Origin of the sequence: Glycomyces sp. NPDC046736 (assembly GCF_040645615.1) — a bacterium.
Taxonomy (GTDB): domain Bacteria; phylum Actinomycetota; class Actinomycetes; order Mycobacteriales; family Micromonosporaceae; genus Glycomyces.
Genome location: NZ_JBEYYO010000008.1, coordinates 113,182 through 169,230, shown reverse-complemented (window position 1 = coordinate 169,230; position 56,049 = coordinate 113,182). Strand labels below are relative to the sequence as shown.

57 protein-coding genes (2 of these 57 cut by a window edge) are annotated in these 56,049 nt (G+C 70.9%); 42 read left to right on the top strand and 15 right to left on the bottom strand.

Annotated elements, in window-relative coordinates:
• Positions 1–712 carry the 3' portion of a siderophore-interacting protein gene (locus AB0B28_RS10705; RefSeq protein ID WP_360119463.1) on the top strand. It extends 80 nt beyond the left edge of the window, so the window shows 712 of its 792 coding nt (coding positions 81–792); the start codon falls outside the window, past its left edge; the stop codon is at positions 710–712.
• Positions 713–722: 10 nt separating this feature from the next.
• Here the strand turns inward: AB0B28_RS10705 and AB0B28_RS10700 are convergent, their stop codons facing one another.
• Complete coding sequence (locus AB0B28_RS10700) at positions 723–887, bottom strand: hypothetical protein (protein ID WP_360119461.1); 165 nt, start codon at positions 885–887, stop codon at positions 723–725.
• A 140-nt stretch (positions 888–1,027) separates the two neighbouring features.
• Here AB0B28_RS10700 and AB0B28_RS10695 point away from each other — a divergent pair, with 140 nt between their 5' ends.
• From AB0B28_RS10695 to AB0B28_RS10620, 16 genes are all read left to right on the top strand, one after another.
• Entirely contained in the window at positions 1,028–1,921 is an 894-nt protein-coding gene (locus AB0B28_RS10695) for an ATP-binding cassette domain-containing protein (RefSeq protein WP_360119459.1), read from the top strand.
• Positions 1,918–2,769, top strand: coding sequence for an ABC transporter permease (locus tag AB0B28_RS10690; protein WP_360119457.1), 852 nt, complete (start codon positions 1,918–1,920; stop codon positions 2,767–2,769). The genes AB0B28_RS10695 and AB0B28_RS10690 overlap by 4 nt, the downstream gene beginning before the upstream one ends.
• A gap of 581 nt (positions 2,770–3,350) precedes the next feature.
• On the top strand, positions 3,351–6,188 hold the full coding sequence (locus AB0B28_RS10685) for a Na+/H+ antiporter subunit A (RefSeq protein WP_360119455.1): 2,838 nt from the start codon (positions 3,351–3,353) through the stop codon (positions 6,186–6,188).
• A complete protein-coding gene (locus tag AB0B28_RS10680) occupies positions 6,185–6,637 on the top strand; it encodes a Na(+)/H(+) antiporter subunit C (RefSeq protein WP_360119453.1) in 453 nt (150 codons plus the stop codon). The genes AB0B28_RS10685 and AB0B28_RS10680 overlap by 4 nt, the downstream gene beginning before the upstream one ends.
• Complete coding sequence (locus tag AB0B28_RS10675; protein WP_360119451.1) at positions 6,634–8,160, top strand: Na+/H+ antiporter subunit D; 1,527 nt, start codon at positions 6,634–6,636, stop codon at positions 8,158–8,160. Before AB0B28_RS10680 ends, AB0B28_RS10675 begins: the two co-directional genes overlap by 4 nt.
• The gene (locus AB0B28_RS10670) at positions 8,157–8,720 is read left to right on the top strand and encodes a Na+/H+ antiporter subunit E (RefSeq protein WP_360119449.1); all 564 of its coding nucleotides are present in this window, start codon (positions 8,157–8,159) and stop codon (positions 8,718–8,720) included. Before AB0B28_RS10675 ends, AB0B28_RS10670 begins: the two co-directional genes overlap by 4 nt.
• A complete protein-coding gene (locus tag AB0B28_RS10665; RefSeq protein ID WP_360119447.1) occupies positions 8,717–8,977 on the top strand; it encodes a monovalent cation/H+ antiporter complex subunit F in 261 nt (86 codons plus the stop codon). Before AB0B28_RS10670 ends, AB0B28_RS10665 begins: the two co-directional genes overlap by 4 nt.
• A complete protein-coding gene (gene mnhG / locus AB0B28_RS10660) occupies positions 8,974–9,378 on the top strand; it encodes a monovalent cation/H(+) antiporter subunit G (protein ID WP_360119444.1) in 405 nt (134 codons plus the stop codon). Before AB0B28_RS10665 ends, mnhG begins: the two co-directional genes overlap by 4 nt.
• Before the next feature lie 136 nt (positions 9,379–9,514).
• A complete protein-coding gene (locus tag AB0B28_RS10655; protein ID WP_360119442.1) occupies positions 9,515–10,438 on the top strand; it encodes a MurR/RpiR family transcriptional regulator in 924 nt (307 codons plus the stop codon).
• Positions 10,435–11,202, top strand: a complete 768-nt coding sequence (locus AB0B28_RS10650) for an SIS domain-containing protein (RefSeq protein ID WP_360119440.1) — start codon at positions 10,435–10,437, stop codon at positions 11,200–11,202. The genes AB0B28_RS10655 and AB0B28_RS10650 overlap by 4 nt, the downstream gene beginning before the upstream one ends.
• A 39-nt stretch (positions 11,203–11,241) precedes the next feature.
• The gene (gene ngcE, locus AB0B28_RS10645; protein ID WP_360119438.1) at positions 11,242–12,636 is read left to right on the top strand and encodes an N-acetylglucosamine/diacetylchitobiose ABC transporter substrate-binding protein; all 1,395 of its coding nucleotides are present in this window, start codon (positions 11,242–11,244) and stop codon (positions 12,634–12,636) included.
• A 22-nt stretch (positions 12,637–12,658) separates the two neighbouring features.
• On the top strand, positions 12,659–13,573 hold the full coding sequence (locus AB0B28_RS10640) for a sugar ABC transporter permease (protein ID WP_360119436.1): 915 nt from the start codon (positions 12,659–12,661) through the stop codon (positions 13,571–13,573).
• A complete protein-coding gene (locus tag AB0B28_RS10635; protein WP_360119434.1) occupies positions 13,570–14,397 on the top strand; it encodes a carbohydrate ABC transporter permease in 828 nt (275 codons plus the stop codon). The genes AB0B28_RS10640 and AB0B28_RS10635 overlap by 4 nt, the downstream gene beginning before the upstream one ends.
• 53 nt (positions 14,398–14,450) lie before the next feature.
• A complete protein-coding gene (locus tag AB0B28_RS10630; RefSeq protein WP_360119432.1) occupies positions 14,451–15,671 on the top strand; it encodes a family 16 glycosylhydrolase in 1,221 nt (406 codons plus the stop codon).
• Positions 15,672–15,675: 4 nt separating this feature from the next.
• Positions 15,676–16,680 carry a BadF/BadG/BcrA/BcrD ATPase family protein gene (locus AB0B28_RS10625; RefSeq protein ID WP_360119430.1) on the top strand — a complete coding sequence of 335 codons (1,005 nt, stop codon included), beginning with the start codon at positions 15,676–15,678 and terminating at the stop codon, positions 16,678–16,680.
• Positions 16,681–17,036: 356 nt separating this feature from the next.
• On the top strand, positions 17,037–17,804 hold the full coding sequence (locus AB0B28_RS10620; protein ID WP_360119428.1) for a sulfite exporter TauE/SafE family protein: 768 nt from the start codon (positions 17,037–17,039) through the stop codon (positions 17,802–17,804).
• Between the two features lie 8 nt (positions 17,805–17,812).
• Here the strand turns inward: AB0B28_RS10620 and AB0B28_RS10615 are convergent, their stop codons facing one another.
• The gene (locus AB0B28_RS10615; protein ID WP_360119426.1) at positions 17,813–19,000 is read right to left on the bottom strand and encodes a hypothetical protein; all 1,188 of its coding nucleotides are present in this window, start codon (positions 18,998–19,000) and stop codon (positions 17,813–17,815) included.
• A gap of 129 nt (positions 19,001–19,129) precedes the next feature.
• Positions 19,130–19,822 carry a DUF2470 domain-containing protein gene (locus AB0B28_RS10610; RefSeq protein ID WP_360119424.1) on the bottom strand — a complete coding sequence of 231 codons (693 nt, stop codon included), beginning with the start codon at positions 19,820–19,822 and terminating at the stop codon, positions 19,130–19,132.
• Positions 19,823–20,170: 348 nt separating this feature from the next.
• Here AB0B28_RS10610 and AB0B28_RS10605 point away from each other — a divergent pair, with 348 nt between their 5' ends.
• The 3 genes from AB0B28_RS10605 (at position 20,171) to AB0B28_RS10595 (ending at position 23,165) form a co-directional block, all read left to right on the top strand.
• Complete coding sequence (locus tag AB0B28_RS10605; protein WP_360119422.1) at positions 20,171–20,941, top strand: helix-turn-helix transcriptional regulator; 771 nt, start codon at positions 20,171–20,173, stop codon at positions 20,939–20,941.
• 37 nt (positions 20,942–20,978) lie between these two features.
• Entirely contained in the window at positions 20,979–21,620 is a 642-nt protein-coding gene (locus AB0B28_RS10600; protein ID WP_360119420.1) for a dihydrofolate reductase family protein, read from the top strand.
• Positions 21,621–22,703: 1,083 nt separating this feature from the next.
• A complete protein-coding gene (locus AB0B28_RS10595; RefSeq protein ID WP_360119418.1) occupies positions 22,704–23,165 on the top strand; it encodes a hypothetical protein in 462 nt (153 codons plus the stop codon).
• Between the two features lie 36 nt (positions 23,166–23,201).
• On the opposite strand, the gene AB0B28_RS10590 is transcribed toward AB0B28_RS10595, so the two are convergent.
• From AB0B28_RS10590 to AB0B28_RS10560, 7 genes are all read right to left on the bottom strand, one after another.
• Positions 23,202–24,863 (bottom strand): copper resistance protein CopC, encoded by a 1,662-nt coding sequence (locus AB0B28_RS10590; RefSeq protein ID WP_360119416.1) that lies wholly within the window; start codon positions 24,861–24,863, stop codon positions 23,202–23,204.
• The gene (locus AB0B28_RS10585) at positions 24,860–25,546 is read right to left on the bottom strand and encodes a YcnI family protein (protein WP_360119414.1); all 687 of its coding nucleotides are present in this window, start codon (positions 25,544–25,546) and stop codon (positions 24,860–24,862) included. The genes AB0B28_RS10590 and AB0B28_RS10585 overlap by 4 nt, the downstream gene beginning before the upstream one ends.
• A gap of 138 nt (positions 25,547–25,684) precedes the next feature.
• Positions 25,685–26,317, bottom strand: a complete 633-nt coding sequence (locus AB0B28_RS10580; RefSeq protein WP_360119412.1) for a hypothetical protein — start codon at positions 26,315–26,317, stop codon at positions 25,685–25,687.
• The gene (locus tag AB0B28_RS10575) at positions 26,314–27,213 is read right to left on the bottom strand and encodes a carbohydrate ABC transporter permease (protein WP_360119410.1); all 900 of its coding nucleotides are present in this window, start codon (positions 27,211–27,213) and stop codon (positions 26,314–26,316) included. The genes AB0B28_RS10580 and AB0B28_RS10575 overlap by 4 nt, the downstream gene beginning before the upstream one ends.
• The gene (locus tag AB0B28_RS10570; RefSeq protein WP_360119408.1) at positions 27,210–28,145 is read right to left on the bottom strand and encodes a sugar ABC transporter permease; all 936 of its coding nucleotides are present in this window, start codon (positions 28,143–28,145) and stop codon (positions 27,210–27,212) included. The genes AB0B28_RS10575 and AB0B28_RS10570 overlap by 4 nt, the downstream gene beginning before the upstream one ends.
• Positions 28,142–29,434, bottom strand: a complete 1,293-nt coding sequence (locus AB0B28_RS10565; RefSeq protein ID WP_360119406.1) for an extracellular solute-binding protein — start codon at positions 29,432–29,434, stop codon at positions 28,142–28,144. Before AB0B28_RS10565 ends, AB0B28_RS10570 begins: the two co-directional genes overlap by 4 nt.
• Positions 29,435–29,560: 126 nt before the next feature.
• Entirely contained in the window at positions 29,561–31,408 is a 1,848-nt protein-coding gene (locus AB0B28_RS10560; RefSeq protein WP_360119404.1) for a glycoside hydrolase family 2 TIM barrel-domain containing protein, read from the bottom strand.
• Positions 31,409–31,503: 95 nt separating this feature from the next.
• Here AB0B28_RS10560 and AB0B28_RS10555 point away from each other — a divergent pair, with 95 nt between their 5' ends.
• Positions 31,504–32,502: a LacI family DNA-binding transcriptional regulator gene (locus AB0B28_RS10555; RefSeq protein ID WP_360119402.1), complete on the top strand. Its 999-nt coding sequence runs from the start codon at positions 31,504–31,506 to the stop codon at positions 32,500–32,502.
• Here AB0B28_RS10555 and AB0B28_RS10550 read toward each other — a convergent pair.
• The 5 genes from AB0B28_RS10550 to AB0B28_RS10530 form a co-directional block, all read right to left on the bottom strand.
• Complete coding sequence (locus AB0B28_RS10550; RefSeq protein WP_360119400.1) at positions 32,492–32,968, bottom strand: HAD domain-containing protein; 477 nt, start codon at positions 32,966–32,968, stop codon at positions 32,492–32,494. The genes AB0B28_RS10555 and AB0B28_RS10550 overlap by 11 nt on opposite strands.
• Positions 32,965–33,621 (bottom strand): response regulator transcription factor, encoded by a 657-nt coding sequence (locus AB0B28_RS10545; protein ID WP_360119398.1) that lies wholly within the window; start codon positions 33,619–33,621, stop codon positions 32,965–32,967. The genes AB0B28_RS10550 and AB0B28_RS10545 overlap by 4 nt, the downstream gene beginning before the upstream one ends.
• Complete coding sequence (locus AB0B28_RS10540) at positions 33,618–34,667, bottom strand: histidine kinase (RefSeq protein ID WP_360119396.1); 1,050 nt, start codon at positions 34,665–34,667, stop codon at positions 33,618–33,620. The genes AB0B28_RS10545 and AB0B28_RS10540 overlap by 4 nt, the downstream gene beginning before the upstream one ends.
• An 86-nt stretch (positions 34,668–34,753) precedes the next feature.
• On the bottom strand, positions 34,754–35,425 hold the full coding sequence (locus AB0B28_RS10535) for a DUF2306 domain-containing protein (RefSeq protein ID WP_360119394.1): 672 nt from the start codon (positions 35,423–35,425) through the stop codon (positions 34,754–34,756).
• A 139-nt stretch (positions 35,426–35,564) separates the two neighbouring features.
• The gene (locus AB0B28_RS10530; RefSeq protein WP_360119392.1) at positions 35,565–37,070 is read right to left on the bottom strand and encodes a molybdopterin-dependent oxidoreductase; all 1,506 of its coding nucleotides are present in this window, start codon (positions 37,068–37,070) and stop codon (positions 35,565–35,567) included.
• Positions 37,071–37,319: 249 nt separating this feature from the next.
• Here AB0B28_RS10530 and AB0B28_RS10525 point away from each other — a divergent pair, with 249 nt between their 5' ends.
• The 21 genes from AB0B28_RS10525 to AB0B28_RS10425 form a co-directional block, all read left to right on the top strand.
• Complete coding sequence (locus AB0B28_RS10525) at positions 37,320–37,604, top strand: acyl carrier protein (RefSeq protein ID WP_360119390.1); 285 nt, start codon at positions 37,320–37,322, stop codon at positions 37,602–37,604.
• A 6-nt stretch (positions 37,605–37,610) separates the two neighbouring features.
• Complete coding sequence (locus AB0B28_RS10520; protein WP_360119388.1) at positions 37,611–38,300, top strand: hypothetical protein; 690 nt, start codon at positions 37,611–37,613, stop codon at positions 38,298–38,300.
• Positions 38,287–38,838: an acyl-CoA dehydrogenase family protein gene (locus tag AB0B28_RS10515; protein ID WP_360119386.1), complete on the top strand. Its 552-nt coding sequence runs from the start codon at positions 38,287–38,289 to the stop codon at positions 38,836–38,838. The genes AB0B28_RS10520 and AB0B28_RS10515 overlap by 14 nt, the downstream gene beginning before the upstream one ends.
• Entirely contained in the window at positions 38,828–39,970 is a 1,143-nt protein-coding gene (locus AB0B28_RS10510) for an acyl-CoA dehydrogenase family protein (protein ID WP_360119384.1), read from the top strand. Before AB0B28_RS10515 ends, AB0B28_RS10510 begins: the two co-directional genes overlap by 11 nt.
• Positions 39,967–40,698 (top strand): 4'-phosphopantetheinyl transferase superfamily protein, encoded by a 732-nt coding sequence (locus tag AB0B28_RS10505; RefSeq protein WP_360119382.1) that lies wholly within the window; start codon positions 39,967–39,969, stop codon positions 40,696–40,698. The genes AB0B28_RS10510 and AB0B28_RS10505 overlap by 4 nt, the downstream gene beginning before the upstream one ends.
• A gap of 107 nt (positions 40,699–40,805) precedes the next feature.
• A complete protein-coding gene (locus AB0B28_RS10500; protein ID WP_360119509.1) occupies positions 40,806–41,741 on the top strand; it encodes a cytochrome P450 in 936 nt (311 codons plus the stop codon).
• A 5-nt stretch (positions 41,742–41,746) separates the two neighbouring features.
• On the top strand, positions 41,747–42,886 hold the full coding sequence (locus AB0B28_RS10495) for a hypothetical protein (RefSeq protein WP_360119380.1): 1,140 nt from the start codon (positions 41,747–41,749) through the stop codon (positions 42,884–42,886).
• A gap of 3 nt (positions 42,887–42,889) precedes the next feature.
• Positions 42,890–44,008, top strand: a complete 1,119-nt coding sequence (locus tag AB0B28_RS10490) for a glycosyltransferase (RefSeq protein WP_360119378.1) — start codon at positions 42,890–42,892, stop codon at positions 44,006–44,008.
• Positions 44,005–44,982 (top strand): 3-oxoacyl-[acyl-carrier-protein] synthase III C-terminal domain-containing protein, encoded by a 978-nt coding sequence (locus tag AB0B28_RS10485; protein WP_360119376.1) that lies wholly within the window; start codon positions 44,005–44,007, stop codon positions 44,980–44,982. The genes AB0B28_RS10490 and AB0B28_RS10485 overlap by 4 nt, the downstream gene beginning before the upstream one ends.
• 9 nt (positions 44,983–44,991) lie before the next feature.
• The gene (locus tag AB0B28_RS10480; protein WP_360119374.1) at positions 44,992–46,320 is read left to right on the top strand and encodes a hypothetical protein; all 1,329 of its coding nucleotides are present in this window, start codon (positions 44,992–44,994) and stop codon (positions 46,318–46,320) included.
• Entirely contained in the window at positions 46,310–47,590 is a 1,281-nt protein-coding gene (locus AB0B28_RS10475) for an alanine racemase (protein ID WP_360119372.1), read from the top strand. The genes AB0B28_RS10480 and AB0B28_RS10475 overlap by 11 nt, the downstream gene beginning before the upstream one ends.
• Complete coding sequence (locus AB0B28_RS10470) at positions 47,587–48,486, top strand: ABC transporter ATP-binding protein (protein WP_360119370.1); 900 nt, start codon at positions 47,587–47,589, stop codon at positions 48,484–48,486. The genes AB0B28_RS10475 and AB0B28_RS10470 overlap by 4 nt, the downstream gene beginning before the upstream one ends.
• On the top strand, positions 48,483–49,310 hold the full coding sequence (locus AB0B28_RS10465) for an ABC transporter permease (protein WP_360119368.1): 828 nt from the start codon (positions 48,483–48,485) through the stop codon (positions 49,308–49,310). The genes AB0B28_RS10470 and AB0B28_RS10465 overlap by 4 nt, the downstream gene beginning before the upstream one ends.
• A 24-nt stretch (positions 49,311–49,334) precedes the next feature.
• Entirely contained in the window at positions 49,335–50,663 is a 1,329-nt protein-coding gene (locus AB0B28_RS10460) for a hypothetical protein (protein ID WP_360119366.1), read from the top strand.
• A 78-nt stretch (positions 50,664–50,741) separates the two neighbouring features.
• Positions 50,742–51,113, top strand: a complete 372-nt coding sequence (locus AB0B28_RS10455; protein WP_360119364.1) for a hypothetical protein — start codon at positions 50,742–50,744, stop codon at positions 51,111–51,113.
• Positions 51,114–51,200: 87 nt separating this feature from the next.
• Entirely contained in the window at positions 51,201–52,481 is a 1,281-nt protein-coding gene (locus AB0B28_RS10450) for an alpha/beta fold hydrolase (protein ID WP_360119362.1), read from the top strand.
• Entirely contained in the window at positions 52,478–53,158 is a 681-nt protein-coding gene (locus AB0B28_RS10445) for a GntR family transcriptional regulator (RefSeq protein ID WP_360119360.1), read from the top strand. Before AB0B28_RS10450 ends, AB0B28_RS10445 begins: the two co-directional genes overlap by 4 nt.
• 10 nt (positions 53,159–53,168) lie before the next feature.
• The gene (locus tag AB0B28_RS10440) at positions 53,169–54,371 is read left to right on the top strand and encodes an FAD-dependent oxidoreductase (RefSeq protein WP_360119358.1); all 1,203 of its coding nucleotides are present in this window, start codon (positions 53,169–53,171) and stop codon (positions 54,369–54,371) included.
• A gap of 148 nt (positions 54,372–54,519) precedes the next feature.
• Entirely contained in the window at positions 54,520–54,834 is a 315-nt protein-coding gene (locus AB0B28_RS10435; RefSeq protein WP_360119356.1) for a (2Fe-2S)-binding protein, read from the top strand.
• Complete coding sequence (locus AB0B28_RS10430) at positions 54,831–55,262, top strand: hypothetical protein (RefSeq protein ID WP_360119354.1); 432 nt, start codon at positions 54,831–54,833, stop codon at positions 55,260–55,262. Before AB0B28_RS10435 ends, AB0B28_RS10430 begins: the two co-directional genes overlap by 4 nt.
• Positions 55,259–56,049 carry the 5' portion of an FAD-dependent oxidoreductase gene (locus AB0B28_RS10425; RefSeq protein WP_360119352.1) on the top strand. Its footprint extends 604 nt past the window's final position, so 791 of the gene's 1,395 nt are visible here — the first part of the coding sequence; the start codon lies at positions 55,259–55,261; the stop codon falls past the right edge of the window. Before AB0B28_RS10430 ends, AB0B28_RS10425 begins: the two co-directional genes overlap by 4 nt.

Genomic DNA, 56,049 nt, shown 5'->3' with positions numbered 1-56,049 from the left:
CATGCGCCGGGTCACGCTCACCAGCCCGGAGCTGGCGCAGTTCGAGAGCAACGGCACCGACCAGCACATCGCCGCGTACTTCTACGACGAGGGCGTGGAGCTCCCGCGACCGTTCACCGCCGAGGCCGCGCGCAGCCTCTACGCCCGCTACAAACCAGCCCTGCGCCGCTACACCATCCGCGAAGCCCGCCCCGAAGCGTGCGAAGTGGACATCGACTTCGTGCTCCACACCGAGGCCGGGCCCGCCTCGGACTGGGCCGCGAACGCCGACGAAGGCGACGAGTTCATCTGGTTCGGACCAACCCCGGCCTACACGGTCGACGCCGAGGCCCCCGAGCACCTCCTGCTCGGCGACGAGACCGCCGTCCCCGCGATCGCGGCGATCCTCGAACACGCACCAGAGAACGCCCCGGTCCGCGTCATCGTCGAAGTGGCCGGCCCCGAGGACGAGCAGTCGCTCCCCACCACCGCGGGCACCTCGCTGACCTGGCTCCACCGAGGCGGCGACCGTCCCGGAGCAGCCCTCGCCCGAGTGGCCGCGACCCTACCCGCGCCCAGCCCCGGCACGAAGCTCTGGGGCGCGGCCGAACGCGACGCGATCACCCTCCTCCGCCGCCTCGCCCTCGACACCTGGAACCTCCCCCGCCCCGACGTCCACCTGACCGCCTACTGGACCCTCGGCGTCGAACAGGACGCCGACCGCGACGACTGACCGGTGAGGGTCAGAAGCCCGCTTCGATCGTCGGGGCCGCGAAGGCGGTGAGGGCGAAGGCCGCTGCCAGGAGGGCGAGGCCGATGCCTCGGGTGCGGCGGGTGGCCCGGGGGAGGGCCGCTAGGACGAGCAGGACGATCGCGATGAGGTAGAAGACGGCTTGGAACGTGGCCATGGGGTGCCTCCTCTGTGCAGGATGGACGGTGGTTACCCCGGGGTCGAGATCGCAAACCCCGGGCCGTACGTCACCGGGCTGAGGTGCGGTTACGTTCTCGCGCTGATGCCGGGCCGGTCTCGCGGCGCGACGATGAGGGCATGAACGACCACATCGTGTCGACCGAAGGGTTGACCAAACGCTACGGCGACCGGGCCGCCGTGGACGCGATCAGTCTGACCGTGCGCCGCGGGGAGGTCTACGGGTTCCTCGGGCCCAACGGCGCGGGGAAGACCACCACGCTGCGGATGCTGCTGGGGCTCGTCAAGCCCAGCGGCGGCACCGCGCAGGTCCACGGGCTCGCCCCCGGCAGCCCCGATGCGCTGCGCCGCACCGGTTCCCTCATCGAAGGCCCCGGCTTCTACCCCTATCTCTCCGGCGTCGACAACCTCCTGGTCGCGGCCCGCTACCGCGGGCTCGGCCGCGCCGCCGTGGACGAGGCTCTCGAACGCGTCGAGCTCACCGAGCGTGGCACCGATCGCTTCCGCACCTACTCCTTGGGCATGAAGCAGCGCCTCGGCGTGGCCGCCGCGCTGCTCGGCGAGCCCGACCTGTTGATCCTCGACGAGCCGACCAACGGCCTCGACCCCGCCGGGATGGCCTCGATGCGGCGCCTGATCCAGGCCCTCAGCGAAGACGGCCAGACCGTGCTCCTCTCCAGCCACCTCCTCGCCGAGGTCCAGCAGTGCTGCCACCGCGTCGGCGTGGTCGTGGACGGGCGCATGACCTACGAAGGCACCGTCGCCGACCTGCGCGGCGCCCGGAAGCTCACCGTGCGCGCCGAACCGGTCGAGCGCGCGCATCGGGCCCTGGCCGCGTTCGACCTCGCCGAGAACGACCGCGGCGAGACCGTCCTGACCGGCGACGCCCACGACGTCGACGTGCCCGCCGTGGTGCGCGAGCTCGTGGCCGACGGCGTGGACGTGCACTCGGTCGCGGTCGAAGAACGCTCGCTCGAAGACGTGTTCCTGACGATGACGGAGGCCCGGAAATGACCGCATGGACCGACAGCACCCGCGCCGAACTGCGCAGGCTCGCGCTCTGGCCCGCGACCTGGGTGCTCGGCGGGGTGTGGCTCACGCTCCAGGCGCTGTTCTCGTTCGCGTTCCCCTACATCGCCTACCGCACCGGCGACCCCGACGCGTTCCAAGGCGGCCCGATGGACGAGATCCTCGCGTCGATGCTGCCGCAGGCCGCGCCCGCGACGGTCATCCAGGGCACGCCCATGTTCGGCGGCGCGATCGCGATGATCTTCGCGGCGCTGGCCGTCGGCAGCGCCTACGGCTGGGGCACTTGGAAGACCGTGCTCACGCAAGGACCCGGCCGGGCTGCGGCCGCGGCGGGCACCATGACCGCGATCGGGGTGTGCGTGGCCGCGCTCGTGGTGGTCAGCACGGCCGTGACGCTCGGGTTCTCGGCGGTCGTGGCCGCGATCGAGTCGCAGGACCTCGTCGCTCCGGCCTGGGGCGACCTCGGCGCGTCGATGGCCGGGGCCAGGCTCGTGCTCGGCATGTGGGCCTCGGCGGGCCTGTTCCTCGGCGCCCTCACGCGCGGCCCCGCGCTCAGCGTCGGGCTCGGTCTGCTGTGGACGCTCGCGGTGGAGAACCTGCTGCGGGGCGCGGCGCGCCTCATCGACGGATTCGAGGTCGTGACGGACCGACTCCCGGGCTCGGGCGCGGGCTCCCTCGCCGGAGCGCTCGGTGCCTCGTCGAGCGGCTCGACCGCCACCCCGGGAGTCTTCGACGTCCTCGCAGGCCCGGCAGCGGCCGGACTGCTCGGCCTCTACCTGGCTGCGTTCGTAGGCCTCACATTCGCGCTGATCGGCCGCCGCGACGTAGCGTGACGAAGCCGGGCCGCCAAGAGCGGCTCGGCCTCACGCTTGCCGCGACGTAGCGGCGGTCAGACTCGACCGCCGCCCCGCCGCCCCGCCGCATGCTCTTCGCCGGTCTCGCGCTCGTCGACCGCTGCCACGCACCGAGGCGGGTCCGGCAAGCGGCGCGGCCGTCGTTGCGCACCGCGGCCGGCTCGACCGGCGCCGCGCGGGCCGGTCCCGTCCGCGCCGCACTCGTCGGTCCCGCGTTCGTCGGCTTCGCGGACCCTGCCGACATTTCGCACTTCGACGGCATAGACCGCTACCTCGCGCCGGTCTCGTCCGCGCCGCACTCGTCGGTCTCGCGTTCGTCGCCGACCCGGCAACGTGAACCGGCCACTCGACTCCTGAAACTCCAGGCGCCCCCTCCGCTCATCCGGAGGGGGCGCTTGTGATGTTCGTGCATGTTTCTGCGTGCCTTGAGGACAGCGCCGCAGGTTTTCGCGTCGCAGTCCGGAGACAATCCGGGTTCTTGAGCGTCGAGTTTGGCGGCGCGTCCGTCCGAGCGGATAAGGTCGTGCCAAGTCGGCGTGATCTTTTTCCCGGGGGGTCGTTTGCTAGTCCTGCTTGCCTGCTTCGCCGTGGCGTCCATCGCCGCGCCCGCGTTCGTCCGTTGGCTGGGCCCCAAAGCCCTGTACGTCGTCGCCGCCGTCCCCGCGGCGACGTTCGTGTGGGCCCTGACCCACACGGGCGCAATGCGATCGGGCGAAGCGCTCACCGAGATCTACCCGTGGGTGCCCCAGCTCGGCCTGGAGATCTCCTTCCAGATGACCACGTTCCCGTGGGTCATGGTGCTCATCGTCAGCGGCATCGGCGCCCTGGTGCTCGCCTACAGCGCCCACTACTTCTCCCGCCACGACGCCGGCCTCGGCCGCTTCGCGTCCGTGTTCGTGGCCTTCGCCGGGGCCATGTTCGGCCTCGTGGTGGCCGACGACCTCCTGCTCCTCTACGTCTTCTGGGAGCTGACCTCGGTCTTCTCCTACCTCCTCATCGGACAGGACCCCACCAAGGCCGCGAGCCGCTGGGCCGCCATGCAGGCCCTCCTGGTCACCACCCTCGGCGGCCTGGCGATGCTCATGGGCTTCATCATGCTCGGCGAGCACGCGGGCACCTACCGCCTCTCCGAGGTCGCCGATCACCTCCCCAGCGGCGCGTACCTCGTGATCGCCCTGGTCCTGGTCCTGCTCGGCGCGCTCTCGAAGTCGGCGATCTTCCCCTTCAGCTTCTGGCTGCCCAGCGCCATGGCCGCGCCCACGCCCGTCAGCGCCTACCTCCACGCCGCCGCCATGGTCAAGGCCGGCGTGTTCCTCATCGGCATGCTCACCCCCGCGTTCGCCGCCGACCTGCCCTGGCAGCAGGTCATCTGGGTCTGCGGCGGGCTCACGTTCCTGTTCGGCGGCTGGACCGCGCTGCGCCAGACCGACATCAAGCTCATGCTCGCCTACGGCACGGTCAGCCAGCTCGGCATGATCAGCATCGTCCTCGGCGCGGGCGACCGCACCGCGGCGCTGGCCGGGGCCGCTCTCCTGGCCGGGCACGCCATGTTCAAGGCCGCCCTGTTCCTCATCGTCGGCATCGTCGACAAGACCACCGGCACCCGCGAGATCTATTCGCTCTCGGGCCTCGGCGCCCGCAGGCCCCTGCTCGCGGGCGTCGCGGCCGTGGCCGTGGCCTCGATGATCGGCTTCCCGCCCACGCTCGGGTTCGTGGCCAAAGAGGCCATGCTCGAGGCGTTCTGGGACGGCGGCACGTGGGGCCGGGCCATGCTCGTCGTCCTCCTCGCCGGGTCCGCGCTCACCGTCGCCTATGGACTCAGGTTCCTGTGGGGCGCGTTCGCCCGCAAACCCGACACCGAGGAGACCGACGCCGCGTCCGCCGGCCCCGGCTTCATCGCTGCCCCGCTGCTCCTGGCCACCGCCGGGCTCGTCGCGGGCTTCCTCGCCGCCGGAGCCGACGGCCTGCTCTCGCCCTACGCCGACCTCTACCCCAAGACCGAGCACGTCTACCACCTGGCCCTGTGGCACGGCCTCACGCCCGCGCTCGGCTTCTCGGCCCTCGCGCTCGCCGTCGGCTTCGGGCTCTTCCTGGTCCTGGACCGCACCAGCGCCTGGCGCTCGCTGAAACTGCCGTTCAAATCGGGTCAGGTCTACAAGCAGTCCCTCGGCGGCGTCGACCGCGCCGCGGTCGAACTGACCGGCCGCACCCAGCGCGGTTCGCTGCCGTTCTACCTCGGCGTCATCCTCGTGACGCTGGTGCTGTTCGCCGGAGGCCTGCTCGCCTTCGACGGCCCCTGGCCGCTGGCGATCCGGCTCTTCGACTCCCCGCTCCAGATCGCCTCGGGCGGGGTCATCGTGGCCGCGGCCATCGCGGCCGCGCTCGCCAAGCGCCGCCTGACCGCGATGGTCCTCACCGGCGTCTCCGGCTACGGCGTGGCCTCGCTGTTCATCTTCCACGGCGCCCCCGACCTGGCGCTCACCCAGTTCCTGGTCGAGACGGTCACCATCGTCATGTTCGTGCTGGTGCTGCGCCGCCTGCCCGCGCGGTTCTCCGAGCGCCCGCTCAAGAAGGTCCGCCGGTTCCGCGTCGCGATCGGCATCGCCGTCGGCATCGTCGCCGCCGGGATGTCCTACGTGGCCGTCAGCGGCCGCCAGGCCGCCCCGATCTCCGAACTCTTCCCCGAACTGGCCGTCTCCTACGGCGGCGGCCACAACATCGTCAACGTCATCCTCGTCGACATCCGCGCCTGGGACACCATGGGCGAGATCGCGGTCCTGCTCGTGGCCGCGACCGGCGTCGCGAGCCTCATCTTCGGACGCGACCGCCTCATGCACCGCCGCGGCGGCTCACGCCCGGCCCCGCCGGTCACCGGCGAGCACGTCAAATGGCTCTCGCGGCCCGAGACTGACGGCAGCCACCAGGCGATCATCCTCCAGGTCGTGACCCGCCTGCTCTTCCACACCATCGTCCTGTTCTCCATCTACCTGCTCTTCACCGGCCACAACGACCCCGGCGGCGGCTTCGCCGGCGGCCTGGTCGCCGGGCTCGCGCTCGCCATCCGCTACCTCGCGGGCGGCCGGTCCGAGCTCAACGCCGCCGCCCCGATCGACGCGGGCAAGCTCCTGGGCACCGGCCTGCTCGTCTCGGTCGGCACCGGCGTCGCCTCGATGCTGCTGGGCGGCCAGGTCCTCCAGAGCGCCATCCTCGACTTCGAGCTCCCCCTGATCGGCCACCTCCACTTCGTCACCTCCACGTTCTTCGACATCGGCGTCTACCTGATCGTCGTCGGCCTGGTCCTGGACATCCTCCGCAGCCTCGGCGCGGAGATCGACCGGCACCGCGAGACCAACGACGAACCCGACGCCCTGTCCCTGCCCGAGAAGGAGACCGCATGACCCCGAACCTGGTCTACGTGATCGTTATCGGGGTGTTGTTCGGCGCGGGCGTCTCGCTCCTGCTCGAACGCACGCTCACCCGCATCCTCATCGGGGTGATCCTCCTGGGCAACGGCGTCAACGTGCTCATCCTCATGGGCGGCTCGTTCGGCACCCCGCCGATCGTCGGCGACGACCCCGTCGAGGGCATGAGCGACCCGCTCCCGCAGGCGATGATCCTCACCGCCATCGTGATCACGCTCGGCATCACCGCGTTCCTGCTGGCCCTGGCCTACCGCAGCTGGCAGCTGCTGGGCCATGACGAGGTCCAGGACGACGCCGAGGACACCCGCATCATCGAGCTCGCCGAACGCGACGAAGGCCCCCACGCCAAGGAAGAGGAGAGCGACGACGACGATCTCCCCAACCCCGTCTACGACTGCCCGCCCGGGAAGCAGGTTCGCCGATGAACGCACTCGTCCCGCTCCCGGTCGTCATCCCGCTGCTCGGCGCCGCGCTGACCTTGATGATGGCCCGCAAGCCCGGCCTCCAGCGCACCGTCAGCCTCACCGCGCTCACCGCCACGCTCACCGTCTCGGCGGCGCTGCTGTACATGACCGTGACCGACGGCCCCCAGATCGTGGCCGTCGGCGGCTGGCCCCCGCCCCTGGGCATCGTCCTGGTCGCCGACAAACTGGCCGCGATCATGCTCGTGGTCTCGACCGCCGTCACCCTCTGCGTCCTGGTCTACTCGATCGGCCAGGGCGCGGCCGACGGCGACGAAGAGACCCCGCTGTCGATCTACCACCCGACCTACCTCGCCCTGACCGCAGGCGTGACCAACGCGTTCCTGTCGGGCGACCTGTTCAACCTCTACGTCGGCTTCGAAGTCCTCCTGGTCGCCAGCTACGTGCTGCTCACCTTGGGCAGCACCGAGAACCGCATCCGCGCGGGCACCACCTACGTCGTGGTCAGCCTCCTGTCCTCGGTGATCTTCCTCAGCGCCCTCGGCCTGGTCTACGCCGCGACCGGGACGCTGAACATGGCGCAGCTCGCCGGGCGCTTCGACGAGCTACCGGACAACCTGCGGCTCCTGCTCCAAGGCATGCTCCTGCTCGCCTTCGGCATCAAGGCCGCGGTGTTCCCGCTCGGCGCGTGGCTGCCCGACTCCTACCCGACCGCGCCCGCGCCCGTCACCGCCGTCTTCGCGGGCCTGCTCACCAAGGTCGGCATCTACGCGGTGATCCGCACCGAGACGCTCCTGTTCCCCGACGGGCGAATAGCCGACGTCCTCCTCGTGATATCCCTGCTGACGATGGTCATAGGCATCCTCGGCGCGGTCGCCCAGTCCGACATCAAACGCCTCCTGTCGTTCACGCTCATCAGCCACATCGGCTACATGCTCTTCGGGGTGGCGCTGGCGACCGAGGCCGGACTGTCGGGCGCGATCTTCTACATCGCCCACCACATCACGATCCAGACCACGCTGTTCCTAGCCGCAGGGCTGGTCGAACGCCGCGGCGGCACGACCGCGCTCGACCGGCTCGGCGGCCTGGCCAAGCTCGCGCCGGTCCTGTCGATCCTGTTCTTCATACCGGCGCTCAACCTCGCGGGCATCCCGCCGTTCTCCGGTTTCCTCGGCAAGCTCGGCCTGCTCCAGGCCGGTGTGGACGAGTCCGGCGGCCTGGTCTGGGCGGTCGTCGTCGGCGGCGTGGTCACGAGCCTGTTGACCCTGTACGCGATCGGCCGGGTCTGGAATCTCGCGTTCTGGCGCAAGCCCCACCCGGACATGCCGACGGTCGAGGACGAGGCCGACGGCTCCACGATCCTGCTGCCCAAGCTCATGGTCGGCTCGACCGTGGCGCTGGTGGCCTTCAGCGTCGCGCTGACCGTGGTCGCGGGCCCCCTGTTCGACATCACCTCGGAAGCGGCGGCCGACCTGCTGTCGCGCACTCCCTACATCGAAGCGGTCTTCCCGGACGGTGCGCCATGAGTCCTCAGCCGTTGACCAAACGCGAGCGGATCCGCAGCCGGATCACCGCCATCGTCGGGCTCGTCCTGGTGTGGAACCTCCTGTGGGGCGAGTTCACCTGGCTGAACACGATCTCCGGCGCGATCATCGCGGTCGCGATCCTCATCGTGTTCCCGCTGCCGCCGGTCAAGTTCGGCGGCAAGGTCCGCCCGCTGGGCGTCATCCGCTTCTTCGCGAAGTTCTTCTACGACCTCGTGGTCGCCAGCTTCGGGGTCGCGCTCCTGGCGTTCCGCCCCGGCGAACCCAAGAGCGCCATCGTGGCCGTGCAGCTGCGGGTCAAGTCCGACCTGAACATGACGCTGGTCGCCGAGGCCGTCTCGCTCGTGCCCGGCAGCCTCATCGCCGAGGCCGACCAGCAGACCGGGACGCTGTACATCCACATGCTCGGGGTCGAGGACGCCGAGCACCTCGAACGCCTCCGCGCCGAGGTCCTGCACGTTGAGGCGCGGCTGATCCGAGCCATCGGCTCCGACGAGGAGCTGCGCCGAGTCAACACACCCGCAGAGGAGCCAGCGCCATGACCTACGTCGCCGTGGCCGTCGCCGTCCTGCTCATCGCCGCCTGCGCGATGGCCCTGGTCAGGATCGTGCGCGGACCCACCACCCTGGACCGCATCGTCGCCACGGACGTGCTGTTGGCGATCACCGCCACCGCGATCCTGGCCGAGGCGGCGTTCACCCGCGACCCGACCGCGCTGCCCGTGCTCGTGGTGGTCTCGCTCCTGGGCATCACCGGCTCGGTCGGCGTGGCCCGCTTCGTCACCAAGGAGAAGCCGTGACGCTCGAAGGGGTCCTCGACACGATCGCCGCGGTCTGCATGATCACCGGGGCGCTGCTCAGCCTGGCCGCGGGCGTGGCGCTGCTGCGCTTCCCCGACCTGCTCAGCCGCATGCACGCCGCGGCGAAGCCGCAGGTGCTCGGCCTGCTGCTGGTCCTCATCGGCTGCGCGATCCGCATCGCCACGGTCGTCGACATCACCACGATGGTGCTCATCGCGTTCTTCCAGCTCGCGACCGCCCCCGTCGCGGCCCACATGGTCGGCCGCGCGGCCTACCGCGACGGCCAGACCCGCACCGACCTGCTCATCACCGACGAGCTCGCGCCGCACCTGGACAAGTTCGGCGACCGCTCCGCCGAGAGAAACGGCCGCTTCACCGCCAACCCGCCCGCCGCCGAATAGCCCGCCGCGGCAGCCCGCGCCCGGGCGCTGCCTGCGGCGATTCGTTTCGATGAAATTAATTATCTTCAAAGGTTGACTTGGCGCGCTGTTCATCGTAATTTTCTTCATAAGGAAAGCTCGATGAAAGGAAGTTTCGGTGACGGCGACGGTGCGGAACCAGAGCGTGGTCGGGCGGCTGCGGACTGAGTTGGAGACGCTTCCCGATGCGCTGCAACGGGTCGCGTTGCAGATCCTGGAAGACCCGGACGGGGCCGCGCGGGCGTCGATCGCCGATCTCGCCGAGCGCGCGAGCACTTCGACCGCCACGGTCACCCGGTTCTGCCGGGTGCTCGGGTTCTCCGGGTACGCCGAACTGCGCGTGGCGCTGGCCGCCGAGGGCGGGCGCGCCGAGCAGGCCCGCTGGGAGACCGACATCGACCGCGAGATCGAGCCGGGCGACCCGCTCGACCGCGTCCTCGACATCGTGGCCAGCGCCGACTCCCGCGCGATCCAGGAGACCGCCTCGCGTGTGGACCTCGAACGGATCGACCGCGTAGCGGCGGCCGTGGCCGAGGCCGGGCGCGTCGAGCTCCTCGGCCTCGGCAGCTCCGGCACCGCCGCGCGCGAGCTGGCCTTCCGCCTCGAACGCATCCGCGTTCCCTGCTGGTTCCGGCCCGACTCGCACACCGCGCTGACCAACGCGGCCCTGCTGCGCCCCGGCGACGTGGCGATCGGGCTCTCCCACTCGGGCCGCACCCGCGAAGTGGTCGAGGTCCTCGCCGAGGCCCGCGAGCAGGGCGCGCTCACCGTGGCCGTGACCTCGTTCGACCGCTCCCCGATGGCTCAGGCCGCCGACGTGGTGCTCACGACCGCCGTCCACGAGACCACGTTCCGTCTCGCCGCGCTCTCGGCCCTGCACTCCCAGCTCCTGGTCCTCGACCTCATCTACGTGGCCGTCGCGCAGCGCACCTATGAGCGCACCACCGAGGCGTTCGAGGTCACCGCCAGGGCCGTGCAGGCCCACCGGTTCGCCGACGAACCGAATCGCAACCGCCGCAACCGATCTCAGGAGGACCAGTGACCGATCCGACCGCCCGCATCACCGGCCGGGCCTATCTCGATCTCGTCAGCGAGACCATCCGCAGCGTGGGGGAGGGGCAGGTCGACGCGGTCAGCGAGGCCGCGCGCCTCATCGCCGACTCGATCGCCGCGGGCGGCGTCCTCCAGGCGTTCGGGTCCGGGCACTCCGAGGCCCTCGCGATGGAGCTCGCCGGGCGCGCCGGAGGTCTGGTGCCCTCCAACAAGATCGCTTTGCGCGACCTGGTGCTCGTCGGCGGCCGTCCTCTTTCGACGCTCGAAGACCCGTTCCTCGAACGCAATCCCGACATCGCCCACCAGCTGTACGCGACCGTCCCGGCCGAGTCCGACGACGTGTTCGCGATCGCCTCGAACTCGGGGATCAACGGCGTGGTCGTCGAACTCGCGCTCCTGGTGAAGGACAAGGGCCACCCCCTGATCGCCTTCACTTCCGCAGAGCACAGCGCCAAGACCCCGTCCCGCCACCCGTCGGGCCGCCGACTCGCCGAGATCGCCGACGTGGTGCTCGACAACGGCGCCCCCTACGGCGACGCGGCGATGCCACTGCCCGGCGGCGGCGCGGTCGGGGCCGTCTCCTCGGTCACCTCGGCCGTGCTGGCCCAGATGGTCGTCGGCGAGGCCGTGCAGCGCCTCGTGGACGCCGGGCACACCCCTCCGGTCTACCTGTCCGCCAACATCCCCGGCGGCGACGACCACAACCTCGCCCTCGAAGCCCGCTACGCCGGGCGCATCCGCCGCTCCGCCTAGCGGCTTTCCCAACCTCTCCGACCTGTAGAAAGGCCCCTCATGAACCTCCCATCCTCCCGTCGTACCCTCTTGCGACTCTCCACAGTGGCCGGTGCAGCGACCGTGCTCTCCGGCTGCGTCACCGCCGGAGGCGACAAGCCCGAGCAGACCAAGGGCACCGTCACCGAGGACAACCCGCTCGGCGTCCCCGAAGGCGCCGACCTCGAAGTCGTCATGTTCAACGGCGGCTACGGCGAGGAGTACACCCAGCACGCCGTGACCCTCTACGAGGAGCGCCACCCAGGCGCCACCGTCACTCACGAAGGCCTCCAGAAGGTCGGCGAGGTCCTCCAGCCCCGCTTCGTGGCCGGCGACCCGCCGGACGTGGTGGACAACTCCGGCGCCGGACGCCTCGACATCGCCGCGCTCGCGGCCGCCGACCAGCTCACCGACCTCGCCGAACTCCTCGACGCCCCCAGCGTCGACGACCCGGGTGTCAAGGTCCGCGACCTGCTCCTGCCCGGCGTGGTCGAGGACGGCACGCTCGACGGCACCGTGCGCTTCCTCAACTACTCCTATGTGGTCTGGGGCCTGTGGTACTCCCAGAGCCTGTTCGACCAGCACGGCTGGACCGCCCCCGAGACCTGGGACGACATGCTCGCCCTCTGCGAAGAGATCAAAGGCGCCGGGATCGCCCCCTGGACCTGGCAGGGCAAGTACCCCGAGTACATGATGGACCCGCTCCAGTCCCTCGCCGCCAAGGCCGGCGGCCTCGACCTGGTCTACGCGGTCGACAACCTCGAACCCGGCGCGTGGCAGCAGGACGGCATGCTCGCCGCCGCCGACGCGATCCACGGCCTCGTCACCGGCGGCCACATCCTCCAAGGCTCCGAAGGGCTCTCGCACACCGAGGCCCAGAACGCCTGGTGCAACGGCCAGGCCGCGTTCATCCCCTGCGGCTCGTGGATCGAAGGCGAGCAGCAGGGCGTCACCCCCGACGGCTTCGACATGACCCTGGCCGCCGTCCCGGCCCTGACCTCGGCCGACGCGCTGCCCTACGGCGCGGTCCAAGGCGCCAGCAGCGAGTCGTTCCTGGTCCCGGCCCAGGCCGCCAACCCGCGCGGCGGCCTCGACTACCTGCGGTGCCTGTTCTCCGGCGAGGTCGCCCGCGGCTTCGCCGAGTCGGCCAAGGCCATGCCGGTCGTGCGCGGGGCCACCGAGGGCCTCGACCTCTCCTCCGGTCTCGCCTCCGTCGCCTCGACGTTGGAGTCGGCCGGTGAGCACGTCTTCGGTTACAAGTACCGCACCTGGTACCCCGAGCTCGCGGTCGAGGTGGACACCGCCACCGGCGAACTCCTCGGCGGCCGCGCCGACGCTCAGCAATGGGCCGACCGCATCCAGGCCGCCGCCGACGCCCTCGCCGCCGACGACTCCGTCGTCAAGTACGAGCGCTGAGCACGCAGGGGAGGCCCGAGCCATGCGACACGGCAAGTACCGGTTCCTGATCGGGGCGCTCGCGCCGCCCCTGCTCCTCTACGGCGTCTTCGTCGTATCGCCCTACGCCCAGGCGTTCTACCTCGCGCTGACCGACTGGAACGGCCTGTCGGCCGAGGCTGGATTCGTGGGCCTGGCCAACTTCGCCGACCTGTGGAGCGACAAGCTCTTCCTTTCGGCCCTGCGCAACAACGGTTTCATGCTCCTGGTCGTCCCGACCGCCACGATCGTGCTCGCGCTGTTCTTCTCCGCGTGCCTGACCCTCGGCGGCGGCATGCGCCGAAGCGGGCGCGGCGTGCGCGGCTCGGGCCTGTACCGGATCGTCTACTTCTTCCCGCAGCTGCTGTCGGTGGCGATCCTCGGCGTGCTGTTCCAGTTCGTCTACACGCCCGGCAACGGGCTCCTCAACGGCGTGCTCGGCGCGATCGGCCTCGGCGGGCTCGAACGGGCCTGGCTCGCCGACCCCGCGAGCGCGCTCCCTGCGGTCACCGCCGTCATGATCTGGTCGGCCGTCGGCTTCTACGTCGTGCTCTTCACCGCCGCGATGGACTCGGTGCCCGCCGACGTGGTCGAGGCCGCCACCCTCGACGGCGCCGGGCGGTTCACCGTGTTCCGCCGCATCACCCTCCCGCTGGTGTGGGACAGCGTCCAGGTCGCCTACGTCTACCTCGGCATCCTCGCCCTCGACGGGTTCGCGCTGGTCCAGATCATGACCGTCGGCCCCGGCGGCCCCGACAACGCCACCGAGGTCATCGGCCTGACCCTCTACCGCTCCGCGTTCACTTACGGCGAGTTCGGCTACGCCTCGGCGATGGGCGTGACCCTGTTCTTCATCACCCTGACCCTCACCGCGCTCGCCCTGCGCGCCACCAAGAGAGAGCGGGTGGAACTCGCATGAAGCAACGAGTCTCCGGCGGCGTCCTCCACCTCGTCCTCATCGTTTGGGCCGCGCTGGTCACCCTCCCGCTGCTGTGGGCCGTGGTCTCCTCGCTCAAGACCGACGCGGAGATCTTCGCGAGCCCGTGGTCCCTGCCCGCCTCCCCGCAGTGGGGCAACTGGGCCCGCGCGTGGCAGGAGGCCGAGATCGGCCGCTACCTGTTCAACACGCTCATCGTGGTCGGGGGCGCGCTGGTCCTGGTGATGCTCCTGGGCGCTTTGACCGCGTACTGCCTGGCCCGCTACGACTTCCCCGGCAACCGCCTCGTCTACTACCTGCTCGTGGCCGGGATGCTCTTTCCGGTGTTCCTGGCCCTCGTCCCGCTGTTCTTCGTGGTCAACCAGCTCGGCATGCTCGGCACCTACCACGGGCTGATCCTCGTGTACGCCGCCTACGCGCTGCCGTTCACCGTGTTCTTCCTGCACGCGTTCTTCCGCGGACTCCCCACGGCCACAGCCGAGGCCGCGTTCATCGACGGCTGCTCGCACACCGGGGTGTTCTTCAAGGTCATGCTCCCCATGGCCCGCCCCGGGATGGTCAGCGTCGGCATCTTCAACTTCTTGGGCCTGTGGAACCAGTACCTGTTGCCGCTGGTGCTCAACCCCGACCCCGACCGCTACGTGCTCGCGCAGGGCCTCGCCGCCCTCGCCGTCAGCCAGGGCTACCGCAGTGACTTCTCCGGCCTGTTCGCCGGGCTGATCATCGCGATCCTGCCGGTCCTGTTGGCCTACATCCTGTTCCAACGGCAGATCCGCTCCGGCCTGACCGCCGGCGCGGTCCGCTGATTCCTCCGAACCCCGTCCATCCGATCAGAGTTCAACCGGAAAGGGAGCTCATCATGTCAACCATCCACGCCCCGCGCCGCCGCATCGCCGGCGTCGCAGCGGCCGTCCTCGCCGTCACCGCGGCCGGGGTCGTCACGGCCACGGCGCAGCAGCGCACGGCCGACGCCGCCGAGCCGGCCGCCTGCGACGGCGTCCTGTTCGACGACTTCGCCTACGACTCGTCCTCCGACCCCGACATCGCCGCCCGCGGCTGGACCGTCCGCACCAACGCCGGCGGCCCGGGCGTGCCCGGTGCGGCCTGGCCCGCGAGCAACGTCTCGTTCCCCACTGTGGACGGCTCCCAGGGGCTCCAGCTCCGGGCCGCCACCGACGGCACCGGCGGCGGCACCAGCCACGCCGAGCTGTTCCACCAGCAGAAGTTCTTCGAAGGCACCTACGCGGCCCGCGTCAAGTTCGCGGACGAGCCGGTGAGCGGGACCGACGGCGACCACCTCGTCGAGACGTTCTTCACCATTACCCCGCTGGACGCGCCGATGGACCCGAACTACGGGGAGATCGACTTCGAGTACCTGCCCAACGGCGGCTGGGGCGAGACCGGCCCCATCTTCTACCAGACCACCTGGAAGACCTACCAGGAGGAGCCGTGGATCGCCGACAACATCCACACCTCGCAGCGTGAGAGCTTCGACGGCTGGCACGACCTCGTGTTCACCGTCGCCGACGGCCACGTCAAGTACTACGTGGACGGCCAGCTCTTCGCCGACCACTCCGGGAAGTACTACCCGGAGACCCCCATGTCCATCAACTTCAACCTCTGGTTCATCGACACCGCCGCCCACGTGGGCAGCGGCACCAGCGTCTACCACCAGCAGGTCGACTACGTCCTGCACACCGCCGGCGAGGTCCTCAGCCCCGCCGAGGTGAACGCCCTGGTCGCCGGCTACCGCGCCGACGGCACCGAGCACACCGACACCGTGGGTACCGGCGGCGGGGAATGTCCCACCAACCCGCCGACGGACCCGCCGACCGACCCCACCGACCCGCCCACCGATCCGACCGACCCGCCCGGCGAGGCCGACTGCGACGACTCCCCGAACTGGGCCTTCGCCTCGTCCTACACCGAGGGCCAGACCGTGGTCCACGAGCGCAGCGCGAACGGCGACCCCAGCGGCCCCAAGTCCGGCGACGGCCCGCACCTGTGGCGGGCGAACTGGTGGACCCAGGGCTCCGAGCCGGGGTGGACGCCGCAGTGGACCGACCTGGGGTCATGCTGATCCCATGAGATTGGTACTGGGCCTCGACGTCGGAGGGACCTCCTCCCGCGCGATCGTGACCACCCTCGACGGCCAGACCGTCGGGACGGGCCGCGCCGGCGGCGGCAACCCGCTGGCCGTCCCGCCCGACCTCGCCGCCGCGGAGGTCGCCCGCGCCCTCTACGACGCCCTGGCCGGTATCGATCCTTCGCAGATCGCGGCCGCCGTCCTCGGCCTCGCCGGGGTCGGCGGCTTCGACCAGCCCGACACCACGGCGGCGTTCCAGCGAGCCTGGGACGCCGCCGGCCTCACCTGCCCGGTCCAGGCGATAGGCGACGCGCAAGTCGCCTTCGCCTCAGGTACGGACGCTCCGCTCGGCACGGTCCTCATCGCCGGAACGGGCGCGGCGGCGGCCCGAATCGACGCGGGCCGGATCACTCGTGTGGGAGACGGCCTCGGCTGGCTCCTCGGGGACCGAGGCTCGGGCTTCTGGATAGGCCGAAGGGCCGCCGCCGATACGGCGATGCGGCTCCAGGCAGGGCTGCCGCCGACGCGACTGACGGAGCTGGTGGTGACGGAGGTGAACGCCGGACTCGGAGCAAAGGCCGAATCCGACCCGAGTCGCGGCACCGATTCGCTCACCGACCTCGAACCCGGCACAAGGGGCGCAGCCGCTTCCGACGCCTTCGTGACCGCGATCCATCGCCGCCCGCCCCGCAGCCTCGATCGCCTGGCGCCCTTCGTGACCGAGGCCGCGCTCGCGGGCGACGAACTCGCCCGCGCGATCCTCGACGAGGCCGCCGCCCACCTCGCCGCAGCCGTCGCGAAGGTCCGCGATCCGGGCGAGGACACCCCGATCGTCCTGTCCGGCAGCGTCCTCCGCAGCAGCGCCCCGGTCCGCGAAAGCGTCCGCACCCGCCTCGCCGAAACCTGGCCGAACGCCCCGATCACCGAAGCAGGCCCGGCCGAGCTCGGCGCGGCGAAACTAGCGGCCCTCTCGCTCCGCCACCCCGAAGGCCCGAACCCGTAGCCGCGCCCCGACAAGAACACCCGGCTCGTCCTCTCGCACGGCGCCGCGTCACGCCGTGCGCTCCCGAACGCCGCGATGCCCGGGACCGGCCGAGTACAGCGCGCCGATCCTCACGCGGCCCGACCGCTGCCGCAGGACTCGGGCCGTATCGCCGAAGCTGGCCCGGTCGCGGCCGTTCCGCTCCTCGGACTCGCGTCAGGCCGCCCGCCGCCCGCGTGCCCTGCGCTCGGTGTCTCCGCATGTGGGAGGCGTGTTGCCCCGCTTCCATTAATCCTACTGATTCAGTAGAGTTATCGGCGTTTCGTCGTCCACCGGAAGGCCGCCCATGACCGCACGCCATCGCGGCCTCCGCTGACATGGAACTGCTCCTCGGATTCGCCGCCGGGTTCGTCATTTCCGTCGTCACCGCCCCCGCCGGGGTCTCGGGGGCGGTGTTCCTGTTGCCGGTGCAGCTCAGCGTCTTCCACGTGCCCAACCCGGCGGTCACGCCGACCAACCTGCTGTACAACGTGGTCGCCGGGCCAGGCGCGCTCATGCGCTACGCGCGGTCCGGGGCGCTGCGGTCGCCGCTCGCCGGGGCGCTCATCCTCGGCGCGCTGCCCGGTGTGCTCGTCGGCTCGACCGCACGCGTCCACCTCCTCGCCGACCCCGACCTGTTCCGCCTCTGCGCCGCCGCCGTACTCGGGCCGCTCGGGGTCTGGCTGCTGCTCCCGCGCCGCGAATCCAGCCGGACCCGCCCCGCGCTCCGCCGCAGGCTGATCCTCGCGCTGGCCTTCGGCGCGGGCTGCGTCGGCGGTGTCTACGGGATCGGCGGCGGTTCACTGCTGAGCCCGATCCTCGTCGGCGCGGGCCTCTCGGTCGCCGCCGTCGCTCCGGCCGCGCTCCTGTCGACGTTCGTCACCTCGATCGCCGGCTGCCTCGCCTACGCCGTCCTGAGCCTCACCGCCCCCGGCGACGTCGCCCCCGAATGGGCCCTCGGCATCGCCTGCGGCGCAGGCGGACTCGTCGGCGGCTACCTCGGCGCCGCGATCCAACCCCGCCTCCCCGAACGCCTCCTCCGCCGCCTCCTGGGCACCCTCGCCATCGCGCTGGCCGTCCTCTACGCGATCCAGAGCCTCACCTGAACCGCAGGTCAGGCGTCGAGCAGGTCCTGGCCGTGCTCGATGACGCCGCGCATCTCCTCCTGCCACGCGAACATCGCGGTCTCGGCCGACTCGTAGTAGTCGCGGTTGACGTCCGTCCAGCTGGTCTCGGCCGCCTCGCGCAACCCGGAGTCGTCGGCGCATTCGGCGAAGTCGACGGCCATGGCGATCTCCAGGCCGCGCAGCGACTCGAAGTCGAAGGGCAGGTCCGAGGGAGGGTCGGGGAACGGGCCGCCGTCGCCGTCGGTGTAGTCTGCGCCGTCGTAGATCAGGCCCCAGTAGCCGTGGACGTTGAGCCCGCCGGACTCCTCGAAGTCCCAGGCGCCGTAGCCGCGATCGGCCACGCACGACAGGAATCGGTCCTCCTCGGCGGCGATCTGGCCGCGGAAGTCGGCGGTGAGGACCGTCTGGACCTGCTCGATCGCGGCCTCGACCGAGTAGAGGGGCGACACGTCGGCGAGCGGGACCGCGGGGCGGTACGCCCATTCGACGTAACCGTCGACGCTGTCGGCGGTGCCGCCCTCGGTCGAGACCAGATGCGGTTCCCCGTACAACTCCTCGATCATCTCCATGGTGCAGCCGCCCGGCGGCGGCTCCTCGGAGATGTCCTCGTCGATCACGATCTCGCCGTCGTCGTCCTCGGGCAGGTTCTCATCGGGCGCCTCGAATCCGAAGTGCTCTCCGTACAACCACATCGCCTGGGCGCGGCCCAGGAAGTCGACGTACCAGGAGTACTGCTCTTCGGGACTCAGGGCCATGAACTCGCTGTCGTCTGCTTCGTTCCAGGTGTCCTCGGACGCCTCGGGCCATGTGGCGTCCTCGTATTCGCTCCATGCATCTGGATCGGCCTGCTCGTCGTAGATCCAGACTCCGAAACCCCACTCGGCCGCGATGTCGGGCTCGGGCAGCGAGCGGGCGTGCGGGTTCGCCGGCGCGATCGCGGTGATCTCGGCGGGCTCCCAGGTCATGAGGTCGCGCGGCTGGTGGACGGTGTGGCCCCGGTCTTCGAGGCAGCGTTCGATGTAGCGGTATTCGAGCGCCACCACCTCCGCTTCGAGACGACGGCTCTCGTTGAGCATACGGAGGAGCTCGTCGCTCTCGCCGGAAGCGGTTTCACCGCCGTCAGTGCAGGCCGCCAAGGCGAGCGCGACCGTGCCGACGCAGGCGAATCTGCTCAACCGTCCCATAGTGTGCGTTCCTCCGCTGATCGAGTGCAGGCGTGATACAGACGCGATGCCTCGCACACGCGGTTGCATCAACGGACCGGCTCTCCCGGGCAGGCTCGCGCACGGCCCTCCTCGGACACCTCACTCCGGGCCGTGGTGATGGTGGTGGTGGAACAGCAACGGGTGCATCAGATGCGCGAGATCATGCTGACTCCGCGCCGCGCGCGGGAACTCCATGCGCACCCATCTCGACGGGCCGGTGTCGCCGAGGTCGACCACGAACCCGTACCGGTCCATCCGCGCCACCCGCGGCGCTTCGGCGCATTCGACACCCGCGTCGGCGAGCAGCCGCCGCAGCCGCCGGTCGAGCTGCTCGCCGTGATGGTCCGCCAGATCCTCCAGCAGCTCACGCTCGCACTCGTGCAGCGGATCGGGGTCGGCGCCGCTGTACTCGGCCAGGTCGATCAGCTCCGTGGTCCCCGTGCGCCGCAGCGAGACACCCCGCAACTCCATGCGGTGCAACGTGACGCCCTTGCCCACGTCGAACAGCTGCGACACCGGATTCGACTCGGCGAAGTCGAGCACCGCCTCCTCCGTCTCCGATTTCGGCACCTGCCGCAGCGACCCCGAGACGCGCACCCGCCCCAGGCTCGGCGCCCCCTTGATCGGCGGCAGGTCGTCCACCGTGAGCCACACATGAGGCGGCTCGCCGAGCGCACTCGCCCGCAGCCGCTTCGCGAGCTCGTTCCCCCGCGCCGACAGCAGCATCGGCCGCCCGACCCGGTCCGTGGCATGGCACAGCCGCGTCTGCGACGTCCCGTCCGTGAACCGCAAGGCCCCCTTCAAACGCCCCCGGACCAAGGTCCGAGCGATTTCCGCCGCTGTCGGTCGCAACGCGGCCTCCCCATTCGAATTAGGCTCGACTATGTGAAATTAGGCTATCCTAAAACACCCCGCCCGCACCATCCCCCACCGCCACGCGCGCCCGAACCATGAAATCCGATGTCATCGACAATCCCGACGCCGCCGGGAACACTGGGGCGCATGACTGCCGTGGGCCGGGCACTGGATCGCCGTGGCCGACGTGTGGCGTTTCGACGGCGACCGCATCGCCGAGCATGTGGAGGTCTTCCAGGAGATCCCCGAAGGCGCCCCCGAGCCGGTGCCCAATAGCCTCATGCTGTGACCAAGGCAGGGGAGCTGCTGCGCGAGTGGCGGCAGCGCAGGCGCATGAGCCAGCTCGACCTGGCCATCGCCGCCGACGTCTCGGCCAGGCACGTGAGCCTGGTCGAGACCGGCAAGTCCAGGCCCAGCGCCGAGATGGTGCTGCGCCTGGCCGAACGCCTGGACGTCCCGCTGCTCGAACGCAACCGCATCCTCCTGGCCGCGGGCCACGCACCGAAGTACCGCGAGCGCGCGTTCACCGCCCGCGACCTCGGCGCGGCCTACGAGGCGGTCACGGCCGTCATCCGCGCGCACGAGCCGTACCCGGCGCTCGTGATCGACGGCGGCTGGAACCTCGTGGCGCACAACCGCGCCCTCGACCCGTTCCTCACCGGCATCGCGCCGCGCCTGCTGGAACCGCCGGTCAACCTGGTGCGGCTCGCGCTCTCCCCGGACGGGCTCGCCCCGCGCCTGGTCAACCTCGACCAGGTCCGCGCCGTGCTGCGCGGCCGCCTTTCGCGGCAACTGGAGCGCACCGGCGACCCCGCGATCGCCGCGCTGTACGAGGAGTTCCTGGCCTGGGGCCCCGAAGGATCCGTCTCCGCCGAGGAGGAGATCGCCACCCCGATGATCGTCCGCCACGAAGGCGGCGACCTCAAGTTCTTCTCCACGATCACGACCTTCGGCACCCCGCAGGACATCACCCTGGAGGGCATCGCGATCGAGTCGTACTACCCGGCGGACGAGTCGACGGCCGCGATCTTGAGGGCTATTGTCGGTGGCCGATGAGAGTATGTCGGGCACACCTACGCATAAGGAGCGAGACATGGGCAAGGTACGAGTCGATCTCAACATCTCCCTCGACGGTTACGCCACCACCACCGACCAGACGCCTGAGGACCCGATAGGCCAGGACTGGAACCGGCTCACCGCAACGTATGTGGGGACCCGGACGTTCCGCGAACGCGTGCTCGGACAGACCGGTAAAGGCACCACCGGGCTTGACAACGACTACGCGGCGGAGTACTTCGAGAACGTCGGTGCGGAGGTCATGGGCGCGGGCATGTTCGGTCTGCACGACCACCCGAACGACCCGGACTGGCAGGGCTGGTGGGGCGACACCCCGCCCTTCGGCTTCCCGGTGTACGTGCTCACCCACGAGGACCGTCCGACTCTGAAGATGGAGGGCGGCACCACCTTCCACTTCGTGCAATCCTCCATTGAGGACGCGCTTGAACGCGCCAAGGAGGACGCCGGGGACCTTGACGTGCGTGTCGGCGGCGGTGTCAGCCTGGTGCGCTCGTATCTCGCCGCGGGCCTGGTCGACCGCCTCCACGTGGCCGTCGTCCCGATCCTGCTCGGCCGCGGCCAGAACCTGTGGGCCGACCTGCGCGAGTTCGAGCGCGGTTACAAGGTCACCACCGAGGCTGCGCCGAGCGGGGTGGTTCACGTGACGTTCGCCCGTTAGGCAAGAGTTCCGGCAGGGACAGCGCTGCCTGGCCGGTTCGGCCCGGGGTTCGGGCGGGCGGCGATTGCGGGGTGATCGGGTGTCGCCGTGGGGTGGTCGGGGCCCGGTCGGTTCGGGTTGAGGTTCGGGCGGGCGGCGACTGCGGGGTGCGTGGGTGCTGCGGCGGCGCGGTCGTGGCCGGGGCGGTTCGGGCCGAGGTTCGGGCGGGCGGTGAGGTTGCGGTCTTCCGTTTCGATGCGGCCGTGCGCGGGGCGTGCTGATGTGCCCCGAGTGCTTTGGAGCCTCGTGGCGGTGCCGGTGGTGTCGCTGTTCGCTGTGGCGTTCACGTGGTCGGTGTAGCCCGGTCGGTGTGCGTGTGAGGGCACGATCGTGGTCGCGGTGTGTGCCGCCGATACTGAAGACACGGTTGTAGTCGTCATGGCCGATACACCTCCTTCCGTCACTACTGACCGCCAGCGCCTTCCAGCGCCTGGCGACACTTCTGTACCTGTAGCCTGCGTAGCGGGCACGCGCCCAGTCTGTCCAATCTGGGGTGTCCCCACCAGGGAGCACTCGCTCCTGGTCGCTTGTGTCTGCACTCCTTTCTCGCGTCCTGCACGGTTCGGTGGCGGGCGTACGTATCGAGAGTCTTGCTACGGAACTATGCCTGCACTGGCCGGCGAGACCCACCAAGTCGTCTCGCTCTGTCGTCACATACCCGTAGGCATCGATGACGGTGGTACCAGCCCAGGGTCCAAGCGGAGACGGACGTTCCCCTTCCAATGGGGATACTGGTCTCAACATCAGTGGGCGGTACGAGCGGCCAGAGGCTGTCGTAGTCTGCTTTAAATTGAACACATCTCGTTCGCTTGCACTGAATCCGTAACCCTGTACGTACCCTCAATTATCCACCGCACCACCCGGGCCGTCATCACCCATAAGACTAGAGAATCCTCACGTTCAACCTCACATCCCAAGCGTCCCAACCACATTCGAACCAAACCCCCGCCAACCGACCCCGCCCGACCGCCCACCCCGCCGTCGCCGCCGCCTTTGACTTTGGCTCACAATGAACCCGCACCCGTCAAACCCTCAGAAGGACCAATGCGATTCGTAGACATCCAGGAAACCGAGTTCGGTTCCGCGCTGGACCCCACGCCGTACCTGGAATGGCTTGAACAGAGCGGCGACGAGCTTCCCGAAGGCGCTGCCGCATTCGCGAGGGACCCAGGGCATTACAAGTTCGGCGACCGCTGCATGAAGTCGCTGTACCTCGACTCCGTGGTGCTTGAGCCCGGTGACGGCGGTATCGGCGCCCGCGTGGTGTTCCGTGGGCCGGGCGAGGAAGGCACGCCGCGCTTGGTGATCCACTATGAAGGTGTCACCGAGTTCTCGGTGCTGCTCGACAGTGAAGCCGAGATCGGAGCTCTGTATCGAGGGCTGCGGTATGTGCTCCTTGACGAGATTCTCCCGGCGGGATCGCAATGCTCCCACGAGATTCGGTTCGTCTTGGGCACTATCCGGATCGCCTGTCTCGACCTCGACGCGGAGTGGTGCGCGGCATGATCGGCCCACCGAGACGGGCCGAGCGCACGACCGCGCTCAAGTCACCGTTACCTCGAATGTCGCAGTGTGCGAATCGAACTCGGAGACTCGCACCTGCATCGTCAGCTGCCAAGCGCCGGTGAGCGGCAGGTCCAGGATGCTGTGGAACTGGCCGGTGCCGAACTCGTGCATCTGCGCCTCGACCGGACCGAAGTCCCGCTCAGGCAGCGACGCGGTCACCACCGGCTCTTCCAGCGGCTCCAGCGCGACCCCTTCGGCGTCTGTCAGCGTGATCGCGAACGTGTGTTCGCCGACCCCGCCCACCGTCCCCTGTAGCACCGCCTCGCCGTCGCCGAGCGGCACCGTCAGCGTGACCGGTGTCGTCACCGGCTCGCTCAGCTCGGGCGCTGCCGGTGGCGGCGGTTTCGGCTCTGCTCCCGGCGGCAGGTGCACCAGGAATCCGGTGAACGCCACGATCACCGTGAGCACCACGGCCTCGACCCGTACCACGCGCCGCAACCGCGTCAGCCCCGTCCGCGCATCGGCTCTACGGATCAGCGGCACCAGCCGGTACCGGTTCCATCCGGCCAGCGCCAGCGCGCACGTGACCAGCCCGAGCTTGACCAGCAGCACCTTCCCGTGCTCGGATTCGAACAGGCTCGTCCAGCTCCGGTGCACCGCCCAAGCCATCGCGAGGCCGCTCGCGCCCAGGAAGAGCACGCTGTACCCGGCCCAGACGGAGAACCGCGCGACCACGGTCGCCGCGTCCCTCGGCCTGCCTCGGCCACGGTGCAGTAGCACCAGGAGCACGCTGATCCCGACCAGGCCGCCGACCCAGATCGCGGCGGTCGCCAGATGGACCGTGTCGGCGGCGAGCATGAGCCAGCGCGGGTCCGTGCCCCGCGAGTGCCCGAGGAACACCGGGGCCACCACGGCCGCCGCTGCCCCGAGCACCGCCACCGACCCGACCCGTTGGACCGCACCGACATAGGCCACCCCGATGCCGACCGCGGTGACCACGAGCTGCGGGATCGCCCCGTTCGGCACGGTTCCCGTCCACGCCTCGAAATCCAATATGGATCCAACCGACCGCCCGGCTAGTTCCAATGCCCCCAATGGGATCGACAGGGCCGCGGCCAAGATCGCGACCAGGCCGCTGACGCGCAGCAGCCGGTGCCTGGGCCGCGCGGGCGCCAAGTCGCGTGCGATCGCGTTGCGGAACAACGCGTAACCGGCGAAGGCGAGCAGCCCGAAGTAGTACGCCACGGTCGCTGCCTGCACCTCCCACGGCCGCTCGGTCTCGGCCGGAGCGGTGTCGCTCGGCGGCGGGGGAGCGGCCCCGGTGCCCACGGTGAACGCCAGCACGCCGGAGATCGGGTGCGCGTCGGCCGAGATCACCCGCCAATTGACGTAGTACGCCCCATCGGCGAGGTCGGGCAGGTCGATCACGACGTCGAGATCGCTGGAGGTCGCGGCGAGGACCTGCTCGCCGCCGTCGCCGTCGATGAGGCGCGTCCCCTCGGGGACCGGCTGCACCTGCTCGTTGAAGCTGAGGATCATTTCCTCAGGCGCGGTGTCGAGCACCGCCTGGCTCTCAGGCGTGGTCGAGACGAGTGCGGCGTGCGCGTTCGCGGGCGCGGCGGGCGCGAGCGCGAAGACGAGGGCCGCCAGGGCGAGCAGGACCGCCCGCCCCGGCGTGCGGGAGCGGGCGGCGTTCACGCCTGCCGCCGCCCTCGCACGAGCGCGAAGGCCGCGAGCGCGGTCCCCACGACGGCCACGCCGAGGGCCAGGTACGCGATGAAGCCACTTCCGTCCTCTTCGGACGATTCGACGACCGCGGCCGGTTCGGCGGCCGCGTCCTCCGCGTCCGCCGCGACGGTGATCGAGGGTGCCGGGGACTCGATCTCGTCGGGGTTCTGGCCTTCGGCAGGGATCTCGATCCAGGGATGGTCGCTGCCGGTGCAGGTCTGGACCACCGGGAAGTACAGCGTCTGCCCCGCGGTCTCTTCCGGGAGGCGCAGCGACAGCTCGAAGGCGTCCCGGATGCCGTCGGGCAGCGGGGTCTTCGCGGTGTAGACGACCTGGTCGACGCGTTCGGTGATCTCGTTGCCGTGGCTGTCGGCGATCGGTTCGGGCAGGTCGACCATGACCTTCTCGACGTCCCAGCCCGGGTTGGCGCTGGGGGTCACGGCGTTGAGCGGTTCGGGGATCTGGATGGCGATCGCAGTGGTCGCTTCGCCCTCGCAGCCGTGCGGCACGGAGACGGTGAGCAGGGTGTACGCGCCCGCGACGGTGTCTGTCGCGGAGATGGTGACGTGCGCGGCGGCCGGGGTCGCGGTCACCAGGACGGCCAGCGCCGCGGTGGCGCCGACGACGGCGGTGCGGGTGAGGAGGGATTGCATCGTGGGTACTGCTTTCTGTTGCCGGGGAAGGCGACACCGGTGATGCCGCCCGGATGTCGCATAATAAGCAGATATGCATGTGTCGATTTTATGGGCAAACGGGACCCCGGCGGTGAGTCCGTCCAGAAGATGAAACGGTCAGATCGGCGCGTTGGCCCGCTTGCGCGCCGCGAGCATCGCGATCGCGACCATGCCCGGGGTGATCACGATGAGCGGCAGGAACATCCACGCCACCACCCCGGCCACGCCGAGCCCCACGACGAGGTACACCGTCCCGACCGGATCGGCCCAGGTCAGGGTCGCGCCTTCACCGAAGAGCTCCCGCCAGTCCGAGTCCGGCTCCCACAGCGACGCGGCCCGCACCGCGACCAGCACGACCACCGCGCCGAGCAGCCCGCTGACCACCGCCAGCGCAGTGCCGCCCGGGACGAGGCCCTGCACGCCGAGCGCCACGTTGATCCCCAACAGGCCCACCACGATCGCGGTCGCGACCCCTGCGACCCAGCCGCCGCGCAGCGCCTTCCAAGAGGCGCCGAACAGCTCGGCGAGCCCGTCGCCGTGGTCGGTGTGGTGCCGGTCGAGGTGCCTCGCCCCGGCCGCGAGCGCCGGAAGGGCGCTCACCAGCGGCAGCGCCAGCGCGGTGACCACGAGGCCGACCACGATCATCTCGCCGAACAGGCCCACGGACCCGCCGCCGAAGCGGAGGAGGCGCTCGGCCCCGGCGGTCTCGCGCCGCTCCTCCGCTTCGGCTTCCCTTGCGTGCGAGGTCATCCCTTGAGCCCCTGGGTCGCCACGCCGCCGACGAGCTGTCGCTGGAACGCGAAGAAGAACAGCAGGACCGGCAGCAGCGCGAGGATCGCCATGGCCATCTGCGCGCCGTAGTCGCTGGTCGAGGTCTGGTCCACGTACAGCCGCAGCGCCAGCGGCATGGTGTACATGCCCGGTTCCTTCAGATACAGCAGCGGTCCGAAGAAGTCGTTCCACGACCAGATGAACGCGAAGATCGCGCTCGTGACCAGCGCCGGTTTCATCAGCGGCAGGATGATCGAGAAGAAGATCCGCGGGTGCCCGGCCCCGTCGATGACCGCGGCCTCGTCCAGTTCGCGCGGCAGGCCGCGGATGAACTGGATCATCAAGAACACGAAGAACGCGTCCGTGGCCAGGAACTTGCCCAGCAGCAGCGGCCAGTAGGTGTTGATCATGCCCAGCTCGTTGAACACGATGTACTGCGGGATGATCACCACGTGGAAGGGCAGGAGCATCGTGGCGATCATGCACACGAAGAACACGCTCCGCCCGCGGAACCTGACGCGCGCGAACGCGTAGGCCGCGAACGAGCACGACAGCAGGATCCCGACGACCGAGCCGACGGCCAGGATCAGCGAGTTCGCCACGAACGTCCAGAAGGGAACCCCGCCGATGCCCTGGAGGGCCTTGGCGTAGTTCTGGAAGCCCCCGTCGGTCGGCACGAGGCTGACCGATCCGATGATCTCGTTGCTGGGTTTGAAGGAGCTCATGAGCATCCACACCGCGGGGTAGAGGATGACCACGAGCACCGCGAGCGAGAAGGCGTGGAACAGGATCGAGCCGCCGGTGCGGCGGCCGCGGGCCCGCCGCCTGAGCCTGGCGGACTGCTCGGCGCGCGGCGCGGCCTGCGTGAGGTTCATCGTTCGTCTCCCGAGTAGTGCACCCACGATTTCGAGCTGCGGAACAACAGGAGGCTGATCAGCCCGACCACGATCACCAGCACCCAGGCCATCGCCGAGGCGTACCCCATCTGGAAGTCGCGGAAGCCGCGGAAGTACAGGTACAGCGTGTAGAACAGGGTCGACTGGGCGGGGCCGCCCGAGCCGTTGGAGATGATGAACGCGGAGTTGAAGATCTGGAACGCGTGGATCGTCTCCAGCAGCAGGTTGAAGAACAGCACCGGCGAGAGCAGCGGCAGCGTCACGTTCCAGAACCGGCGCACCGGTCCGGCGCCGTCCACTTCGGCCGCCTCGTACAGCTCCGTGGGGACCTGTTTGAGCCCGGCCAGGAAGATCACCATCGGGGCGCCGAACTGCCACACGGTGAGCAGGATCAGCATCGGCAGCGTGCGTCCGGGGTCGCCGACCCAGCCGCCGTCGGAAGCCGGTGTCCCGCCGAAGACCTCGCCGATCTGGGCCACGATGCCGTCGTCGATGAACATCGCCTTCCACACGATCGCGATGGAGACGCTGCCGCCGATGAGCGAGGGCATGTAGTACGCCGAGCGGTAGAACCCCTGGCCGCGGCGGGAGTTGTGCAGCAGCATCGCCACCGCCAGCGCCGCGGCCAGTTTGATCGGGGTCCCGAAGACCACGTACAGGGCGGTGACCTTGGCGGCCTGGTGGAAGTTCGTGTCCGACAGCAGCCGCGTGTAGTTCTCGATCCCGACGAAGGTCGGGGGCGTGAACAGGTTGTAGTCGGTGAACGAGAGGTACAGCGACGCGATCATGGGTCCGGCGGTGAGGCCGAAGAACCCCAGGAGCCAGGGGGACAGGAACGCGTACCCGGCGCCGTCGGCGCGGGATCGCCTGCGGCGCCGCGCTGGGGCGCCGGGGTCGCGGAGGGTCGTCATCCGAGCAGCATGTCCATCTCGGAGAACAGCTCGTCGGCGAACTGCTCGGTGGTGATGTCGCCGTAGAGCAGTTGCTCGTGGAGGTCGCCCCACTTGGCCTCGATGGAGCCGTACCCGGACGGCAGGAGCGGGTAGGGCTCGGTGATCTCGTCGGCGATCGAGTCGAGGTAGGTGAAGTCGATGAGGTCCGAGGAGGACTGCTCGACGGCCGCGCGGCCCTCTTCGGTCGGGGGAGCGCCGAGCGAGGCGCCGAAGATGGCCTTGACCTCGGGGGAGTTGGCGAGGAAGTCGACCAGCACTGCGGCGGCGTCCGGTTCGTCGGAGTTGGCCGCGACGCTCAGCAGCATGCTCGGGTGGTCGGCGAGGACGTGCTGGCCGTTCTCGGTGGGGGCCTGGACCATGCCGATGTTCTCGGTGCCGATGTCGCTCATCGCCTGGGCCACGGTGGTGGAGAAGTTGAACCACAGGGCGGCCTCGCCGCCGAGGAAGCCGCCGAGCGGGTCGAGGGCGACCGAGCGCTCGACGGGGTAGAAGTCGCCTGCGTCGCGCAGGTCGGCCACGGAGTCGAGGTAGTCGGTGACGTCGCCCTTGTCGAACGCGGCCCCGCCCTCGTCGGTGAACACCGGCTCGCCGTGCTGCATGCGGTCGTAGATGAATCCGGGGAGCCCGCCGGTGTAGTCGGCGGCGCCGTAGATCTTCGGGTCGTGCGTGGCCCCGGCCGCGTTGACCTGGAGGACGTACGCTTCGAGGTCGTCGAGGGTCATGTCATCGGTGGGGTAGGGGACGCCGAGCTCGTCGAGCAGGTCCTTGTTGTACATCATGGACCAGGCGTTGTAGCCCATCGGGACGCCCACGAGCTGCTCGTTCACCGTCCCGGATTCAAGGAGCGTGTCGGCGTAGCCGCTGGTGTCCAGCAGCCCGCCCTCGTACGCGCCGAGGTCGAGGAAGAGCCCCTTGTCGGCGTATTCGCCGAGGTAGCCGGCGTCCATCATGAGGACGTCGGGGAGCGCTTGGCCTGCGGCCTCGGTGTTGCGCGAGGTCCAGTAGTCACCCCAGGCGTTGAAGTTGCGCACCACCTCGACGTTCGGGTACTCCTCGTTGAAGAGGTCGAGCGCCTGGTTGAACCATTCGGCGCGTTCGTCGTTCCCCCACCAGGTGAAGGTGATCTCCGCCTTGGTGTCGCTGGGGAAGACGGTGGCGGCCTCGTGCGGGGTGCCGCTGCCCGAGCACGCGGTGAGGCCGAGCGCCGCCGCGGCGCCAAGGGCTGCAACCGCTTTCATTTTTCTCATGGATCCTCCTCGATACCTGGCCGGTGGGGCCCGTCCAGGGGTAGTTCAGCGTTGAACTGAGGCGATCCAGTTCAACGCTGAACTATTGGCGTGACGCTATCACAGGCCCCACTCGGGGGCAACGACTCAGTTCTGGTCGGTCCCGAGGATCAGCGCCCGCAGCCGCTCGATCGGTAGCTTCGGCTCGCGGTCCTCGGTCAGGAGCCCGTTGGTCTCCTGGAGCGTGTCGGTCAACTGGGTCCAGCACCAACCGGACAGGCCCTGCTCGCGCCCGCCGCCGATCGTGCCGCGCTGCACCGGACGCAGGATGTCGCCCACCCGCCGGTCGTAGTCCTCGGCGCTGGAGGCCTCTGAGTAGCCCCACGCGTTCGCGGCCGCCGGGCCGGTCGTCCACTTGACGCCGCCGAATTCGGTGAGCATGACCGGCTCACCCGAGTCCACAGTGCCTTCGAGGCGGATGCGGCGGCCCGCCGGGCCGATCCCCGCGATGTAGGCCCGCAGCTCCTCCTCCGAGACGTCGTAGCGCTCGGCCAGGACCTCGGTGTCGGACTCGTAGTCGTGCACCGTCCACAGGTCCGAGGTGCCCAGTTCCCAGCCGTCGTTGGAGATCACCGGCCGGGTCGGGTCGAGCGCCTTGGTCAGGTGGTACAGCGCCTCGGCCAGCGCCCGGTGGTCGGGCCGCGAGGCGAGGTGCTGGACGCCCCAGCTCTCGTTGAGCGGCACCCAGGTCACGATCGACGGGTGCGCGGCGTCGCGGCGCACCGCCTCGGTCCACTCGGCCACGGTGCGGCGCACGGTGACGTCCGAGAACGTGTAGGTCGCGGCCATCTCGCCCCACACCAAGAGCCCGAGCCGGTCGGCGTGGTACAGGAACCGCGGGTCCTCGACCTTCTGGTGCAATCGGACCGAGTTGAAGCCCAGTTCGCCGATGAGCTCGGCCTCGCGCCGCAGCGCCGCCTCCGAAGGGGCCGCGAGGTGCGACTGGGGCCAGTAGCCCTGGCTGAGCACCGAACGCAGCACCACCGGTCGGTCGTTGAGCAGGAACCTCCCGCCCTCGACCGCGACCGAGCGCAGCCCCAGGTAGCTCGCCACGACGTCCCCGCCGCCGGAGCCCTCGACGCTGACCCACGCGTCCAGGAGCGTTGGCGAGCCCGGCCGCCACAGCATCCCCTCGTAGTGCTGGCCGTTGTTCTGGCCCGCGATCGGGACCGTGACGCTGACCTGCGTGCCCTCGACGCGCGAGGTGACCTCGCCGAGCTCGGTGTCACCGTGGGCGACGCGCACCCGCACCGTGGCCTCGGACCTGCGGTTGAGCGTCACGTGCGCCGTGGCGGTGCCGTTCGTGAGGTCGCTGGTCCAGTTCAGGTGCTCGATGTGCAGCTCGGCCACCGACTCCAGCCACACCGGCTGCCAGATCCCGGTGGTGCGCTGGTACCAGATCGCGTGCGGCTCCTCGTGCCAGTCCTGCTTGCCGCGGGGCTGGGCGATGTCGAGCGGGTCGTCCTCGGCCCGCACCACCAGGACGCGCGGTGCGTCGGCCCCGCCGAGTTCGTCGGTGAGGTCGACCGTGAACGGGGTGTGCCCGCCCTCGTGCGCGCCGACCTTGCGCCCGTCGAGCCAGATCTCGGCCCGGTAGTCCACGGCTCCGAAGTGGACGAGGAGCCTGCGGCCGGTCTCGTGCCCGACCTCGGCCAGGTCCGCCGCGGTGATCTCGCGCCGGTACCACACGACCGGATGGAACCCGGTGGCCCCGATTCCGGACGCGGGGGACTCCGGCGGGAAGGGCACGGTGATCGACTGCGGCAGGTCGCGGCCGTCGAACCACCGCTCGGCGAGTCCGGCGTTCGCGTCGTCGTGGGCGAAGCCCCACTGCCCGCTCAGATCGAGGAACGAGTCCCGCAGCATCTGCGGGCGCAGCCGCGCGACCTCCTGCTGCGCTGCTCGAATGTCGAATGTAGGCGACTGGTCGTTCATAGACGAAGCTCCCTGAGGTGTATGATTCAACGTTGAATGTAACAGGCGCGGCGGCCGAGATCGACCCCGCGGAAACCGTTTTTTCAGGGAGTCCCATGGCGCGCGCACGAGTCACCCTCGCCGACATCGCCGCCCGCGTCGGCGTCAGCCCCAAGACCGTCTCCAACGTCGTCAACGGCACCGGCTGGGTCGGCGCCGAAGTCCGCGAGAAGGTCCTCGTCGCGATCGACGAACTCGGCTACCGCCCCAACCTCGCCGCCCGCCAACTGCGCAAAGGCTCCAGCGGGGTCCTCGCGCTGGCCCTCCCCAGTCTCGCCGAGCCCTACTTCGCCGAACTCGCCGCCGTGTTCGTCGACGCCGCCCACGACCGCAACCTCACCGTCCTGGTCTCCCAGACCCGCGGCCAGCGCGACCGCGAGATCGAAGCCCTCGACGGCATCCGCCTGCCCGCCATCGACGGCCTCATCATGAGCCCCCTCGGCCTCGAAGCCGAAGACGTGGCCGAACGCCGCCGCGACTTCTCGTTGGTCCTCGTCGGCGAGCACGGCGAACGCATCGCCGCGGGCCGCGAACACCACGTCGGCATCGACAACGTGGCCGCCGCCGCCGCGGCCACCGCCGAACTGATTGCCAAGGGATGCAGGCGGATCGCCACGATCGGCGTCCAAGATGAGGGCGCCGCCGAGACCTCGCGCGACCGCTTCGCCGGGTACGCGCTGGCCCTGCGCGAGGCGGGCCTGACCCTGGACGAGTCCCTCATGGGCCACGTGCGCACCTTCAACCGAGCAGAAGGCTCCCGCGCCGCCCAGCACCTGATCGACTCAGGAGCGGAATTCGACGGCCTCCTGTGCTTCAACGACACCCTCGCGATCGGCGCGCTCTACGCCCTCGCGGTCCGCGGCCTTCGCGTCCCCGACGAAGTCCGTGTCATGGGCTTCGACGACATCGCCGACGGCCGCTTCTCCACCCCCGCCTTCTCCACCATCGCCCCCGGCCGCGAAGCCATAGCCAACCGAGTACTCGACATCATCGCCGCCCCGGACGCCACCGAACCGGGCCACCACGAGGTCCCGTTCGCGCTCGTCATCCGCTGACCCAAGCCTCGACCACATCCAAGTCCCCCTCGGTGACCCCGAGAGAGGCCTTGACAGGGAGCAGCAGCGCCCGGCCGGGATGGTTGTCGACCACCCACGCGGAGTCGTCGGCGGTGATCTCGTCGTCTATCCACACGAACGGTCGGCCCGAGGCCCACGCCACGAGCGTTCGCGTCTTCCAGTGCAGGTTGAACCACCGGTCCTCTTGCGCGCCTTCCGGTGTCGGTTCCGGCCATCGCACGACCGGCAGCGCTTCGAGACCGAGCCTGGGCGCGACCTCTCGGTTGGCCTCGTCCTCCCAGGTGGTGGCCCACACGAGCTCGCAGCGAAGTGTGGCCAGGCGGCGTCCGATGTGCGGGTCGACTCGCGCGAGGTACGGGTTCGCGGACGGCGCGGATGGGGCGGACCGGCCGAATGGGATCACGGTGCCGTCGATGTCGAGGAAGAGCAGGGGGCGGTCGCTCATGGCGGGTCGGTGGGGATTCTGCCGGTTTCGTGGGCCCACATTGCCGCTTCCACTCGGTTGCGGAGGCCGAGTTTGGTGAGGATTCCGGTGATGTGGGTCTTGACCGTGCCCAGCGACAGGAACATCCGTGCACCGATCTCATTGTTGGTCAGGCCCATCGCGAGCAGCGCGAGCACCGCTTCCTCCCGCTCCGACAGCGGCGTGGACGGTTGGCGCACCTGCTTCTGCGGGCGGGCGAACTCCGCCAGGAGCCTGGCCGTGATCTGCGGCGAGATCAGCGCGTCGCCGTTGGCCGCCGCTTGCAGCGCCTCCTTGATCAAATGCGGCCCGGCCTCCTTCAGCAGGAACCCCTTCGCTCCGGCCCGGAGCGCGCCGTGGACATATTCGTCCAGGTCGAAGGTCGTGATCACCACGACCGCGATCGGGGAGACCACATGCTCGCCCGCCAGCAGCGAGGTCACCTCGATCCCGTTCAAACGCGGCATCCGAATGTCCACAAGGGCCACATCAGGGCGCAGCTCCTGCGCCAGCCGCACCGCCTCCACCCCGTCCGCCGCCTCGCCCACGACCTCCAGGCCCGGCTGCGCGTCGATCAAGAGGCGCAGGCCCGTGCGCACCGGCTCCTGGTCGTCGGCCACGAGTACTCGAATCATGCGTTGCCCCCCAAGGGAATCGAGGCCCGAAGCGTCCATCCGCCCGCCGGGTCCGGACCCGACGCGACCTCGCCGCCCAGCAGCGCCGCGCGTTCGGCCATGCCGAGCAAACCGTGCCCGCCGCTCGACGTCATCGCGGATGCGGCGCCGTCGTCGGTGACCACGAGTCGGATCGACCCCTCGTCCACCGTGATCGACACGTCCACCCGCGTTGCACCCCGCGCATGCCTGCGCGCGTTCGCAACGCCCTCCTGCGCGATGCGATACAGCGTCGAAGCCACCATCGTCGGCAATTCAACCGCCGCCTCGACTCGCACCGCCACCTCCGGCGGCCCCGGATCGGCAAGGCCCGCAAGCTCTTCCATCCCCGCGGGCGGCCGGTAGTCGGCCGGAACCCGCAGCGTGTGGACCAGCGACCGCACATCGGCCAGCACCGCGTGCGCCTCGCCCTCGATCACCCCGAGCGACTCGGCCACGCGCGCGGTGTCGCCCGGGTCCGCGCTCGCGACCTGCGCGTGGATCACGATCGCCGAGACGTGATGCGCGACCGTGTCGTGCAGGTCCCGCGCGAGCGCCTCGCGCTCGGCGGCCCGCACCGCTTCGAGCCGGCGCTCGCGCGATTCGACCCGCTCGCGCCGCAGCATCCCGAGCGCCATCGCACCGCCGAGGAACGCGATCCCGGCGATGATCTCGGTGAAGGTGTCGGAGCTGGGCAGGCTCGACACCGCCAGGCCGACCGCGACGATCACCGCGCCCACGACGCAGTCGCGCGCCGAACCCCAACGGAACAGCGCGTACGGGACCGCCAGGAACACCGCCGAGGTGCCCAGCGCGTTCGGTTCGATCAGCGCGAGGCCGTGCGCGATCGAGAAACCCGTGGTCGTCGCGGTCATGATCGCCACGCACGCCAGCGGATGCGTGCGCCGCCACAGCAGCAGCGGCAGAAGCGCGAGGGTCACCACCGTCGCGGCGATCGGCCAGACCAGATCGGTCCGCGCCGAACCCTCCACAATGGCAGCCAGTGCCGCGACGATCGCGAGCAGCACGTCCCGCGTCTTCGGCCCTTGGGCTCCGGGAGCGCGGGGGAGCAGCCACATCGAGTCGAGTGCCCGCCACACCGCCCGAATCCTGTTCACGCCGTGATCATCGCAGAGCGCGCCTGGTTCGCCGCCCTGCGCCTGCGGGCGATGATCCATTCGGCGACCAGCGCGTTGATGAGCCAGGCCGCGTCCATCTGGATCAGACGCGTGAGCGCGTCCGGCTCGCTCATCATGATCACCGACGGCCCGGAGGTGAGCACCTGCGTGCCCGCGCCCATCGCCAGCGCGTAGGCCCGGATCATCCACGACCCGTGCGCGAAGTAGTCCCGGCGGGCCACCGCGGCGACGCCGAGGAGCAGGAACGCGATCATCAGCGCCCCAACGATATAGCGCGACACGGCGACCGCGCCCGCGTCGGTGGGCGGCACGTCGTAGGCCGCGGTCATCCACAGCCCGGTCCCGGCGAGCACGAGCCCGGCGGGCACGAGCAGGTACCGCCCGGCGAAGCGGTGCCAGCCGTTGCGTCGTCGCCGCAGCCCCGGCAGGAACTGGAACGCGCCCACGAGCGAGTAGACCAGCGCGCAGACGATGTGCAGGACCACCGGCGCGGGCATCTGTATGAAGCGGGCGTTGGCAGCGGTTTCGGTTGCGCCCGTGGCGATCTCGCCGACGCGGAAGCCACCGGCGATCGACGGGACGAGCGCGAGCAGGATGAGCCCGACCGCGATAGGCCAATCGCGGCGGCGGGTCTGAGGAGTGTCCATACGAGGATCGTCGCCGCAGGCGCACAGGTCTCGCTTCAGCCATGTGGCCGGTTCCCGGCGGCGCCGCCCGCCGCGACCCCTCCCGGTCGAGTCCGCGGGGACCGGTTCGAGAACGGCGGCCCCGGCCGAGCCGACCCGCTCAGCCCACCTTCACCGTGACGCTGTGCAGACCGGTCGCGCCGTCGGGCAGGACGCCCTGCGAGACCTCGGTCTGCTCGACCCCGTCGCCATCGGTGGCGCGCACCGTGAGTCGGTGTTCCCCCTCGGTTGCGTCCCACGCGTATCGCCACTGCCGCCACGTGTCCCCCGTGGCCGCATCGGACAGTTCGCACGAGTGCCACTCGCCGTCGTCCACGCGCAGGTCCACCGCCGAGATCCCGCGGTGCTGCGCCCACGCGACTCCCGCGACCACCACCTCGCCGCTGCCCGCCCTGGTCCTCGGGGTGTCGATCCGTGACTGCGTCTTGATCGGCCTCGGGGTCGACCAGCCGCGGGTGATCCAGTAAGCGTCATAGGCGTCGAATGTGGTCAGTTCGAGTTCGGTGAGCCACTTCGTGGCCGAGACGTACCCGTACAACCCCGGAATCACCAGCCTTGCGGGCCAACCGTGGTCGACCGGGAGCGGTTCGCCGTTCATGCCCAGCGCGATCATCGCGTCCCGGCCGTCGAACACGAGTTCGGTGGGGGAGCCCGCGGTCCAGCCGTCGCTGGAGCGTGACACGAGCTGGTCGGCTTCGGCCGAAGGCCCGGCCTCGGCGAGCAGGTCCGCCAATCGCACGCCGAGCCAGCGCGCGTTGCCGACCAGGTCGCCGCCCACCGGGTTCGACACGCATGCCAAGGTGATGTCGCGTTCGATCAGCTCGCGCCCCAACAGATCGTCGAAGCTGAACGTCAGTTCGCGGTCGACCATGCCGTGCACGCGCAACGACCAGGTGTCCACGTCCACGCGGGGCACCGTGATCGCGGTGTCGATCCGGTAGAACTCCCCGTTCGGGACCCGGTACGGGGTGAGTCCCTCGACCTTGAAGTCCGCCACCGGCCCCGGCTCGGTCGCGGGCAGGTCCGGCTCGGGCAGCCGCACCGCTTCCCGGTCGGCCTCGATCGCGGCCGGTCCGACCCGGCTGGCCCACCACGAGGCGCCGACCGCTGCGGCGGCCACGCCCGCGAGGACCCCGAAGAAGGCCCGGCGGCCCGCCTCGGCCCGCGTGCGTTCGCGCCGGTCCCACCAGGTCAGGCTCGCCAGCGCCACGACAGCGGCCACCAGCGACGGCACCACCGCGCCCGCGCCGAGACCCGGCCTGGTCACGGCTGCCGCGGCCCCGAGGAGTCCGAACCCGGCGATCAAGCTTCTGGCGAGCCGAGGCCGCGTGCGCCACAGTGCCCCGACCCCGGCCCCCGCGGCCGCGACGCCGAGTGCGATCCCGGTGATGAGCAGCGGCTTGTCGGCGGTGCCGACCAGTTCGATGAACCAGTGCGACACCGAGAGTGGGACGACCGCGATCACCGCGTCGCTCAGCGCGGACAGCGGCGCGGCGCGCGGCAGGGCGAACGCGGCGATCAAGTGGCCCACCGCGAGGCCCGCGAGTGCGGCGACGAGTCCGGCCGCGGCCCAGGCGCGCGGCGCGTCCGTAGGCGTGGAGTTCACTTCTCCATCATGACCCCGCGCCGCTCGAAAGCGCCGCTCCCAGAACACTTCGGGTTCTTTATCTTTCGGAGTTCAGGCCGTCGCCGTGCGTGAGGTGACCCGGTCGATTCGCGTGCTTGTTCCCGAATGACCTTTTGTTTCCCTTGGCGGACAAGCGAAAAGAAGGCAATTGTGACCCTCATCGCCTATGCGTACGGGTGTGGCATGTGATAAACAATAAAGAAACCTGTCTATTCGCAAGGAGCGATCGTGTCACAGACCCCTCGACTCACCCGAGACGAACTGTCCGCTGTGGTCACCAAGGCCCTCGCCGAGACCCTCGGCCACGACCTGCCCGACATCGACGCGGACACCAAGCTCTTCGACGACCTCTCCCTCGACTCCACCAGCATCCTCGGCCTCATGGTCAACCTCGAAGACGCCCTTGAGATCGAGATCGACCCCGACTCGATCTCCGAGGAGCACTTCGCGACCTTCGGGTCCCTCACCGGCTTCCTCCACGAGGCCGCCGAAGCCGCGAGCGCCGGTCGCTGAGGCCGCGTGGCAGCCGCGGCCTGTCGCCTTGAGGCGGCGATCGACCTACCGCTGGACGGCATCGCCGTCAGCGCCGACGTGCGCACGTTCCACCGCTACTCGATGGGCGTGTCCACCCTCGCGGGCATCGAGGACACCGGTGCCTGGCCCGAGGACGCGCCGGGCCTGTCCTACTACCAGATGACCGAGGCCGCGCTCGACGAGTTGGCCGGGCACGGCCGCGTGGACGCGGTGTACTTCACCGCGAGCGTCCCGGACTGCCAGGTCTCCCAGTTCCTGTCGCAGCTCGTGGCCCGCCGCCTCACCCCGCTCCCGCACGTCCTCGGCCTCACCGACCAGGGCCCGGTGGCCACGTTCACCGCACTTCGCCTGGCGCGCAGGCGCATCGAGACCGGCGAGGCCGAACGCGCGGCGGTCCTCGTACTGGAGCACCGCATGTTCCCCTCCGCGGTGGACCTCGGCCGGGACGCGGCCGACCGCGCGGTCCTGCTCGTCCTCGGCACCGGCCCGGGACGGCCCGTCGAATCGGTCCGGATCGCCACGGGCCGCCAGCCTCAGCAGGACTCGACCCTCGTCGCCCCCGCCGCCGTCTGGGCCGCCCTCGCCCGGGCCCCTGAAAACGAACCAATGCGACTGACCGGGCACGACCCGGGCACGGGCCTGGCCGGAGAGGCGGTGTTCGGTGCCCGCACCTGACCTCGCCCGCACCGCCTACGCCGAAGGCCTCCCCAGGGCCTTCGCCGAACTCGCCGCGGCGCATCCGGAATGGTCCCCGCGAGGCCACCGCGGCTACGCCGTGGTCTCCGGTCCGCACGCCGCGCTCCTGCGCCCTCTCCCCACCGACGACGGCGAACTCTCCCTGTGCCGCTTCGAGAACCCCGATCAAGCCCCCGATCCCCAATGGGCACTCGCAGTCGCCGCGATCCGGCTCGGCGGCGCCGAACGCCTCGTCCGCCAATGCGTGCAGCACCTCTCGCGCCGCAAGATCCAAGGCCGCATGACCCTGGCACACCCGGTCGTCCGCGCCCACGTGGCCGACTCCGTGCTCGACCTCGCCGAAGCGCGCCAGTGCCTCGGCTCGCCCGGCTTCGATCACATGGTCGACGGCGTGGTGCGCCGCAGCCTGCGCCAGTTCGGGGCCGCCGGGTACGTGGACGGCCCGGCCCGCAGGCTCGCCCGGGCGCTCGACCTGCTGTCCGATGTGTACCGCGAAGGAGCGGGCGATGACCGATGACGACCTGACGCTCCGCGCGATCGGCCGCGACCTCGCCGAGGAACTGCGCCGCCACTCCCTCGACGTCCACGAAGGACGCGAGAGCGCCGAGACCGTGGTGGCCTCGCTGCCGCCCGAGTTCTGGTGCCTGGGCATGCGACCGGACCGCAACCCGCGCCCGCTCGAACGCGACGGCAAGCGCCCCCCGGTGCGCTCGTGCCGCGAGTTCACCGCCCTGATGGAAGAGCTGTGCCGCGGCGACGCCGGACTCGCGCTCGCGATGCCGTTCTCCTCCATGTCGGCCCTGCTCATGGAGCAGATGCTCTCCGAGGAGCAACTCGAGGCGCACTACGCGCGCATGGCCGACCGTCCCACCTGGACGTTCTTCGCGCTCACCGAACCCGAACGCGGCTCCGACGCCGGGGCGATCACCACCAGCCTCGAACCGGGCGAGGACGCAGCGATCCTCGACGGCGTCAAGCGCTACATCGGCAACGGCGTGCGGGCGTACTGCGGCATGGTGTTCGCGCGCAACACCGCCGCCTCCGGAATGTTCGCCGTCCAACCGGTCCTGGTCTCGGCCGACGCCCCCGGGTTCAGCGCCGAGCGGCTCGACACCGCCGGGCTCAAAGGGGCCGCGCTCAGCGAGATCCGCCTCGACGGCGTCGAGATCCCGAACGCGGGGGAGTCGGACGCCGGCCCTTCGGGCCTGCGCGGGGCCATGCAGACCTTCGACACGTTCCGGCCCTGCGTCGGCGCGATGGCCCTCGGCGCAGGCGTGGCCGTCTACGAATACGTCGAAGGCGAACTGCGCCACCGGACCCGCAGAGCCTGGCAGGACCGGTTCGCGCACCGCATCGGCGCCACCCGCGGCCTCATCGCCGAAGCGGCCACCGCGATCGACGCGGGCAGGGGCGACGGCTCGGTCTCCTCTGCCGCGAAGCTGTCGGCGGTGCGCCTGGCCGACGAACTCGCCGCCGCCGCGGTGGCCGCGCTCGGCCCCGCCGCCCGCCTGGAGCACCCGCTGATCGACAAGTGGGACAACGACATCCGCGGCATCGAGTTCATGGAGGGCACCTCCGACATCCAGCGCCAGACCATCGCGCAGGGCTGGATCGCCGGAAGGCTCCCGATCGCGGGTGCCGCGCGATGACCCAAGACCACGCATGGCGGCCCGTTGCCGCACAGGCCCATCGGGCGGACGTCGACCTCTGGTGGATCCCCGTCCACGGCCCCGAACCTCGCCGCGAGGCTCGGGCCGTGGCCGCGGCGATCCTCCAGGCCGCCACCGGCGTCTACCCGCTCGACCCGCGCACCGGCGAACCGGCCTGGGCCACAGGCGAACACGGCAAACCCGGACCCGTCGCGGGACGGCACTGGAACCTTTCACACGGCCGCGGCTGGGCCCTCGTGGCGCTCGCGGGCCATCCCGTGGGCGTCGACCTGGTCCACGTCGAGTCCCTGGTCCGCCCCGAACGCGTGGCCGCGCGCTACTTCGCGCCCGCCGAGGCCGCCCGGATCGCCGACGCGGCCGAGCCCCGCCCGCTCGTCGCGACCGCCCTCGCCCGCAAGGAGGCCCTCGCCAAAGCGCGCGGGTCCCGACTCCTCGACCTCCTCGGCACCGACGTCACCGCGGACTTCAACGACGAAGCCCCCGGGCCGGTCCGAATCGCCGACCTCGCCGCCCCTCCCGGCCACGCCGCGGCCGCGGCCTCCGAGCACCTTCATCTGCGACAGCACGTCTGGAGAAGCACATGCGACACCCAGCGCCCGAACGCACCGCTCAGCGCGGGATCACCGCCCGCCCCATCGCGCCCGCGCCGGAGGGGACACTGCGCCGCCTCGACGACGAGCGCTTCGAGGTCACCGGCTACGCGCTGACCTCCCGCCTCATCAGCGACGCCCGTATCCGCCCCGGCACCACCGGACTCACCGAGCGCATTCCGCCCGAATGGCGCGAGAGCCCGGTGCTGAAGCTGTTCGCCGACATGATCCTGCTGAGCCTGCCCCCGCGCCACGGCTCGATGCGCCGACTCGTCCAGGGCTGGTTCATGCCCGGTGAAGTGTCCAAACTCGACACACTGATCACCGACACCGCCGACCTGCTCATCGCGCGGGCCGCCGAGGCCGCCCAGGACGGACCCGTGGACTTCGTCTCGGCTGTGGCAGTTCCCTTGCCGCTGCATGTGATCGCCGACCTCATCGGCATCCCCGAGGCCGACCGGGTGCGCCTGGCGGGTTGGTGCGACCGCCTCGTGCAGGCCATGTGGCACTCGGTCGAGGAGATCGCCCGCGCGACCGGCGCGGCGTTGGTCATCGTCAAGTACTTCCGCGACCTCCTCGGCGGCCGATTCGGGCAGCCGAGCGGCCTCGCGGCCCGCATGGTCGAGGACGGCGACCTCACCGAGGACGAGACGATCGCGAACCTCGTGTTCCTCGTCATCGCCGCCACCTTCACCACCAGCGACTTCATGAGCTCCGCGGCCCGCTTCGCGTGCGAAGACGCGGACTTCCGCGCCGCACTGCGCGCCGAGGCCCGCCCCGAGGCCGCCGTGGACGAGTCGCTGCGCCTGCACCCGCCGATCAAGCGGCTGCTGCGCAACGCCGCCGAGGACGTCCAGATCGGCGACGAGGTGATCCCCGAAGGCGCGCTCATCGAGTTCGACGTGGTCAAGGCCAACCGCGACGCCTCGGTGTTCGAGGAGCCCGACCGGTTCCTGCCCGGCCGCCCGGGCCGCAAGCCGCTCAGCTTCGGCCACGGCCTGCACTACTGCGCGGGCTGGGCGCTCGGCAAGGCCGAGGCCTCGCTGCTCCTGGCCCGCTTCTGGCAGCGCTTCGACCGCATCGAACTCGCCGGCGACCCCGTCCCCAAGGCCCACCCGTTCCAGCTGGGCTACCGCTCGATCCCCCTGAACCTGCGGTGAACGCCATGAAACGCAACGCGATCGACGTCTCGGTGGCGATCATGACCCACCCCAGACGCCGGGCAGAGGCCGAGGCGCTCGCCGCCTCACGCCCCGAACTCGACGCGACCGTGGTCGTCGACCCCGACCCCGAGGGCCCCGGGAACCTCCACTGCGCCGCCGCGGCCTGGGCCGCCCGGCGGCCCGAGGCCACCCACCACCTCGTGCTCCAGGACGACTGCCGCCTCTCCGAGCGCTTCACTTCGACCGTCCTGGACTTCACCGAGCGCTACCCGCACCAGGCGCTCTCGCTGTTCACCTACTGGGCCACCGGTACCGCGGCGGCCCTGCGCACCGCGGCCGCCGCCGGGTGCCGCGTGGCCGAGGTCCGCGAGTCGTACTTCCCGACCGTGGCCGCGATCCTCCCCTCCCACCTCGCCGACGGGTTCGCCGAGTTCGTGTCCGACCACGAGGACCTGCCCGAGGCCGACGACATCACGATGGGCGCCTACCTCTACTGGCGCGGCGTCAAGCGCCTCGCGGTGGTGCCGTCCCCTGTGGAGCACACCGGCACGGTCAGCCTGGCCGGGAACGACTACCAGGGCGACCGCGAATCGGTGTGCTTCGAGGACGACGCCGACCCGGCCGGGCTCACCTGGGACGCGGCCGAACCGGACGCGATCTCGGGGCTCGACCCGACCCGCCCCGGCCAGGACCACGGCTACCGGGCCCACCGCAACCTCCCGACCCGGTTCTTCGTGGCCCCCTGGACCCACCGCCACGGCGCGAAGGCCCTCGCCGCCATAGGAGCGGAGGACGCCGAGGCCACAAGGGACGAGGCGATCGCCGCGTTCCTGGAGTCGGCGCCGACCGCCTCCCCGCAGCAACTCTCCTCGCTCTGGCTGGCGGGCTTCACGTTCGGCGCCGACCTCACCGCCACACCCGTGCGCACCTACGCCCCCGAAGGGCCCCGCACCCCCAACCGCCTCCCGCTCGACGCCGCCGAGGCCGTGAAGCTCCTTGAGGAGCCCGTCCTCGGCCAGAGCCTGCGCACCACCGCGAAAGGCCTGGGCGCCTTCGCGGACGAACCCGCCGACACCGCCGCCCTCACCGAGTTCTACCGGGCGGCCGTCGCCTCCGGCGCGGCCCACTCCAGAGAGGACTGACCCATGCGCCTGAGCATCGTCACCGAGAGCTTCCGGCCCCAGCTCACCGGCGTGGCCGAGACCATCGTCCGCATCGTCGACTCCCTGCGCCGCCTCGGCGTCGAAGTCGAGGTCATCGCCCCCGAGCCCGGCCCGGGCGAGCGCGTCCCCGAGTTCCCCTACAAGGTCCACTGGATCACCTCGAAGACGCTGCGCCCCATCGCGCCCGTGCGCCTGGGCATGCCGGTCCCCGCGATCGGCGAGGCCATCGCCGCGTTCGCGCCGGACGTGGTCTACCTCGCCAGCCCGTACATGATGTGCGCGCGGGCCGCCACGGCCGCGAAGGAACTCGGCATCCCGGTCATCGCGAACTTCCAGACCCTCCCCGAGGCCATCGCGGGCCCCGGCAAGCAGGCGTTCGCCGCGACGATCTGGAAGCAGATCGAGAGCATCCACCGCCTCGCCGACCTCAACCTGGCCCCGACGCAGACCGCCGCCGACGCGATCAGCGCGCGCGGCATCGAAGGCGTCCGGGTGTGGCAGCACGGCATCGACACCGTCCAGTTCCGGCCCGAACTGCGCTCCGAGCGCCTCCGCGACGCCCTTGCGGGCGACAGGAAGCTCCTCGTGGGCTACGTCGGGCGCGTGACCCCGCAGAAGCAGATCGACCTCCTCGCGGCCACCGCCGAACTCGACGACGTGGCGTTCGTCGTGGTCGGCACCGGCAGCGACGAGGCCCGCATCGCCGAGCTCATCCCGAACGCCACGATGCTCGGCCCCCGCCGGGGCACCGCGCTCGCGCGGATCTTCGCCTCGCTCGACGTGTTCGTGCACCCCAGCGGCCTGGAGACCTTCGGCATCACCGTGCGCGAGGCTCAAGCCAGCGGCCGCGCCGTGGTGGTCCCCGACGAAGGCGGCTCGGCCGACCTGGTGGCCCACGGCGTGGACGGCCTCCACGCCGAGACCGAGAACCCTGCCGCGTTCGCCGAGGCCGTGGCCGCGCTGCGCGACGACACGACACTGCGCGAACGCCTCGGTGTGGCGGCCCGCCGCACCTGCCTCGACTACGACTGGGACGCCCTCACCGCCGACCTGGTCGACATGGCCGAGGCGCTCGTGGCCGCGAGGGGCGGCCGCCCGTGACCGCCATCGCCGAGGTCGCCTCGTTCATCCCCCCGACCGGCCCCACCGTGCGCGAGATGGCCGCCGAACTCGCCCTCGACGCGGCCGAAGTCCGCCTCCTCGAACGCTTCTTCGGCATCCGCGAGATCCGCACCGCACCCGAACTCGACCACGCCGAACGACTCCAGAAAGCCGTCGAGAACCTCCCCGGCTGGCCCGAGGTCCGCGACCGCGTCCGCTACGTCGTCGCCGCGCGAACCTATGTGGACACCTCGCTCGCCCGGCCCGTGGCCGTGCACGAACTCACCCGCAGGCTCGGCCTCCAAGGCGCCCAGGCGATGACCGTCGTCCAGCACGCGTGCGCCTCCGGTCTCCTCGCCGTGGCCACCGCCGGGGAACTCCTCGCGGGCGAAGACCCCGACGCGCTGACGCTTGTCGTCTGCGGCGAAGTCCCCACAGTGGACCACCGCTACATCCCGCGCACCACCTTCATGGGCGACAGCACCGCCGCTCTCCTCGTCACCGCCGAAGGCCCCGGCGACACCGTCCTCTCCCACGCCTGGTCGGTGAGCCCTTACAACGACGACATGGGCGAGGTCGTGGCCTCCCTGGTGGACTCCGATCTGGTACTCCGCGTCCACCGCGACTACACCGGCGACCGCCCGGACGGCCCGGCCCCCGACTACACCGACGAAGTCTGCAACGTGATGACCGACGCCCTCAAGCAGGCCGACCTCACCCTCGACGAGATCGCGCTCGTCCTGCCGCACAACGTCAACCGCATCTCCTGGGTGCGCATCTGCCGCCGCCTCGGACTCCCGCTCGACAAGGTCCTCCTCGACCTCATCGACCACACCGGGCACTGCTACACCGCCGACGCGTTCCTCAACCTCGCCGAGGCCCGCGGGCGCGGCCTCCTGCGGCCCGGCGACGCCTACCTCGCCGTCGGCGTCGGCCTCGGCGGCATCTACTCGGCAATGGCCCTCAGAAGATAAGGAAGCGACATGACCGACCCGCACACCCCGGCCCCCCGCGTCCTCCTCGGGAACTTCGACGTCGAACGCCGCTGGGCCGAAGGCGTCCTCGCCCTCCCCGAGATCGCCCGCGCCAGCGCGAACGCCGTCACCAACCACCTCGGTGAGCTCGCTTTGCTCCTGGCCCGCCCTGGCGACGCCGTGGTCCTCAAGGCCGCGCCCGACCCCGACTTCCTCGACCGACTGCGCTCGGTCGGGTTCGCGACCGCCGACATCGTCGTCGCCGAGTCCACCGAGGCGGCCCGCACCGTCACCCAGGACCTCCTCGACTCCCCGGCCGCGCTCGAACGCCTCCGGGCCCTCGCCGCCGAAGGCGCGACCCTCGCGCCCCACGGCTATTCCGAGGACGAGGAACGCCTCTCTCGCGAGACGGGCCTGGCCGCGCCCCTGCCCTCAGCGGCGCTCGCGGCCCGCGTCAACAGCAAGATCTACAGCCGCCGCCTCTGCGCCGACCTCGACATCCGCCAGGCCCCCGGCTGGGAATGCGAGACCCTCGCCGAGTTCGAGGCCCTCGAAGCGCCCGTCAAGGCCGCCCTCGAACGCGGCACCACCGTCGGCGTCAAATCCGCCCTCGGGGTCTCCGGCCGCGGCATCACCACCCTGACCAAACCGTCCCAATGGGACGGACTCGTGCGCCTCCTCCGCGGCCAGGCCAGAAAGGCCGGCACCGACGCGCTCGCCCTCGTGGTCGAGGAATGGCAGGCCAAGGCCACTGACGTCAACTACCACTTCACCATCGACGCCGAAGGCCGCTCCCGCTTCGACTTCGCCGTCGAGGCCGTCACCGAGAACGGCCGCCACATCGGACACCGCATCCCCGCCGACCTCGCCCCCGGCCACCTCGACGAACTGCGGTCCTGCGCCGCGCTCATCGGGGCCCGGCTCGCCGCCGAAGGCTACCGCGGCCCCGTGGGCGTCGACGCCCTCGTGTGCCAGGACGGCACCCTCATGCCGGTCTTGGAGATCAACGCCCGCAACAACATGTCGACCTACCACCTCGACGTGGTCCGCCGCGCCCCCGGCCGCGCCGCCGTGGTCCAGTTCGACCTGCGCCTCCACGCCGCCCTCCCGTTCCCCGCGCTCGCCGCCGCGCTGGAGGGGACCGAGATGGACGCCGCGCTCGAACACGGCTTCCTCGTCACCGGCTTCGCGCCCGTGAACGCCAACGCCGGGACCAAGGACCCCTTCCCCGGCCGCCTCCACGGGATCCTCTGCGCCCCTTCCCAATCCGACCTGGCGGCGCTCCACGACGACGTCGCCTCCCGCCTCACCCGACTCGAGGAGCACCATGTCCGATGACCACCGCGTGCAGGGGGTGCCGGTCGCCGACATCCTCGCGCGACACGGCTCGCCCGCGTACGTCTACGACGCCGACCACCTGCGCGAACGCTACCGCGAACTCCGCGCCGCGCTTCATGGGCGCGTCGAGGTCCACTACTCCCTCAAGGCCAACCCCAACCTCGCCGTCACCGCCGTCCTCGGCCGCGAAGGCGCCGGAGCCGAGGTCTCCTCCCTGGTCGAACTGGAGACCGCCCTGCGCGCCGGGATCGGTCCCGAACGGATCATCTTCCTCGGCCCCGGCAAGAGCCGCGCCGAACTCGAAGCCTGCGTCAAGGAGCGCGTCGCGCTCGTGGTGGCCGAATCGGTCGAGGAATGCCGCATCCTCTCCGATATCGCTGCGGCCCAAGGGGTCCGGCCCCGCGTCCTGCTCCGCGTCAACCCCGGTTTCGAGTCCAAGAAGAGCGGCCTGGCGATGGGCGGCAAGCCCCGCCAGTTCGGCATGGACGAGGACGTGGTCCGCGCGCTGTGGACCGACGGCTCGGCGCTCCACGGCGTCGAGGTCGAGGGCCTCCACGTCTACATGGGCACCCGCATCCTCTCCGCCGAGTCCATCGGCGAGCACACCGCGCGCATCCTCGACCTGGCCGCGCAGCTGGCCGACGAGACCGGCCTGCCGGTGCGCACCGTGGACTTCGGCGGCGGCTTCGGGGTCCCCTACTTCGCGAACGAGTCGGCGCTCGACGCGGCCGACGCGTGCCGCCGCATCAACGAGGCGGTCGAGGCGTTCCTGGAGGACCGCCCGCAGACCCGGTTCATCCTCGAATCGGGGCGCTACCTGACCGCCGAGGCCGGGATCTACGCCGCGACCGTGCGCTATGTCAAGGAGTCCCACGGCGAGCACTTCGCGGTGCTCGACGGCGGCTCGAACCACCACATGGCCGCGGCGGGGATCGGCTCGTTCGTGCGCCGCAACTTCCCCGCGAAGCTGCTGGGCCGCTCCGGCGGCGAGGAGCGCGCGTGGAACCTGACCGGGCCGCTGTGCACCCCCAACGACACGATCGGCGGCGGTGTTTCGCTCCCGGCCGACCTCGCCCCCGGCGACGTGGTCGGCATCCTCAGCGCGGGCGCGTACGGCCCGACCGCGTCGATCGGGCGCTTCCTCAGCCACGGGTTCCCCAACGAGATCCTGGTCGACGGCGGCGTGGACCACCTCGTGCGCGCGGCCGACACGGTCGCCGACATGCTCGGCCCGCAGCGCCTCCCCGCGTCCCTCGGAGGCGACGCATGAGCGCCGCGGTGAGCGTCGCAGGGCTGACGATGGTCTACGGCGACAAGCGGGTCCTCGACGGCGTCGACCTGGAGATCCCCGCCGGGGAGATCGTGGCCCTCTTGGGCCCCAACGGGGCCGGGAAGACCACCACGATGGAGATCCTGGAGGGCTTTCGCGGCCGCTCGGCCGGGACCGTCGAGGTGCTCGGCGAGGACCCCCAGACCGCCGGGGAGCACTGGCGCTCGCGCATCGGGGTGGTCCTCCAGCACTGGGAGGACCACGCCAACTGGCGGGTGGGGGAGTTCCTGGGCCTCCTGCGCGACCACTACCGGCCCTTCGGGGACTGCTGGGACACAGCCGAACTGCTCGACGTCGTGGGCCTGGAGTCCAAGAAGGACTCCGTCGTCAAGGTCCTCTCCGGCGGTCAGCGCCGCCGCATGGACCTCGCCGCCGGGCTCATGGGCCACCCCGAGCTGCTGTTCCTCGACGAGCCCTCGAACGGCCTCGACCCGGTCTCGCGCCGGGCCTTCCAGGAGCTGGTCGCGAAGCTCAACCGGGACCTGGGGATCACGATCCTGATGACCACGCACGACCTCCACGAGGCCGAGCGGCTCGCCGACCGGATCGTGGTGCTCATCGGCGGACGCGTCCACGTCGAGGGCACCGTGGCCGAACTGAACGAGGAGACCGGCGCGAAGGCCGAGGTCCGATGGACCGAAGACGGGCGGCGGCACGTCGAGTTCAGCACCGCGCCACTCGAACTCATCGACGCGGTCCGGGCTCGCACCGGCGGCGAGATGACCGACCTCGAAGTGCGCCGGTCCTCCCTTGAGGACACCTACCTGGCGATGGTCGCCCGCGTCCACGCCGGAGCGGCGTTCTCCGCGAACGAACCCGAGGAGGAGGCGCGATGACCGCGGCGACGGTGTTCCAGAACAACCTGCGCAACGGCCTGCGCCGCGGCGCGGTCGAGACCCGCATCATGCTCACCACCCCCGGCGACCTGGTGATGGCCCTCGGGAGCCTCGCGATCATGGTCTCGGTGCTCACGATCGCCGGGAACGGCACGTTCGAGGGCTCCGAGCTCGACCTCGGCTCGATGAACTTCCCGTCCGTGCTCGGCGCCACCCTCGTGACCGGCACGGTGCCGATGATCGCCGGGAAGCTCGCGTGGTCCAAGGCCAGCGGCGAACTCCTGCGCGCCAAGGCCATCCCGCGGGGCCTGGGCAGCTTCCTGGTGGGCCACACCATCTCCGTGTCGGTGTTCGCCCTGTTCACCGTGGTCGGGATGCTCCTGGCGGGCCTGCTGTTCTTCGACGGCCTCGTGTTCTCCCTGGGCCGCTTGGGCATCCTCGCGGGCGTCACCGCGATCTCGCTGGTCTGCCTGATCCCGCTCGGCGCGGTCCTCGGCAGCCTGCTGTCGAACCCGCGGCACGTGGGCATCGTCCAGCTGCCCCTGACCGTCCTCATCGGGATCTCGGGGATCTTCTACCCGCTCGCGGCCTATCCGGCCTGGTTGCAGTCGTTCGCGGAGGTGTTCCCCGTCTACTGGATCGGCCTGGGGATGCGCGCGGCGATGCTCCCCGAGGGCATGGCCGCCGTCGAGCTCGGCGGCCAGTGGCGCCTCGGCCAGGCCTTCGCCGTCCTCGCCGTCTGGGCCGCGGTGACCCTGCTGCTCGCGGTGCCGCTGCTCAAACGTATGGCGCGCAAGGAATCAGGCGCCGCACTCAAAGACTGAACCGACTCCGGAAGGCGAACTCCCATGACCGAGACCCTCCGCATCCCGTTCGAAGCGAACGAACCCGACCGCGACCTGCCCATGACCTGGGGCCAGCGCGCGGTGCTCGAAGGCATCCGCCGCTTCGGCGAGGACGGCGGCTACTTCAACCACGAGCTGCTGTGCGAGGTCGCCCCCGGCGGCACGCTTGAGGACGCGGCCGCCGCGATCGGCGACGTGCTGGGGGAGTTCGCGGTCCTGCGGACGCGTTTCTCCGACGACGAGCGCGGCCCGCGCCAGCTCGTGTGCGGTTCGGGCGCAATGGAGTTCGCGGTGCGCCGGATCGGCGAGGACGGGACGATCCCGCTGGAGATCGGGGAGGCGAAGGGCTTCAGCTTCGCCGACGGCGACTGGAGCGCGCGCGGCGTGGTGGTGTGCGCGGGCGAGTCCCCGGTGCTGGTCGCGCTCGCCGTCAACCACCTCGCGCTCGACTGCGGCTCCTACGACCTGGTGCGCGACCGCCTGGCCGCGAGGCTCAAGGGCGACGGCGAACCCGCCGCGATCCTCCAGACCACCGACCAGGCCGACTACGAGGCCACGCCGCAGGCTCGGCGCCGCTCGGCCTCGGCGATCGCGTTCTGGCGCAGGGAACTCCTGGCCATGCCGGACTCGATGGTCGAGCCTGTGCTTCCCACCGAGGACCCGCTGCCGTACAAGAGCGCCCGGATCCGCAGCGCCGCGATGTCGGTGGCCGCGTCCCGGGCCGCCGAGCGGCTCGGTGTCTCCTCGGCCTCGGTCCTGTTGGCGCTCAACGCGGTCGTCCTCGAAGCGCTCACCGGCGCTGCGAGCCAGTCCTTGCAGCTCATCGTGGGCAACCGGTACACGCCCCGCGACCGCCGAGTGGCCGCTGCCCTGGCCCAGAACGGACTGTTCAATCTGGACCTCGGCGAGCTGACCTTCGACGAGCTGGTCCGCTCGTGCTTCCGCCGCTCGCTCGCCACGTACAAGTTCGGCTTCTACGACCCGGCCGAGCTGGAGCCGGTGCGATCCGAGGTCGAGGCCGAACGCGGTGCGCCGCTCGACCTCGCGGCCTACTTCAACGACGCGCGGGCCGGAGGCGGCTGGCCCGAGCGACCGGACGCCGACCCAGCCGACCTGCTCGGCGAGACGGTCGTCGAGCGCGACGGCGAATGGCCCCGCCATGACGCGAAGCTGTTCACCGCGATCGGCCGCGACCGCCGCTCCTGCGAGTTCAGCCTGCTGTTCGACACCCGCTGCGTCCGGGAACCGGCCGTCCACGCCGCGCTCCGGGCCGCCGAGGCGCTCCTGGTGGCCGCCGCCGAGACCGATGTGCCCGCCCGTCTGTCCGTTTGAGGTTTCGTGTCGTATCGATTGGGTAGCCTGCGGAATCACTGGCCCGTCCGGAGGGCCGTACGAGTGAGGAGGCGGCCGATGGCGAAGCAGAAGGAAGTGCAGAACAACGAGGCGGTGCCGGCCGCGGAGTCCGACGCGCTGCGCCTGTCGGACATCTCCGGCCGCGACAGCGTGGGCACGCCTGACGTGGACCCGGACGCCGACTTCGAGTTCGAGCTGCCCGATCCGACCTCGCACGGGCGCGTGCGCCTGCTCCTGATCGCCGTCGCGGTGGCCGGAGTGGCCGTCGGCGCGGTCGTGGGCGGCAAGATGCTGTACGAGCGCCGCAGGTCCGACCGGCTCTACCGCCGGGCCGTGGCGAACCTTGAGCACGCCCGGGACGCGCTCGTCTCCGTGGCCTCCGAACTGCCCGAGCGCGGCCGCGACGCGATCGAGCACTTCCGGCGCTGACCGACCTGAATCGCCCGCCGGGCCGAGAGGACCGTCCAGTCCTCTCGGCCTTCTCTGCCGACTAGTAATATGTGATATATTACCGCGATGCAATATTCGATGCCGGGCATGTGGATCTCCGAACACCGCGTCCCCGTCCCGCTGAACTGGGACGACCCCGCCGAAGGCGACATCGAGGTTTTCGTCCGCGAGATCGTCGATCCCGACCGGCGCGGCGACGACCTCCCGCTCCTCACCTTCCTCCAGGGCGGCCCCGGCGGCGCGAACCCCCGTCCGGTCGAGCCCTCCGGCTGGATCGAGGAGGCCCTGGAGCATTACCGGATCGTCCTGGTCGACCAGCGCGGCACCGGCCGCAGCACCCCGCTCGACGCCCAGATCATCGCCGATCTCGGCGACGCGAACGCCGGAGCCGACCACCTCGCCCACTTCCGCGCCGACTCGATCGTGCGCGACCTCGAACACGTGCGCCACACCGTCTACAACGGACGCAAATGGGCCACCATCGCGCAGAGCTACGGCGGCTGGCTGACCCTCGCCTACCTCTCCCGCGCACCCGAAGCGCTCACTGCCGCATACGTGTGCGGCGGCATCCCCGGCAACCCCATGGACGTCGAAGAGGTCTACCGCCGCACCTTCGACCGCGTGAGGGACAAGACCGCCGAGTACTACCGCCGCTACCCCCAGGACGCCGAGCGGACCGCCGCGATCGCCGACCGCCTCGCCGCGGGCGACGTCACGCTCCCCGACGGCGACACGCTCACCGTGCGCCGCTTCCAGACCCTCGGCCTCGACTTCGGCATGAAACCCGGTTTCGAGCGCATGCACTGGCTGGTCGAGCACGCGTTCATCCGCGACGGCCGCCTCTCCGAAGGCTTCCTCGCCGACGTCCTCGCCCGCACCTCCTCGGCCGCCAGCCCCCTCTACTGGGCCCTCCAGGAGTCCATCTACGGCGACGGCTCCAACGGCCCCACCGCCTGGGCCGCCCAAAGGGAGCGCGACCGCCGCCCCGAATTCGCCGAGGCCCGCCGCCCGCTCCCGTTCACCGGAGAGATGGCCTTCCCGTGGATGTTCGAGGAGGTCCGCCTCCTGCGCGGCTTCGCCCCGGCCGTCCACGCGTTGGCCGAGCGTCCGCAGTGGAGTCCGATCCTCGACGCCGAGCGCCTGGCCGCCAACGAGGTCCCGCTGGCCGCGGCCGTCTACTTCGACGACATGTTCGTCGACTCAGGACTCCAGCTCGACACCCTCAAGGGCATCGGCAACGCCCAGGCCTGGGTCACCAACGAGTTCGAGCACGACGGCATCGCCTCGGGCAAGGTCTTCACCCGCCTGCGCGAGCTCGTGCGCGACCGAGGCGGCGAGCAGCGTTGAGCGGCCTCACCGCTGACCTCCGGCTCGAACCCGGCGAGAGCCTCCGCGCCCGCGTCGAGCGCACGCTCTCGCTCGCGATCATCTCCGGCGAACTCGCCCCCGGCACGCTCCTGACGGTGCCCACGCTCGCCGAGCGGTTCGCCGTCTCGGCCACCCCGGTCCGCGAGGCCGTGCTCGACCTTGAGAAGCGCGGTTTCGTGGAACCGGTGCGCAACAAGGGCTTCCGGGTGACCGAGGTCAGCGAGGCGCTCCTTCGCGACATCGTGGAGATCCGGCTCCTGCTGGAACCGCCCGCGATGGCCCGCCTGGCCGCAGACTTCCCCGCAGCGCGCCTGGACGAGTTCCGCTCCCGCGCTGACGCGATCGTCGAAGGCGCCCGCACCGGCGACCTCACCGCCTACCTCCTCGCCGACCAGCGCTTCCACCTCGACCTCACCGCGCTCCTTGGCAACCGGGTCCTGGTCGAGACCATCGGCGAACTGCGCGCCCGCACCCGCCTCGTCGGCCTCGTCTCCCTTGTGGAGACCGACGAGCTCGACGCCTCCGCCGCCGAGCACCACCGGCTCCTCGACCACCTCGCCGCCGGTGACGCCGAAGCGGCCGCCGAGCTCATGCGCCACCACATCGGCCACGCCGTGGGCTGGTGGGCCGGGCGCACCGAACCGACCGAGACCTGAAGGGGGCGAGGTGAACGCGGACGTCGTGGTGATCGGCGCGGGCATCGTCGGCGCGGCCTGCGCCAGGGCCCTCGCGCGCGCTGGCTTGAGCGTGGTGGTGCTCGACCGCGACGCCCCCGCCAGCGCGACCAGTGCCCGTGGCGAAGGCAACCTCCTCGTCTCCGACAAGGCTCCCGGCCCCGAACTCGACCTCGCGCTCCTGGCCGCCGATCACTGGCCGCGCCTCGCCGCTGAGCTGGCCGATGAGCTGGGCTCGTTCCCGGATCTCGAGTACGACCGCAAGGGCGGCCTCGTCGTGGCCACCACTGCCGAAGGCGCGGCACCGTTGCGCGCGTTCGCGCGCAGCCAAGCCGAGGCCGGGGTCGAAACCGAACACCTGAGCGCCGCCGATGCGCTTTCCCTTGAGCCGCATCTCAACCCGGAGGTGACGGCCGCCGTCCACTACCCGCAGGATGCCCAACTCCAACCGGTGGTCGCCACCGAGGCGCTGCTCGCCTCGGCCCGCCTGGCCGGGGCCCGGGTCTTGGCGCATCGTGAGGCCTTGGGTCTGGTTCGCGATGCGGCGCGGCGGATCACGGGTGTGCGCACCGCGTCCGAGACGATCGGCACCTCAGCGGTGGTGGTCGCGGCCGGGCCCTGGTCGGGTGCGGTGACCGAGTCGTTCGGCGCGCGTCTGCCGGTGCGGCCGAGGCGCGGCATGGTCCTGGTGACCGCCCGCATGGCCCCGCGGGTGTTCCACAAGGTCTACGACGGCGATTATGTGGGCGCGACCCAGTCGGCCGAAGCGGACCTCCAGACTTCCAGCGTGGTCGAGTCGACTCCCGGCGGCACCGTCCTCATCGGATCGAGCCGGGAGCGGATCGGTTTCGACGACCGCCTGCGGGTCGCCGTCCTCGCCCAACTGGCCCGCCGGGCCCTGCGCCTGTTCCCGTTCCTCGCGGCCACGCCGGTGATCAGGGCTTACGGCGGCTTCCGGCCGTACGTGCCCGACCACCTCCCAGTCATCGGCGAGGACCCCCGCCACCCGGGCCTGTGGTACGCCACCGGCCACGAGGGCGCGGGCATCGGCCTCGCGGGCGTGACGGGAGACCTGTTGTGCGCCCAGCTCATCGGAACAGCCCCGGCGATCGACCCGACCGCGTTCCTCCCGTCGCGCCCGAGCCTGGCAGCCCGCCCGCGCACTGACAACACACAGCCGGGAGGCTCCGCATGAGCGCCGATCCGACCCGAGCCGCCTCCGCTGTCGCCGATCTGACCCGTGACGCCCGCGCTGCCGCCGATTCGGGTGGGCCGCGCGCGTCGCGAAGGGACGCCCTCGCCTGCCTGACCACACGGCGCGGCGCCCTGCCGGGAGGCCCGGCATGAGCGGCATCGTTCCGTGGCGTTCCGACCCGATCCGGCCCGAGCCTCCCGCGCCGCTGTCGATCACCGTCGACGGCGTCCGAGTCGAAGGGCTGCAAGGCCAATCCCTCGCCGGAGTCCTTCTCGCCGCCGATCGCGCCGCTTGGCGCACGACTCCGGCGGGCCGCCCGCGCGGCGTGTTCTGCGGGATCGGTGTGTGCTTCGACTGCGTCGCCACGGTTAATGGCGAATCCGACGTGCGCCTGTGCACGCGCCGCGCCCGCGACGGCGACGCGGTCGCCACGCAGGACGACACGGGGGAGGACTGTTCATGAGCGGTGTTCTCGACACCGGCGCGGGCCCCGCCGGGTTCGCGACCGCAATCGTTTCGAGCGGCGCGGGCACCCGCGCCGCGGGTGCCGACGCAGTCGGCGGCGGGGTCGTCACTCAAGACGACGAAGCCGCATCCGTGGGCGGCGTGGTGCTTGACATCGGCGACGCGATCACCGCCAGAGTCGGCCGCTCGGTACGACATGTGGGAAGCCAGTGCACGAGCTGTAGTCGCGATATCGGCGCGGGCCTTGTCGAACCCGCGCTTGCCATCGTTTCGGGCGACGCAGGTCGGCGCACCACGCCTCCAGGCATAGGCGTTGCGGTCGTAGTTCAGGGTGACGACGCCGCTGTCGCGACCGTTGCTCGCGCGCGCCCCGTTCCGCTCTACTCCCGCGATGCCGACCCCGACACCTCCGGGGGTCGACAATGAGACATGTTCTCGTCATCGGCGCAGGTCCCGCCGGGCTCTCTGCTGCCGTCGCCGCGAGTGATGCCGGTGCGCGCGTCACGTTGCTTGACTCCGGTGACGCTCTCGGCGGCCAGTATTGGCGGCATCTCCCTCCCGAGCGGCCGAGCCGCCGCGAATCGCGACTTCACCACGGCTGGAAGGCTTACGAGCGCCTCCGCGACCGCGTCACCGCCGACACCGCGACCGAAGTCCTCACCGAGGCGCAGGTCTGGGCGATCGAGACCGTCGAGGCCGTCACCGCGCACGTCCTCATCGGACCCGCCGACAGCGCAGGCCGCGAAGCCCGCACCGTCACCGCCGACGCCACCGTGATCGCCACCGGCGCGCACGACCGCACCCTGCCCTTTCCCGGCTGGCACCTCCCCGGCGTCTACTCGGCCGGGGCCGCCCAAGCCCTCGCGAAAGGCGAACGCGTCGCAGTCGGCCGCCGCGTCGTGGTCGCCGGAGCCGGGCCGTTCCTGCTCCCGGTCGCCCAGTCCCTCACGGCCGCAGGCGCTCGCGTCCTCGGCGTCTACGAGGCCGCCCGCCCCGCCGCCCTCGCCCGCGGCTGGCTCCCGCGGCCCCACCGCCTGCTCTCGGCCACTCGCAAAGCCCCCGAGCTCGCCGGGTACGCCGCCCACCACCTGCGGCGCCGTGTGCCCTACCGCCTCGGCCGAGCCGTGATCGAAGCGCGTGGCGAGGACCGCGTCGAAGAGGTCGTCACCGCCCGCCTCGACCCCGACTGGCGTCCCCTGCCCGGCACCGAACG

What these genes read in the sequence shown, in the direction of transcription:
- AB0B28_RS10680 (WP_360119453.1), top strand. Translation starts at nt 6,185, where the DNA reads ATGACCCCGAACCTGGTCTACGTGATCGTTATCGGGGTGTTGTTCGGC.
- ngcE (WP_360119438.1), top strand. Translation starts at nt 11,242, where the DNA reads ATGAACCTCCCATCCTCCCGTCGTACCCTCTTGCGACTCTCCACAGTG.
- AB0B28_RS10595 (WP_360119418.1), top strand. Translation starts at nt 22,704, where the DNA reads ATGCGATTCGTAGACATCCAGGAAACCGAGTTCGGTTCCGCGCTGGAC.
- AB0B28_RS10475 (WP_360119372.1), top strand. Translation starts at nt 46,310, where the DNA reads ATGTCCGATGACCACCGCGTGCAGGGGGTGCCGGTCGCCGACATCCTC.
- AB0B28_RS10555 (WP_360119402.1), top strand. Translation starts at nt 31,504, where the DNA reads ATGGCGCGCGCACGAGTCACCCTCGCCGACATCGCCGCCCGCGTCGGC.
- AB0B28_RS10600 (WP_360119420.1), top strand. Translation starts at nt 20,979, where the DNA reads ATGGGCAAGGTACGAGTCGATCTCAACATCTCCCTCGACGGTTACGCC.
- AB0B28_RS10435 (WP_360119356.1), top strand. Translation starts at nt 54,520, where the DNA reads ATGAGCGGCATCGTTCCGTGGCGTTCCGACCCGATCCGGCCCGAGCCT.
- AB0B28_RS10670 (WP_360119449.1), top strand. Translation starts at nt 8,157, where the DNA reads ATGAGTCCTCAGCCGTTGACCAAACGCGAGCGGATCCGCAGCCGGATC.
- AB0B28_RS10665 (WP_360119447.1), top strand. Translation starts at nt 8,717, where the DNA reads ATGACCTACGTCGCCGTGGCCGTCGCCGTCCTGCTCATCGCCGCCTGC.
- AB0B28_RS10690 (WP_360119457.1), top strand. Translation starts at nt 1,918, where the DNA reads ATGACCGCATGGACCGACAGCACCCGCGCCGAACTGCGCAGGCTCGCG.
- AB0B28_RS10625 (WP_360119430.1), top strand. Translation starts at nt 15,676, where the DNA reads ATGAGATTGGTACTGGGCCTCGACGTCGGAGGGACCTCCTCCCGCGCG.
- AB0B28_RS10505 (WP_360119382.1), top strand. Translation starts at nt 39,967, where the DNA reads ATGACCCAAGACCACGCATGGCGGCCCGTTGCCGCACAGGCCCATCGG.
- AB0B28_RS10430 (WP_360119354.1), top strand. Translation starts at nt 54,831, where the DNA reads ATGAGCGGTGTTCTCGACACCGGCGCGGGCCCCGCCGGGTTCGCGACC.
- AB0B28_RS10510 (WP_360119384.1), top strand. Translation starts at nt 38,828, where the DNA reads ATGACCGATGACGACCTGACGCTCCGCGCGATCGGCCGCGACCTCGCC.
- AB0B28_RS10545 (WP_360119398.1), bottom strand. Translation starts at nt 33,621, where the DNA reads ATGATTCGAGTACTCGTGGCCGACGACCAGGAGCCGGTGCGCACGGGC.
- AB0B28_RS10500 (WP_360119509.1), top strand. Translation starts at nt 40,806, where the DNA reads ATGATCCTGCTGAGCCTGCCCCCGCGCCACGGCTCGATGCGCCGACTC.
- AB0B28_RS10585 (WP_360119414.1), bottom strand. Translation starts at nt 25,546, where the DNA reads ATGCAATCCCTCCTCACCCGCACCGCCGTCGTCGGCGCCACCGCGGCG.
- AB0B28_RS10640 (WP_360119436.1), top strand. Translation starts at nt 12,659, where the DNA reads ATGCGACACGGCAAGTACCGGTTCCTGATCGGGGCGCTCGCGCCGCCC.
- AB0B28_RS10695 (WP_360119459.1), top strand. Translation starts at nt 1,028, where the DNA reads ATGAACGACCACATCGTGTCGACCGAAGGGTTGACCAAACGCTACGGC.
- AB0B28_RS10560 (WP_360119404.1), bottom strand. Translation starts at nt 31,408, where the DNA reads ATGAACGACCAGTCGCCTACATTCGACATTCGAGCAGCGCAGCAGGAG.
- AB0B28_RS10635 (WP_360119434.1), top strand. Translation starts at nt 13,570, where the DNA reads ATGAAGCAACGAGTCTCCGGCGGCGTCCTCCACCTCGTCCTCATCGTT.
- AB0B28_RS10470 (WP_360119370.1), top strand. Translation starts at nt 47,587, where the DNA reads ATGAGCGCCGCGGTGAGCGTCGCAGGGCTGACGATGGTCTACGGCGAC.
- AB0B28_RS10460 (WP_360119366.1), top strand. Translation starts at nt 49,335, where the DNA reads ATGACCGAGACCCTCCGCATCCCGTTCGAAGCGAACGAACCCGACCGC.
- AB0B28_RS10495 (WP_360119380.1), top strand. Translation starts at nt 41,747, where the DNA reads ATGAAACGCAACGCGATCGACGTCTCGGTGGCGATCATGACCCACCCC.
- AB0B28_RS10490 (WP_360119378.1), top strand. Translation starts at nt 42,890, where the DNA reads ATGCGCCTGAGCATCGTCACCGAGAGCTTCCGGCCCCAGCTCACCGGC.
- AB0B28_RS10480 (WP_360119374.1), top strand. Translation starts at nt 44,992, where the DNA reads ATGACCGACCCGCACACCCCGGCCCCCCGCGTCCTCCTCGGGAACTTC.
- AB0B28_RS10580 (WP_360119412.1), bottom strand. Translation starts at nt 26,317, where the DNA reads ATGACCTCGCACGCAAGGGAAGCCGAAGCGGAGGAGCGGCGCGAGACC.
- AB0B28_RS10455 (WP_360119364.1), top strand. Translation starts at nt 50,742, where the DNA reads ATGGCGAAGCAGAAGGAAGTGCAGAACAACGAGGCGGTGCCGGCCGCG.
- AB0B28_RS10630 (WP_360119432.1), top strand. Translation starts at nt 14,451, where the DNA reads ATGTCAACCATCCACGCCCCGCGCCGCCGCATCGCCGGCGTCGCAGCG.
- AB0B28_RS10450 (WP_360119362.1), top strand. Translation starts at nt 51,201, where the DNA reads ATGCAATATTCGATGCCGGGCATGTGGATCTCCGAACACCGCGTCCCC.
- AB0B28_RS10675 (WP_360119451.1), top strand. Translation starts at nt 6,634, where the DNA reads ATGAACGCACTCGTCCCGCTCCCGGTCGTCATCCCGCTGCTCGGCGCC.
- AB0B28_RS10575 (WP_360119410.1), bottom strand. Translation starts at nt 27,213, where the DNA reads ATGAACCTCACGCAGGCCGCGCCGCGCGCCGAGCAGTCCGCCAGGCTC.
- AB0B28_RS10550 (WP_360119400.1), bottom strand. Translation starts at nt 32,968, where the DNA reads ATGAGCGACCGCCCCCTGCTCTTCCTCGACATCGACGGCACCGTGATC.
- AB0B28_RS10570 (WP_360119408.1), bottom strand. Translation starts at nt 28,145, where the DNA reads ATGACGACCCTCCGCGACCCCGGCGCCCCAGCGCGGCGCCGCAGGCGA.
- AB0B28_RS10535 (WP_360119394.1), bottom strand. Translation starts at nt 35,425, where the DNA reads ATGGACACTCCTCAGACCCGCCGCCGCGATTGGCCTATCGCGGTCGGG.
- AB0B28_RS10465 (WP_360119368.1), top strand. Translation starts at nt 48,483, where the DNA reads ATGACCGCGGCGACGGTGTTCCAGAACAACCTGCGCAACGGCCTGCGC.
- AB0B28_RS10565 (WP_360119406.1), bottom strand. Translation starts at nt 29,434, where the DNA reads ATGAGAAAAATGAAAGCGGTTGCAGCCCTTGGCGCCGCGGCGGCGCTC.
- AB0B28_RS10700 (WP_360119461.1), bottom strand. Translation starts at nt 887, where the DNA reads ATGGCCACGTTCCAAGCCGTCTTCTACCTCATCGCGATCGTCCTGCTC.
- AB0B28_RS10620 (WP_360119428.1), top strand. Translation starts at nt 17,037, where the DNA reads ATGGAACTGCTCCTCGGATTCGCCGCCGGGTTCGTCATTTCCGTCGTC.